General features: G+C 57.8%; 58 protein-coding genes (1 of these 58 running past the window's edge). 48 read left to right on the forward strand and 10 right to left on the reverse strand.

Annotated features, from left to right (window positions below; translation table 11 throughout):
• Nucleotides 1-595 precede the first annotated feature (595 nt).
• From cls to SH410x_RS02360, 4 genes are all read left to right on the forward strand, one after another.
• Complete coding sequence (cls, locus tag SH410x_RS02345) at nucleotides 596-2,077, forward strand: cardiolipin synthase (RefSeq protein ID WP_473674250.1); 1,482 nt, start codon at nucleotides 596-598, stop codon at nucleotides 2,075-2,077.
• A gap of 195 nt (nucleotides 2,078-2,272) precedes the next feature.
• Nucleotides 2,273-3,328 (forward strand): transaldolase family protein, encoded by a 1,056-nt coding sequence (locus SH410x_RS02350; RefSeq protein WP_473674252.1) that lies wholly within the window; start codon nucleotides 2,273-2,275, stop codon nucleotides 3,326-3,328.
• A gap of 92 nt (nucleotides 3,329-3,420) precedes the next feature.
• The gene (locus SH410x_RS02355) at nucleotides 3,421-4,152 is read left to right on the forward strand and encodes a class I SAM-dependent methyltransferase (protein WP_473674254.1); all 732 of its coding nucleotides are present in this window, start codon (nucleotides 3,421-3,423) and stop codon (nucleotides 4,150-4,152) included.
• A gap of 318 nt (nucleotides 4,153-4,470) precedes the next feature.
• Nucleotides 4,471-5,283 (forward strand): thymidylate synthase, encoded by an 813-nt coding sequence (locus SH410x_RS02360; protein ID WP_473674256.1) that lies wholly within the window; start codon nucleotides 4,471-4,473, stop codon nucleotides 5,281-5,283.
• 89 nt (nucleotides 5,284-5,372) lie between these two features.
• On the opposite strand, the gene hisA is transcribed toward SH410x_RS02360, so the two are convergent.
• Both hisA and SH410x_RS02370 read right to left on the reverse strand, forming a co-directional pair.
• Nucleotides 5,373-6,095, reverse strand: coding sequence for a 1-(5-phosphoribosyl)-5-[(5-phosphoribosylamino)methylideneamino]imidazole-4-carboxamide isomerase (hisA, locus tag SH410x_RS02365; RefSeq protein WP_473674257.1), 723 nt, complete (start codon nucleotides 6,093-6,095; stop codon nucleotides 5,373-5,375).
• Between the two features lie 225 nt (nucleotides 6,096-6,320).
• Nucleotides 6,321-7,325 carry an AAA family ATPase gene (locus SH410x_RS02370; RefSeq protein ID WP_473677229.1) on the reverse strand — a complete coding sequence of 335 codons (1,005 nt, stop codon included), beginning with the start codon at nucleotides 7,323-7,325 and terminating at the stop codon, nucleotides 6,321-6,323.
• Nucleotides 7,326-7,566: 241 nt separating this feature from the next.
• Here SH410x_RS02370 and SH410x_RS02375 point away from each other — a divergent pair, with 241 nt between their 5' ends.
• Entirely contained in the window at nucleotides 7,567-10,062 is a 2,496-nt protein-coding gene (locus SH410x_RS02375; RefSeq protein ID WP_473674258.1) for a DUF4159 domain-containing protein, read from the forward strand.
• Nucleotides 10,059-10,541: a YraN family protein gene (locus tag SH410x_RS02380; RefSeq protein WP_473674260.1), complete on the forward strand. Its 483-nt coding sequence runs from the start codon at nucleotides 10,059-10,061 to the stop codon at nucleotides 10,539-10,541. Before SH410x_RS02375 ends, SH410x_RS02380 begins: the two co-directional genes overlap by 4 nt.
• Before the next feature lie 80 nt (nucleotides 10,542-10,621).
• Here SH410x_RS02380 and SH410x_RS02385 read toward each other — a convergent pair whose 3' ends face one another.
• On the reverse strand, nucleotides 10,622-11,305 hold the full coding sequence (locus SH410x_RS02385) for a transposase (RefSeq protein ID WP_473674261.1): 684 nt from the start codon (nucleotides 11,303-11,305) through the stop codon (nucleotides 10,622-10,624).
• Nucleotides 11,306-11,900: 595 nt separating this feature from the next.
• Here SH410x_RS02385 and SH410x_RS02390 point away from each other — a divergent pair.
• From SH410x_RS02390 to SH410x_RS02415, 6 genes are all read left to right on the forward strand, one after another.
• Nucleotides 11,901-13,385 carry a sigma-54-dependent transcriptional regulator gene (locus tag SH410x_RS02390; protein ID WP_473674263.1) on the forward strand — a complete coding sequence of 495 codons (1,485 nt, stop codon included), beginning with the start codon at nucleotides 11,901-11,903 and terminating at the stop codon, nucleotides 13,383-13,385.
• Nucleotides 13,386-13,493: 108 nt separating this feature from the next.
• Nucleotides 13,494-14,309: an SDR family NAD(P)-dependent oxidoreductase gene (locus SH410x_RS02395; protein WP_473674265.1), complete on the forward strand. Its 816-nt coding sequence runs from the start codon at nucleotides 13,494-13,496 to the stop codon at nucleotides 14,307-14,309.
• 150 nt (nucleotides 14,310-14,459) lie between these two features.
• Nucleotides 14,460-15,587 carry a 3-phosphoserine/phosphohydroxythreonine transaminase gene (gene serC / locus SH410x_RS02400; protein WP_473674267.1) on the forward strand — a complete coding sequence of 376 codons (1,128 nt, stop codon included), beginning with the start codon at nucleotides 14,460-14,462 and terminating at the stop codon, nucleotides 15,585-15,587.
• A 150-nt stretch (nucleotides 15,588-15,737) separates the two neighbouring features.
• Nucleotides 15,738-17,360, forward strand: a complete 1,623-nt coding sequence (gene serA, locus SH410x_RS02405) for a phosphoglycerate dehydrogenase (protein ID WP_473674269.1) — start codon at nucleotides 15,738-15,740, stop codon at nucleotides 17,358-17,360.
• A gap of 403 nt (nucleotides 17,361-17,763) precedes the next feature.
• Nucleotides 17,764-18,750, forward strand: a complete 987-nt coding sequence (locus SH410x_RS02410; protein WP_473677230.1) for an acyl-CoA desaturase — start codon at nucleotides 17,764-17,766, stop codon at nucleotides 18,748-18,750.
• 81 nt (nucleotides 18,751-18,831) lie between these two features.
• Nucleotides 18,832-19,947 (forward strand): DinB family protein, encoded by a 1,116-nt coding sequence (locus tag SH410x_RS02415; RefSeq protein ID WP_473674270.1) that lies wholly within the window; start codon nucleotides 18,832-18,834, stop codon nucleotides 19,945-19,947.
• A 262-nt stretch (nucleotides 19,948-20,209) separates the two neighbouring features.
• On the opposite strand, the gene SH410x_RS02420 is transcribed toward SH410x_RS02415, so the two are convergent.
• The 3 genes from SH410x_RS02420 to SH410x_RS02430 form a co-directional block, all read right to left on the reverse strand.
• Entirely contained in the window at nucleotides 20,210-21,712 is a 1,503-nt protein-coding gene (locus tag SH410x_RS02420; protein WP_473674272.1) for an NAD(P)/FAD-dependent oxidoreductase, read from the reverse strand.
• A gap of 124 nt (nucleotides 21,713-21,836) precedes the next feature.
• The gene (locus tag SH410x_RS02425) at nucleotides 21,837-22,586 is read right to left on the reverse strand and encodes an ABC transporter ATP-binding protein (RefSeq protein WP_473674273.1); all 750 of its coding nucleotides are present in this window, start codon (nucleotides 22,584-22,586) and stop codon (nucleotides 21,837-21,839) included.
• 6 nt (nucleotides 22,587-22,592) lie between these two features.
• Entirely contained in the window at nucleotides 22,593-24,296 is a 1,704-nt protein-coding gene (locus SH410x_RS02430; RefSeq protein WP_473674275.1) for an ABC transporter permease, read from the reverse strand.
• Between the two features lie 225 nt (nucleotides 24,297-24,521).
• Between SH410x_RS02430 and SH410x_RS02435 the strand changes: the two genes are divergently transcribed.
• From SH410x_RS02435 to SH410x_RS02450, 4 genes are all read left to right on the forward strand, one after another.
• Nucleotides 24,522-24,878: a hypothetical protein gene (locus tag SH410x_RS02435; protein WP_473669212.1), complete on the forward strand. Its 357-nt coding sequence runs from the start codon at nucleotides 24,522-24,524 to the stop codon at nucleotides 24,876-24,878.
• A 1-nt stretch (nucleotide 24,879) separates the two neighbouring features.
• On the forward strand, nucleotides 24,880-26,085 hold the full coding sequence (locus tag SH410x_RS02440) for a hypothetical protein (RefSeq protein WP_473669210.1): 1,206 nt from the start codon (nucleotides 24,880-24,882) through the stop codon (nucleotides 26,083-26,085).
• Nucleotides 26,086-26,301: 216 nt separating this feature from the next.
• On the forward strand, nucleotides 26,302-26,862 hold the full coding sequence (locus SH410x_RS02445; RefSeq protein ID WP_473674277.1) for a PH domain-containing protein: 561 nt from the start codon (nucleotides 26,302-26,304) through the stop codon (nucleotides 26,860-26,862).
• Nucleotides 26,859-27,626 carry a PH domain-containing protein gene (locus SH410x_RS02450; protein ID WP_473674279.1) on the forward strand — a complete coding sequence of 256 codons (768 nt, stop codon included), beginning with the start codon at nucleotides 26,859-26,861 and terminating at the stop codon, nucleotides 27,624-27,626. Before SH410x_RS02445 ends, SH410x_RS02450 begins: the two co-directional genes overlap by 4 nt.
• 49 nt (nucleotides 27,627-27,675) lie before the next feature.
• Here SH410x_RS02450 and SH410x_RS02455 read toward each other — a convergent pair whose 3' ends face one another.
• A complete protein-coding gene (locus tag SH410x_RS02455; protein WP_473674281.1) occupies nucleotides 27,676-28,557 on the reverse strand; it encodes a hypothetical protein in 882 nt (293 codons plus the stop codon).
• A gap of 241 nt (nucleotides 28,558-28,798) precedes the next feature.
• Between SH410x_RS02455 and SH410x_RS02460 the strand changes: the two genes are divergently transcribed.
• From SH410x_RS02460 to csrA, 30 genes are all read left to right on the forward strand, one after another.
• A complete protein-coding gene (locus tag SH410x_RS02460) occupies nucleotides 28,799-29,692 on the forward strand; it encodes a fructose bisphosphate aldolase (RefSeq protein ID WP_473674283.1) in 894 nt (297 codons plus the stop codon).
• Nucleotides 29,693-30,007: 315 nt separating this feature from the next.
• Nucleotides 30,008-30,763, forward strand: a complete 756-nt coding sequence (locus tag SH410x_RS02465; RefSeq protein WP_473674285.1) for a (Fe-S)-binding protein — start codon at nucleotides 30,008-30,010, stop codon at nucleotides 30,761-30,763.
• Between the two features lie 123 nt (nucleotides 30,764-30,886).
• Nucleotides 30,887-32,296: a lactate utilization protein B gene (locus SH410x_RS02470; RefSeq protein ID WP_473674287.1), complete on the forward strand. Its 1,410-nt coding sequence runs from the start codon at nucleotides 30,887-30,889 to the stop codon at nucleotides 32,294-32,296.
• Entirely contained in the window at nucleotides 32,293-32,916 is a 624-nt protein-coding gene (locus tag SH410x_RS02475) for a LutC/YkgG family protein (protein ID WP_473674289.1), read from the forward strand. The genes SH410x_RS02470 and SH410x_RS02475 overlap by 4 nt, the downstream gene beginning before the upstream one ends.
• A 275-nt stretch (nucleotides 32,917-33,191) precedes the next feature.
• Nucleotides 33,192-33,518, forward strand: a complete 327-nt coding sequence (gene rpsJ / locus SH410x_RS02480; RefSeq protein WP_473674291.1) for a 30S ribosomal protein S10 — start codon at nucleotides 33,192-33,194, stop codon at nucleotides 33,516-33,518.
• A gap of 385 nt (nucleotides 33,519-33,903) precedes the next feature.
• Nucleotides 33,904-34,557 carry a 50S ribosomal protein L3 gene (gene rplC, locus SH410x_RS02485; protein ID WP_473677231.1) on the forward strand — a complete coding sequence of 218 codons (654 nt, stop codon included), beginning with the start codon at nucleotides 33,904-33,906 and terminating at the stop codon, nucleotides 34,555-34,557.
• 11 nt (nucleotides 34,558-34,568) lie between these two features.
• Entirely contained in the window at nucleotides 34,569-35,240 is a 672-nt protein-coding gene (gene rplD, locus SH410x_RS02490; protein ID WP_473674293.1) for a 50S ribosomal protein L4, read from the forward strand.
• A gap of 55 nt (nucleotides 35,241-35,295) precedes the next feature.
• Complete coding sequence (gene rplW / locus SH410x_RS02495) at nucleotides 35,296-35,619, forward strand: 50S ribosomal protein L23 (RefSeq protein WP_473674295.1); 324 nt, start codon at nucleotides 35,296-35,298, stop codon at nucleotides 35,617-35,619.
• 118 nt (nucleotides 35,620-35,737) lie between these two features.
• Entirely contained in the window at nucleotides 35,738-36,598 is an 861-nt protein-coding gene (rplB, locus tag SH410x_RS02500) for a 50S ribosomal protein L2 (protein WP_473674297.1), read from the forward strand.
• 29 nt (nucleotides 36,599-36,627) lie between these two features.
• Nucleotides 36,628-36,897, forward strand: coding sequence for a 30S ribosomal protein S19 (rpsS, locus tag SH410x_RS02505; protein ID WP_146389987.1), 270 nt, complete (start codon nucleotides 36,628-36,630; stop codon nucleotides 36,895-36,897).
• 18 nt (nucleotides 36,898-36,915) lie between these two features.
• Nucleotides 36,916-37,275 carry a 50S ribosomal protein L22 gene (gene rplV, locus SH410x_RS02510; RefSeq protein ID WP_473674300.1) on the forward strand — a complete coding sequence of 120 codons (360 nt, stop codon included), beginning with the start codon at nucleotides 36,916-36,918 and terminating at the stop codon, nucleotides 37,273-37,275.
• A 10-nt stretch (nucleotides 37,276-37,285) separates the two neighbouring features.
• Entirely contained in the window at nucleotides 37,286-37,996 is a 711-nt protein-coding gene (gene rpsC, locus SH410x_RS02515; protein ID WP_473674302.1) for a 30S ribosomal protein S3, read from the forward strand.
• Nucleotides 37,935-38,351, forward strand: a complete 417-nt coding sequence (gene rplP, locus SH410x_RS02520) for a 50S ribosomal protein L16 (protein WP_473674304.1) — start codon at nucleotides 37,935-37,937, stop codon at nucleotides 38,349-38,351. The genes rpsC and rplP overlap by 62 nt, the downstream gene beginning before the upstream one ends.
• A gap of 61 nt (nucleotides 38,352-38,412) precedes the next feature.
• Nucleotides 38,413-38,619, forward strand: a complete 207-nt coding sequence (rpmC, locus tag SH410x_RS02525) for a 50S ribosomal protein L29 (RefSeq protein WP_473674306.1) — start codon at nucleotides 38,413-38,415, stop codon at nucleotides 38,617-38,619.
• Nucleotides 38,620-38,706: 87 nt separating this feature from the next.
• Complete coding sequence (gene rpsQ, locus SH410x_RS02530) at nucleotides 38,707-39,063, forward strand: 30S ribosomal protein S17 (RefSeq protein ID WP_473674308.1); 357 nt, start codon at nucleotides 38,707-38,709, stop codon at nucleotides 39,061-39,063.
• A gap of 47 nt (nucleotides 39,064-39,110) precedes the next feature.
• Complete coding sequence (rplN, locus tag SH410x_RS02535; RefSeq protein ID WP_146408432.1) at nucleotides 39,111-39,479, forward strand: 50S ribosomal protein L14; 369 nt, start codon at nucleotides 39,111-39,113, stop codon at nucleotides 39,477-39,479.
• Between the two features lie 58 nt (nucleotides 39,480-39,537).
• Complete coding sequence (gene rplX / locus SH410x_RS02540; RefSeq protein WP_473674310.1) at nucleotides 39,538-39,885, forward strand: 50S ribosomal protein L24; 348 nt, start codon at nucleotides 39,538-39,540, stop codon at nucleotides 39,883-39,885.
• Between the two features lie 80 nt (nucleotides 39,886-39,965).
• Entirely contained in the window at nucleotides 39,966-40,541 is a 576-nt protein-coding gene (gene rplE, locus SH410x_RS02545) for a 50S ribosomal protein L5 (RefSeq protein WP_473674312.1), read from the forward strand.
• 95 nt (nucleotides 40,542-40,636) lie between these two features.
• Nucleotides 40,637-40,822: a type Z 30S ribosomal protein S14 gene (locus SH410x_RS02550; protein WP_146389996.1), complete on the forward strand. Its 186-nt coding sequence runs from the start codon at nucleotides 40,637-40,639 to the stop codon at nucleotides 40,820-40,822.
• A gap of 31 nt (nucleotides 40,823-40,853) precedes the next feature.
• Nucleotides 40,854-41,249 carry a 30S ribosomal protein S8 gene (gene rpsH / locus SH410x_RS02555; protein WP_146408429.1) on the forward strand — a complete coding sequence of 132 codons (396 nt, stop codon included), beginning with the start codon at nucleotides 40,854-40,856 and terminating at the stop codon, nucleotides 41,247-41,249.
• Between the two features lie 82 nt (nucleotides 41,250-41,331).
• Complete coding sequence (gene rplF / locus SH410x_RS02560) at nucleotides 41,332-41,877, forward strand: 50S ribosomal protein L6 (protein WP_473674315.1); 546 nt, start codon at nucleotides 41,332-41,334, stop codon at nucleotides 41,875-41,877.
• A 22-nt stretch (nucleotides 41,878-41,899) separates the two neighbouring features.
• Nucleotides 41,900-42,268 carry a 50S ribosomal protein L18 gene (gene rplR / locus SH410x_RS02565; protein ID WP_473674317.1) on the forward strand — a complete coding sequence of 123 codons (369 nt, stop codon included), beginning with the start codon at nucleotides 41,900-41,902 and terminating at the stop codon, nucleotides 42,266-42,268.
• Between the two features lie 83 nt (nucleotides 42,269-42,351).
• Nucleotides 42,352-42,888 (forward strand): 30S ribosomal protein S5, encoded by a 537-nt coding sequence (rpsE, locus tag SH410x_RS02570; protein WP_473674319.1) that lies wholly within the window; start codon nucleotides 42,352-42,354, stop codon nucleotides 42,886-42,888.
• 139 nt (nucleotides 42,889-43,027) lie between these two features.
• Nucleotides 43,028-43,525 carry a 50S ribosomal protein L15 gene (rplO, locus tag SH410x_RS02575; RefSeq protein ID WP_473674321.1) on the forward strand — a complete coding sequence of 166 codons (498 nt, stop codon included), beginning with the start codon at nucleotides 43,028-43,030 and terminating at the stop codon, nucleotides 43,523-43,525.
• 268 nt (nucleotides 43,526-43,793) lie between these two features.
• Entirely contained in the window at nucleotides 43,794-45,188 is a 1,395-nt protein-coding gene (secY, locus tag SH410x_RS02580; protein WP_473674323.1) for a preprotein translocase subunit SecY, read from the forward strand.
• Nucleotides 45,189-45,213: 25 nt separating this feature from the next.
• Entirely contained in the window at nucleotides 45,214-45,762 is a 549-nt protein-coding gene (locus tag SH410x_RS02585; protein ID WP_473674324.1) for an adenylate kinase, read from the forward strand.
• 650 nt (nucleotides 45,763-46,412) lie between these two features.
• Complete coding sequence (locus tag SH410x_RS02590; RefSeq protein WP_473674326.1) at nucleotides 46,413-46,775, forward strand: hypothetical protein; 363 nt, start codon at nucleotides 46,413-46,415, stop codon at nucleotides 46,773-46,775.
• A gap of 157 nt (nucleotides 46,776-46,932) precedes the next feature.
• Entirely contained in the window at nucleotides 46,933-47,478 is a 546-nt protein-coding gene (locus SH410x_RS02595) for a DUF421 domain-containing protein (RefSeq protein ID WP_473674327.1), read from the forward strand.
• A gap of 371 nt (nucleotides 47,479-47,849) precedes the next feature.
• The gene (gene fliW / locus SH410x_RS02600; protein ID WP_473674329.1) at nucleotides 47,850-48,314 is read left to right on the forward strand and encodes a flagellar assembly protein FliW; all 465 of its coding nucleotides are present in this window, start codon (nucleotides 47,850-47,852) and stop codon (nucleotides 48,312-48,314) included.
• Nucleotides 48,315-48,731: 417 nt separating this feature from the next.
• Nucleotides 48,732-48,956, forward strand: a complete 225-nt coding sequence (gene csrA / locus SH410x_RS02605; protein ID WP_146392584.1) for a carbon storage regulator CsrA — start codon at nucleotides 48,732-48,734, stop codon at nucleotides 48,954-48,956.
• A 64-nt stretch (nucleotides 48,957-49,020) separates the two neighbouring features.
• On the opposite strand, the gene SH410x_RS02610 is transcribed toward csrA, so the two are convergent.
• Nucleotides 49,021-52,212, reverse strand: a complete 3,192-nt coding sequence (locus tag SH410x_RS02610) for an FAD-binding and (Fe-S)-binding domain-containing protein (protein ID WP_473674331.1) — start codon at nucleotides 52,210-52,212, stop codon at nucleotides 49,021-49,023.
• A gap of 66 nt (nucleotides 52,213-52,278) precedes the next feature.
• Complete coding sequence (locus SH410x_RS02615) at nucleotides 52,279-52,947, reverse strand: hypothetical protein (RefSeq protein WP_473674332.1); 669 nt, start codon at nucleotides 52,945-52,947, stop codon at nucleotides 52,279-52,281.
• 258 nt (nucleotides 52,948-53,205) lie between these two features.
• On the opposite strand from SH410x_RS02615, the gene SH410x_RS02620 reads away from it, so the two are divergent.
• Both SH410x_RS02620 and SH410x_RS02625 read left to right on the forward strand, forming a co-directional pair.
• A complete protein-coding gene (locus tag SH410x_RS02620; RefSeq protein WP_473674334.1) occupies nucleotides 53,206-53,670 on the forward strand; it encodes an NUDIX hydrolase in 465 nt (154 codons plus the stop codon).
• Nucleotides 53,671-53,939: 269 nt separating this feature from the next.
• The gene (locus tag SH410x_RS02625) at nucleotides 53,940-55,457 is read left to right on the forward strand and encodes a hypothetical protein (RefSeq protein ID WP_473674336.1); all 1,518 of its coding nucleotides are present in this window, start codon (nucleotides 53,940-53,942) and stop codon (nucleotides 55,455-55,457) included.
• A gap of 256 nt (nucleotides 55,458-55,713) precedes the next feature.
• Here SH410x_RS02625 and SH410x_RS02630 read toward each other — a convergent pair whose 3' ends face one another.
• Nucleotides 55,714-56,077, reverse strand: partial view of an RrF2 family transcriptional regulator gene (locus SH410x_RS02630; RefSeq protein ID WP_473674338.1) — the 3' portion only. It continues 62 nt past the right edge of the window; 364 of the gene's 426 nt are visible here — the last part of the coding sequence; its start codon lies off the right edge, out of view; its stop codon occupies nucleotides 55,714-55,716.

Genomic DNA, 56,077 nt, shown 5'->3' on the forward strand with positions numbered 1-56,077 from the left:
CGAGGGGGGCAGGAATCTGGAAGGATAACGGAATCAGCGTCCGTTGAGTTCGAAATCGAATTGCGAATCCATATTGCTGTTTTCAAAATAGAGCAGTCCCGCGGTCAGCGGTCCGACGAAGTTGTTCAGCCACGAACCCTGCGGGGAAGGTATCGTATGTCTTCAGCAAAACAGGCACACAGAAAAGAAGGATCTACGCTCGAAAAACGGATTTCGAGCACTGGATCGAGCGTGGCTGGCTAGTTGACGGGAAAAATCGCCTATCGCTTGCTGCGTCGTCGATGATGATTCGCTTAGGAACGAGCGGAAAATAAGTGGCCGAACGCTCCGCGGTCGGTATGGTCGACCGCGGAGCGTTCGACCACAATTTCAGACAGTCATTTTCTGCGTGTTTCTTATTGCGAATTGGTCTCAGTAAGTATTGCGGGAGATGTGGAGTGATGCAAGTGGTTTGTCGTCGCTTTCCTGGGGAAGTCCCTGCGTTGACCGGAACGTGGATTGCACTAGCGGTTGTGGCCCATCGCCAGCCCTTCGCATCACCAACTAGGATGGGGCCGAAAAACGCTAGGTTCCCCTTCCGCCCTGTGAGTCCGTCGTGACGCTGCTCGACACTGAAACGCTCGCACATTGGTGGGGGCTGATTGTTCCATCCGGTTTCCTGTTGTTGCATGGACTGGCTCTGGTTTCGGCTTGGCATGCGGTTCGAAATACTCGCACCAGTCAAGCTGCAGTGGCGTGGACGGTGGCGTTGTTGACGATCCCGTTGCTCACTCTGCCCGCGTACTGGGTGTTCGCACGCCATCGATTTGCCGGCTATCGAGAAGCCGTGCGGGGGGTCGGGCGTCAACATCTGGCCTCGCTCAATGCCATTGAGCGGGAGACGATGACGCGCCCGGATGCTCGAACGACGTCACTGATCTCGCCGCTCGATCAAGTTGCCGATGTCTTGGACACCCCGATTTGTGCGGGAAATCAATTTCAGTTGTTGATCGACGGCGATGCCTTTTCACGAGCGCTGATCGAACAGATCGCTTCGGCGGAACACTACATCTACGCCGAGTTTTACCTCATCCGCGACGATGGGTTCGGGAATCGGTTTGCCGATGCCTTGATCGCTCAGGCTCAGGCCGGCCGGACCGTCCGTCTGCTCTACGACGAGGTGGGGTGCATTTCGTTGTCGTCGGCATACCTTAGCCGTTTGCGTGATGCAGGGGTCGACGTGCGGGCGTTCAACACTCGCCAGGGCTGGGTCAATCGGTTTCAGTTGAACTTTCGCAATCATCGCAAGTTGCTGGTCGTCGATGGCCACTGGGGCGTTGTCGGTGGGCTCAATATTGGCGACGAATATCTCGGCAACCATGACTGGGTAACGCGTTGGCGAGACACCGCAGCGACCGTGAGGGGCCCGATCGTCAAAAAAATTCAAGCGGTGTTTGCATCGGATTACTACTGGGCGAGCCGTCGAGGATTACCGGAAGCGGAGTGGGGGCATCACGACGACAGGGAGCCCGCGAACGCGGGTGAGGAGGCGGGGTTGGCGGCGATGTGTGCGACTGGCCCGGCCGACCAGCGTTCTCGCGCGACGATGATGTTTGCCGCCGCCGCCGGGGCGGCCCGGGAGCGGTTGTGGATCAGTACACCGTACTTGGTCCCTGACGAGACGACGCTCAATGCGTTATCGATGGCCTGTGCCCGCGGCGTGGATGTGCGTGTGTTGCTGCCCAATGAAGCGGACCAGTGGATCGTCTATTTGGCGGGATTCCATTTTGAATCGGAACTGAAATCGTTGGGCGTCGCGGCCTACCGCTACACCGAGGGGTTCATGCACCAGAAGTGTGTGTTGGTCGACGACAAATTGGCGTTAATCGGTTCGACGAATCTCGACAATCGTTCGCTGCATCTGAATTTCGAGATGATGCTGGCGATCGACCAGCGTGATTTTGTCGCTGAGGTCGCAGAGATGCTGCAGCAGGACTTTGCGGCGGCCACCGAATCCGAATCGACGTCTGGCCGGCTCCGTCCCTGGTACGGGCGGATCGGTACGATTGTGGCGAGATTGTTCAGCCCGATCTTGTGAGGGGAATTCCTCCTGGGCACGCCGACCTCTCCATTTGTCGCCAACTTGGGAACGGGGTATGCTGCACGCCGACTTCGGTGGCGTGCCCACTATCACGTAGGATGGGACCCTGGTCCCGTCCGTGACCGATCTGCTCGCTCGGGACAATGGTCCCCGGCGTACGGACCAATTTACTCTGACCTAAGTAACTGATTCATGGCCAATCCGCTCCAATCGCTCATCGACACTGGCACAAAACTTTACCTGGACTCGGTCGAGCCGACCGAGGTTGACAAGAACCTTCGTTACGGTGCCGTGGGAGCGACCAGTAACCCTGCGATCATCTCGGCGATTGTCGCCGGGGGTGGTCTCGATGGGCAGATTGAGTCGTTGCTTGGCGAGGGCAAGACGGACGAAGAGATCGCGTGGGCGCTGACGGATCAGTTGGTGAGCGAGGCCGAAGCCAAGTTCGCAGACATTCACAAAGCGACCAAGGGCGACGCAGGCTGGGTCAGCTTCGAGCTCGATCCATTGCTCGAAGACCCGTCGCTGAATTTGAGCGAGGACGATGTTGTCGAGCGGTACGTCGAACTGGGCAAAAAATGGGCTGCCGGGCACACCAACCGGATGATCAAGGTGCCGGCCTCGCCGGCGGGTCTGCGGGCACTCGAGCCACTCGCTGCGGCAGGCATCACTCTCAACGTGACGCTGATGTTTGTCGCGGACCAATATCTCGCCGCTCGCGAAGCGATTTGGCGAGGTGCCAATGGGAAAGTCGATCCAGCCACGTTCAAGTCGGTCTACAGCATCTTCATTTCGCGGATTGATGTGTACACCGAGAAAAACCTACAGCTTTCCGACGCCGCCCAAGGTCTCGTCGGACTCGTCAACGCGAAGCGAATCTGGAAAGAGAACCAGTCCTTTTGGGCGGACAAGGGTTTGGCACTGCAGCAAGAACTCATCTTTGCGAGCACGGGGACCAAAGACCCCAAAGATCCACCCTGGAAGTATGTGCAAGCGCTCGCCGGTAGTGACATTCAAACCAATCCGCCGGAAACCAACGCGGCCGTCGCTGAGAGCGGACTGACGTTCTCACGCACGGTTGACGACATGCCATCCCAAACGGTGCTCGATGAAATTGACGCGGCGGTTGATCTCGCGAAGATGCACGATTTTCTAATGGCCGAAGGCATCGACAAATTTGTCAAGCCACAACGTGCCTTGATCGCCTTGATCGCTGACAAACGCAAAGAGCTTTCACCGACAGCCTAGCGTCGAGATAGCGTCGAGATAGCGTAGTGGATCTTGTTAAAGATCCATATGCAGCAGGATCTTTAACAAGATCCACTACCGCCCTCCCCCTCTTGTCTACCCCCCCCGCCGCCATGCTCAGCCGCATCTGCGAACCGCCTATCGAAGATCCCCAAAGCGAGGCGCAAATCTACCGTGAGATGGATCACGGCGACGTCAACCGCCGGTTCGTGACCGATCTGCTCGGTAGCGGGCCCGTGGGTCCGCGTGTGATCGATTTGGGCTGCGGTCCGGCGCTCATTCCGATCCTGCTGTGTGAGCATGCTGATGATCTTGCGGGCACGGAGGACAGCGAGCTCGAAGTGATGGGCGTCGATAACTGTTTTGCGATGCTCGAGCTCGCACGTGTCGAGATTGAACTGGCCGGGCGACTGCGGCAGGTCCATCTCCAGCAAATCGATCTGAGCGACGACGAGGCATTGCAAACGGAGTTGGCGGACACCGTGATCAGCAACACCGTGCTGCATCACCTCGACGATCCCGCAACAGTCTTGCGACTGGCGATTCGCGTCTTGCGGCCCGGTGGCCGGTTGTTCATCCGTGACTTGGTGCGACCGGAAACCGACGCTGAGGTCGAGCGGCTGGTCGCTCTCCATGGGGGAGTGGCTGGCGAAGAGACAACCGGCGTCTCGCCGCCGCAGTTACTGCGGCAATCGTTGCACGCCTCGCTGACACTCGCTGAGATCGGCGACCTCCTGTCGGATCTGGGCATTGACTCGAGCTGCGTGAAGATGACCAGCGATCGACACTGGACGCTCGATTGTGAACGACCCAAAAGTTCGTAGGACGGGACCATGGTCGCGTCCGAGTCCCACCTGGTCCCACCCAGAGAAAAATGCTGGGGACTCGCCGCAACTCTCGGTACGGCATGTTGGTGGGCGCATGATTCATTGAAAAATGAAAAATGAGAATTTGAAAATGCAAAACACCGAGTTTTTGTCAGGTGATTTGCTGTTTGGGTTGTCCCTTTAACGTTTTGACGATTCCGTCCTATGGCATATCGTCTTAGCGGCACTTGCCCAGACCGAGAGTGAGACCGAGAGCGATCCATTCGCTCGGGACAATGGTCCCAAACTACCGAATCCCTCAACCATAAATATTTCATGCAAGGCTACTTAAACCTCGTCGAAGAAGTCCTCGCGCAGGGGACCGATCGCGGTGATCGCACCGGGGTCGGAACCCGCAGTTTATTCGGCCGGCAGATCCGGTTTGATTTGGCCGACGGCTTTCCGTTGCTGACGACAAAGAAACTGCATGTTCGCTCGATTCTCTATGAGTTGTTGTGGTTTCTGCGCGGCGATACCAACACGCGTTGGCTCAAAGAGAATGGCGTTTCGATTTGGGACGAGTGGGCTGACGCGGATGGTGAACTGGGGCCGGTCTATGGGCATCAGTGGCGGAGTTGGCCCACCGGTTCGACAGAGAGCGGCGAAAACGCCGCGTCGATCGACCAGATTGCTTGGGTCGAAAACGAGATCCGTACCAACCCGCTATCACGGCGATTGATCGTCTCGGCGTGGAACGTCGCCGACGTGCCGCGGATGGCGTTACCGCCCTGTCACCTGTTGTTTCAGTTCTACGTTGCGGGTGGTCGGCTGTCCTGTCAGCTCTACCAACGCAGCGCGGATTTGTTTCTCGGGGTCCCCTTCAACATTGCCAGTTACGCGTTGTTAACCACGATGATGGCGCACGTGACGGGGCTGCAACCCGGCGAGTTCGTGCACACGCTCGGCGACGTGCATCTGTATTCCAATCATTTCGAGCAAGCGAAACAGCAGCTCGCCCGCGAGCCACGTCCACGCCCGCAGCTGAAGATCCTTCGCCAGGTCGATTCGATGGGCGATTTTCGCTTTGAAGATTTCGAGCTTGTCGATTACGATCCACATCCCCACATCAAAGCCCCAGTGGCGGTGTGATGGGTAGGCGAATCCCTGGAGACTCGCCCCAGTATTTTGGTAGCGAGCTCCGGTTTCATGGGTCCGTTGAGCGTCACGGCGAGGCGCTGCTACTGAGCGATTTGCAGCACTCGCTGCAGGTCCATGACACCGTCGTAGAGTGAGCGGCCGATGATCGCTGCGGGCATCTTCATCGCCACGAGTTTCTCGACATCTTCGTAGGTCGTGACCCCGCCGCTGGCCACCAGTGGGATGTCGGTGGCGGCAGCCATCTCGGCCAGCCCTTCAAAATTGGGGCCCTGCATCATCCCGTCTTTGGCGATATCGGTATAGATGATTGCTGCGATGTTGGCGGTCTGTTCACGCAGCGATTTCGCTAGCTCGATCGCCGTGACTTCGCTCGTCTCCAGCCAACCTTGGGTGGCCACCAGTCCATTGCGGGCATCGATCCCGGCGGCGAGCTTGCCCGGAAACAGGTCGCACATCTGGGTGAACCACTGGGGATCTTTGAGTGCTCGCGAGCCCACGACGAGTCGAGCGACGCCTGCCTCGATCAGCGCCTCGATGGTTTCTTGATCGCGGACTCCGCCGCCCATTTGACAGGGCAGTCCCGTGGCCTCGACGATCCGTTGGACCGCCGTGCGATTGGCCGTGGGATCGTCTCCGCGGGCGGCATCGAGATCGACCAGGTGCAGTCGCCGCGCCCCCGCTGCCTGCCACTTTTGAGCGAACTCCACCGGATCGTCACCGAACGTGGTCTGTTGGTCATAGTCGCCCTGACGCAGCCGTACGGGTTTGCCATGACGTAAATCGATCGCGGGCCAAATTTCCATACAGCGGATCCGGGGGGAGTTCAGAGAAAGGGAGAGAGTCGAGAGTGAGAGTGGTTTGAGTCGCGAAGCGACGGCAGGAAGTAGCCCCGGACGTCAGTCCGGGGGTTTTGGGAAACCAGCCTGCATGAAGTCGCGAAGCGACGACAGCAAAACGGGAACGGCTTCGAGCTTCGCCCGTATTCTGTCGGAAATTTCGCTTGGCCGGAACCAGGAGATTGACGCTGCCTACTTGCGAGGGGTTTCTTTCGCCATTTTGGCGGGTTCGGGGATCTCGACGTCTTCGAGCAGTCTCTTGACGATCGCGTCGGTGTCCATGCCCTCGGCTTGGGCTTGGAAATTGGTCGCGATGCGGTGCCGCAGCACGGGCAGGGCCACGCGATGGATATCGCCGGGTTCGACGTTGAACCGGCCGTTCATGGCGGCGATCGCTTTAGCGCCCGCGATGAGATTTTGGCCCGCGCGGGGACCGGCACCCCAGTCAACGAGTTCACGGACATATTCTGGTGCCGAGGCGTCGCTCGGCCGCGTCGCCCGGACCAGTCGCGAGGCATAGCGGATCACGAGCGGACCCGCCGCGATGCTGGCGACGAGTTTCTGACACGTCAGGATCGCACGTCCCGACAAAACTTTGTTGACCGTCGGTGTTTCGCCGCGCGTGGTCGCCGTCAGGATGCGTTCTTCCTCGTCTGCCGAGGGATAATCAATCTTGATGTTGAACATGAACCGATCCAACTGAGCTTCGGGCAGTGGATAGGTGCCTTCTTGCTCGACGGGGTTCTGGGTCGCGATCGTGAAGAAGGGATCGGGCAGAGTGTGGGTTTCCCGGCCCACGGAGACCTGGCGTTCCTGCATGGCTTCGAGCAGCGCCGCCTGTGTTTTGGGCGGTGTGCGGTTGATTTCGTCAGCGAGCAGGATATTGGTGAAGATCGGGCCTTCGACGAATCGGAAGCTGCGCCGCCCCGAGTCGGACTCCTCCATCACCTGGGTTCCCGTGATGTCAGACGGCATCAGGTCGGGAGTGAACTGGACCCGTTTGAAGGACACGTCGAGGATGTCAGCGAGGGTACTGACCATCAGTGTTTTGGCCAGTCCCGGGACGCCTTCGAGCAGGCAGTGGCCGCGGGTGAAGATGGCCGCCAGTAATTGTTCGATGGTGTCGGTCTGGCCAATGATGACTTTGCCAAGTTCGTCACGCATCTTCTGCTGGTACTCGGCAAATTCACGGAGCACGTCAGCGAGGTTGCGGGCTTTCCCGGCCGCGGGTGGATTTGCAGCCTCGGGCGTTTTCGAGGAGACTGGCGGATTGCCAGAAGATTGGAGAGGGCCAGTTGGCTTGACCACGGGCGGTGGGGTGGGCGAAGACGAATCTGTCATCGAGAACTCGGCGCGTGGATAGGGCGGCAGGGACGAAGGGGATCAACTCAACGATATCAGTCTAGGCGTTGCCAAGGAAAATCAAAATCGGTATCCGATGAAATTCAACGTATTCAAACCATCCCGCGGTGGCTCAATCTGCCCGGCGTTGCCGCTACCGCGAGAACTCGAAAGATCCGCCCGCATTCTTCACCCTCCCAGGGGGAGAGTGAAGTTATGGGTTCTCGCACTCACCTGCGTCCTTTCGCTCGCCGCCCCGCTGCCCGCCCGTGCGGATATCGACGCGATCTCGGTACAACGATCGATTGATCGAGGGATCGACTATCTGAGGAAATCACAGAACCAGCGTGGGGGGTGGCGGGAATATGGTGACTACAACTGCGGCTTGACCGCGCTGTGCACGTTGGCGTGGATCAATGCGGGCGTTTCGCGTCAGGATCCTGATCTGATTCGTGCGATGGAGTATTTACGCACGTTTCCGCCGAAAGATACCTATTCTGCGTCCCTGCAGACGATCGTTTTTTGCACGGTCGGCGCTCTCGAGGACGTGCCTCGCATCCGACGCAATGTCCAGTGGCTGACCGAAATACAAAAACCTGCCGATGCTCGGAACGCTGGCGCGTGGGGTTATTCGAGGACTCGCGGGTATGGTGATCAATCGAATTCGCAGTTCGCGGTGTTGGCTCTGGGCGCTGCGGTCGAGCGAGGGATCGAGGTGCCTCGGAAAGTCTTTGAAGCCTCCGCCGCCTACTGGCGAAAAATGCAATTCCCAGGAGGTGGCTGGTCCTATGGCTCGGGGCTGCGTCCGAGTGGTTCGATGACCTGCGCCGGCATTGGGTCACTGATCATCTGTGGTAGCAGTCTCAGCGATCTCGATGAGGCCGCCGCGGCGCAGCTGAATTGCTGTGGTGGTGATACGAGCGACGAAGCCGTCGACCGCGGGATGGAGTATCTCAGTGAAATCTTCACGGTGGGCGCCAATCCCGGGGGCGAAATGTTGAGTTATTTCTATTACCTCTACGCGGTCGAACGGATCGGCCGCCTGTCCGGTCGCCGCTTGATCGGCAATCGCGATTGGTACCGGGAAGGGGCCGAGCGATTGGTTTCTCTGCAGGACAAATTCCAGGGTTTCTGGCAGGGGGGGGGAGTGGTCGAGTCCAATCGTGAGGTGTCGACTTCGTTTGCGCTGTTGTTTTTGGCGAAGGGAAAGCGTCAAGTCGTCATTGCGAGACTCGACCATCCCTCGCTCCGCACTGAAACGGTGGCGGCCCAGAGCGGCCCTGCGGGTCGGGGTGGGCAGGATTCTGAGTCCTCCTCACTGCCACTCGCCGGCGCCCTGCACTCGCTGGTGCGGCACGTCGAGCGAGATTGGTCGCGAGAGCTGACGTGGCAAACCATTGGTTCGGAACAGGCAACGGCCGCGGATTTGTTGAAATCGCCCGTGCTCATGATCACCGGCAATCGATCACTCGACTTTGATGCCGATTTGCGAAGCCACCTCAAAGCCTATCTCGATCAAGGCGGCACGATTCTTTTCGACGCGTTGGCCGGTGACGGTTGCGGCGACGGCAAGGCGTTCGAGCAGAGCGTGACGTCTCTGTGCAATGAATGGTACCCACAATCGAAGTTGGAGAGACTGCCACTGACGCATCCGGTGTGGTTCGCCGAAGCTCCCGCGGATCCGGTAGCGATTGCTAAGAACTACTGGGTTTACGGCGTCGGTGCCTGTTGCCGGACACCGGTCTTCTACTCACCGCGTTCGCTGGCCTGTCGGTGGTCGCACGGTGGGCCCCTGCTGCGCGGTGCCGATTTACCGCCCCGCATTCATGCGGGCGTGGTGGCCGGCATCACGCTCGGCGAGAATATTCTGGCGTATGCAACCGGCCGCGAACTCAAAGATAAACTCGACAACTCGATGTCGGTCCTCGCCGACGACGCACCTCTTCCGACCCGTGGCGCGATACCCATTGCCGCTGGAGCAATGGGTGCGGGCGAAGAACAAGTCAATCGAGCCCTGCCTCACGCCGCCACGATCATTCGCGAAAAGATTGCTGTCGAAGTCATTGCGGTTGATAAACCCATTGCGCTCACGGACCAGTCGCTCGCCCGGGTCGGAGTGCTTTACTTGACGGGCCAAACCGAGTTCGAGTTGGATGCGATATCGCGACAGGCACTGAAAAACTACATCGATCGCGAAGGCATTCTCTTGGCCGCTCCGATCTGTGGCAACGAAGCCTTCGCCGCTTCGCTCCGCCGTGAACTGGCCGCGCTCGTGCCGGCTCAAAAGCTCGAACCGATGCCGAGCGACCATCCCGCCTGGACCACCCGATTCGGCGGCTTTGATCTTACCAACGTTGAGATTCGCATTCCCAGCCAGACGTCCAGCGGGGGGAAATCGGTTAAGGTGTCGCGGCGATCGGGCTCGCCGGTGATGGAAGCGATGCAGGTCAACGGTGTCGATACCGTGTTCTTCTCACCGCTCGATTTAAGTTGTGCGTTGGAGAGCCAGAACTCGATCCAGTGCCCGGGGTACGCGACCGCCGATGCGGCCAAAATCATCGCGGGCGTGATCCTCTACGCGTTGCAGCAATGAACACGCCATGGTCCCGGCATCTGCGTTCGCTACTCTCGCCCGCAGCAATCGCACAGCGATACGCGGACTGGCGATACGGAACTTTTGATCCCAAGGCAAAACTGGGCAAGCGCGGCGAACAGGTCGCTGCGGTCGTGCTGCGCCGCAAGGGACTGAGGGTGATCGCGGAGAGCGAATCGGACCGGGCGGGCGAAATGGATTTAATTGCCATGGACGTCCGCCGCCGGATCATGGTGTTTGTGGAAGTCAAAACACTGGCAACACGCAAACCCGGCCACCCCGCCGATCGTGTCGACGAAAACAAACAAGCGAGGATCAGTCGGGCGGCGCTGCGGTATCTCAAACGAAAAAAGCTGGTCGGTACGGCCTGCCGATTCGACGTCGTCGCGGTCTGGTGGCCAACCGACCAACCGACACCCGTCCGCATCGAACACTACGAAGCCGCGTTCGAATCCACCATCGAGTACTCGCTGTACTGAGGACGTAGGATGGGACCATTGTCCCGTCCGAGCTCCTCTTTTCCAGGATTCTAGGTGACGCTCGGGACAATGGTCCCAAGCTACGACGAAAGCTCATCAAAGAAATCCCAGCCCACCTTTTGCCAGGAGGGACTGACCCAACGATGCCATTGCTTCTCTGGGATTTTTGCTTTGCGAGGATTTCGACCGATGTACTGCACCACGCGCCAAAGATGTTCGTCATCACGAATTATGCTGTCGTAGCATTCTTGCTGCCACAGTAGGCCAGTCCGGCGTTCTTCTGTGTTGACGTATCGAGCTGTCACTCGCTTGATTGCTCCAATTGCAACTTCTAAATCAATGTTCTCAAATGGTCGCAGGACGAGATGGCAGTGATTTGCCATGATCACGAAGCATCCCAAATCATAGTGCGTGTGATTCCGATGAAGCAGGCTTCGGTGGAGTTCGCCAGAGTACTCTTCCCGCTGAAACCAACACTGCCCAAATCCGCCATCGACGATCCTTTCGTATCGTTTGAAAGAAGCTTTCGCATAGGCCAACCAAGTTTCCTCGTTTCGGGGTGGCGGAAACCGGTGCTCCCACTCACGGCGCATCGATGCCAACTCACGTTGCTTGTTCGCGGGCACTGCGTCGGCGAGATTGAACGTTACAAAATAGGTTGCGCCATCCTGACGCCAATGGGGGAGATGCCGATGGTAGCACCGAATGGAACGAGTGGCATCCAACCCGCGAAAGTTGGCAGGTGGCTCAAGATTGAAAGTCATGGTGCCGCGTAGGATGGGACCATTGTCCCGTCCGAGCTCCTCTCGGGCTCATCCGACCGAAGCGTACTTTTTGCGTGAGGGGACACGTAGGCATCCAAGTGGTTCTAACTTTGATTCAAAAAGGACTGATGGCAGGTGCGGCTTGCTGTCCGACGAGAAACACACTGGGCGTACCCTCGCCCGCGATATCCCTCGGTAGGCCTGCGTCCCCTCAGAGCCCACTCCCGCCTCTCCCGTCGCATTCAGGATATCGGTTCACTCAGGACAAAGCAAATATATGGATGCCACCGCGTTGCTTCAGCATCCACCAGTCTGGTTCTGCACTGAAAAACATCGCATGCCAGCGATTGTCGTAGATAGTGAGATCGGAGTGCGGTTCGGTTGGAGGAGTCTTTTTTAAGGTGTTTTTGTCTCGCTCGGGACAATGGTGCTTTTATCTCGCTCGGGACAGGTGCTTTTGTCTCGCTCGGGACAATGGTCCCAAGCTACGGGTGTTGTTTTTCTGCAACATGCGGTGACTTTTTTGACTATGCCGGTTTTCTGACCTAAGTAATTAGGTAGCCATCCATGCATCACGATGCCCAGGAAACACCGCATGACCACTCGCACCCACATTCTGCTCGTCGACGACGACGTTCATCTGGCTCAGTCGCTTGGCGATTGGTTGGCCGAACAAGGTTTTTTAATCGAAGTTGCGAATGATCTTGGGAATGCTCGTCAGCGACTTGCCGAGCGAGCATTCGACGTACTCATCACCGATTTGCGAATCGCTGACGAAGACGGCTTCGATCTGATCCGCTTCGCGGCCAAGCATCACCCGTCGGTGGCGATCCTGGTGATGACCGGTTACGCGGGCCCGCATACGGCGGTCGAGGCCGTGCGTGCGGGAGCGTTTGATCTGTTGACCAAACCGATGTCGGATGACGAGTTGCTGCTGGCGATCGACCGGGCGATCAAGCATCACCATGTGGAGCAAGAAAACGAGTCGCTACGCAAACAACTCGATCGTCGCCGCGGGCTCGAGAGCATCCTCAGTCACGATTACCGGATGATGAAGATCTTTGACGTCATCGACAGTGTCGCCGACACCCAGGCGTCGATATTGATCACGGGCGAGAACGGCACGGGCAAGAGCATGATTGCGCGGGCGATTCATCAACGCAGTTCACGTCGCGGTGGCCCCTTTGTCGAGGTCGCCTGTGGCGCGTTGCCGGACACATTGCTCGAGAGTGAATTGTTTGGTCACGTGGCGGGCGCCTACACAGGGGCAGCGACCGATCGCATGGGCAAGTTTGAGATGGCCGACCATGGCACGTTGTTCTTGGATGAGATCGGCACGGCGACGCCCGCCATGCAGGTCAAATTGCTCCGTGTGCTGCAGGAGTTTCAGTTTGAGCCGCTCGGTGGGATGGAAACGCGTCAAAGTGACACGCGAGTGATCTTGGCAACCAATCAAGATCTCGAGAGTAGTGTCGCGAACGGTTCATTCCGGCAAGATTTGTATTATCGCATCAATGTGATCAATATTGCCCTGCCGCCACTACGCGAACGCCCCGGCGACATCCCGTTGTTGGTAGAGCATTTTATCCGTGAAGCCGCCCTGACTGCTTCGCGCGATGTCGAAGGTTTTGATCGCGAGGCGCTCGCCGCGATGCAAGCCTATCACTGGCCCGGCAACATCCGGCAACTCGAAAATGTCGTCGAGCGAGCCGTCTTGTTGAGCAGTGAACGGGTGCTGGGGATCCACGATTTGCCGCCCGAGCTATTGGGTCCGACCCATCGGCCGGACCACGAGATTGGCTTTCAGCGATCAGCGTCGCCTGGCACTCCGCATCCCAACAACTTGGTCGCCAGCCATTCGCTTACGTCTCGCTGGAACGGCGCGGCGCTGACCGCGAGCGGGCGAAGTCTGCGAGAGGCATTGGAGTTCCCCGAGCGTGAAATCATTCTCCAATCGCTCCGCCGGCATGGGTGGAACCGCGCCGCAACGGCCGATGAGCTAGAGATCAATCGCACGACGCTCTACAAAAAAATGAAACGCCTCGGTCTGGATGACCCCCGATTGCAGTATGCGTTATGATGCCCGCCGAAGTGGATTTTATTCGACGGTCTCATGTGGGTGATTTCCCCGCATCGAGTGAGTGGTCGGCTCACGAAAATGGGACAAGCACCCTAGCAAAGCGTTTTCATGGCAGGCATCGTCGTCACCGGGGCTAGTAGCGGGATCGGTCGCGAGATTGCGATTGGATTGGCGCAAGACGCGGCCCGACGAGAATCGCAGGCGGTGACGCGGATGCTCGTCCACTACCGTCGCAATCGAGACGGCGCCGAGGCGACCGCAGACCAAATCCAACGTCTGGGGATTGCGTGCGAAATCATTGCTGCTGATTTGAGTGAGATTGCCGCGGCCGAGCGATTCGCCTACGACGCGCTCGAGAGCGTCGGGCCAATTGACACGTGGGTGAACAACGCCGGCGCTGACGTTTTGACCGGGGAGCCGGCGTCGTGGTCCTTTGACCAAAAGCTGCGGTGGCTGCTCGACGTGGATGTGTGCGGTACGGCAGCGATATCACGCATTATTGGCCCCGCGATGGCGGACCGAGACACGCTCAGCAAGAGCGAGCATGGATTGGCCACGCCCTCGATGGTTTTCATTGGCTGGGACCAGGCCTCTGAGGGGATGGAGGGTGATGCGGGAATGATGTTTGGTCCCGTCAAAGCGGCCGTGATGGCGTTTGCCAAGAGTCTCGCCCAGACCCTTGCGCCGCGGGTCCGTGTCAATTGCGTCGCCCCCGGCTGGATCCAAACGGCTTGGGGGGAGTCGACGAGCGAGTATTGGAATGAGCGTGCGACCACCCAGGCGCTGATGAATCGGTGGGGCAGCGCCCGTGACGTGGCCGCGGCGGTCGCCTACCTCACCAGTCCCGAAGCCGGGTTCGTTACCGGCCAGGTAATCAACGTCAATGGAGGTTGGAATCGGAGATTTGCGAGAAAAGATGGGTAAGGGAGGTTAGCGTCAAGATCCGTTGGCTTTCACAGATTGGATGCGAAGCATAGAATCCAAACCGATCGGACACGGGCCCAGGCAATTTCCTGGTTTTCATGACCGGCTCCCTACTTTCCCACATCACTCTTTCCCTAAAGAGTTTTTCGCATGACCGCTTCGGCTCCCTCCGCCGCCACTGCCTCTGACCGCCTATTCAACTTCTCTGCCGGACCGGCTGCGTTGCCGGAGTCGGTGCTCCGTGAGGTGCAAGATGAGATGATGTGTTTGCCGGGCGCGGGGGCTTCGCTGTTGGAAATCAGCCATCGCGACAAGTTTTTCGTTGACATTCTGCACGACGCGCAAGACACCCTGCGCAGCCTGTTGGGCATCAGTGATGACTACAGCGTGATGTTCATGCAGGGTGGAGCGACGCTGCAGTTCTCCGCGATCGCAGCCAATTTGCTCCGCGGCAGCGGCAAACGGGCCGAATACTTGTTAACGGGATCGTGGGGCAAGAAGGCGATCGTTGAAGCCCGGAAAGAGGGCGACGCCGTGGCCATCTACGACGCCAAAGAAGCGAACTACGACCGCCTGCCGGCTGCGGGCGACTATACGGTGAGCGACGACGCGGCCTATCTGTATTACTGCAGCAACGAGACCATCCAAGGCGTCCAGTTCGCTAGTGAACCTGCCTGTCCCGAATCGGTCCCCTTGGTCAGCGACGCATCGAGCGATTTTCTGTGCCGCCCGCTACCGATCGACAAATACGGCCTGCTGTACGCTTGTGCGCAAAAGAACGCGGGACCGGCGGGCGTGACCGTGGTCGTGATGCGAAAAGATTTGATCGAGCGTGCGGACCCCAATATTCCTGGCTACCTGCACTACAAGAACCATGACGAGAACGATTCGGAATGGAACACGCCGCCCACGTTCGCGATCTACGTGCTCGGCAAGGTCGCCCGGTGGCTGCGTGATGACATCGGTGGTTTGGCTGCGATGGAAAAAATCAATCGCGAAAAATCGGATTCGCTGTACCAAATCATTGATAACAGCAATGGTTTTTATCGCGGCCACGCGCAGCCCCAGTGTCGCTCGCTGATGAACGTCACCTTCAATTTGCCTTCGGACGATTTGACGGCGAAGTTCATTGCCGGGGCATCGGAACATCGTCTGGCGGCACTCAAGGGCCACCGCAGCGTCGGTGGCATCCGGGCGAGCATCTACAACGCGATGCCGCGTGAAGGCGTCGACACGCTGGCCCATTACATGACCGATTTTGCCGCCGCCAACGGCTGAGCAATTCGTGTGACGAAAACGCGTCGAATCAAGGGATGCTACGCTCGCCAGAGCGTGGCATCCCCGTTTTGGCGAACGTTGCTACTCGGTGTCTTCATTCGCTGTCGCTAAGCCATCCACCCCACTCCCAACTCCCCACTTAGAAACCCCATGTACCGCATTCTAGTCCTCGACGACATCGCCCAAGAAGGAATTGACCTGCTCGAAGCCACTCCGGGTATCGAGTACGAAGTCCGCACGAAACTCAAGGGCGAAGAATTACGCACATCGCTGAACGAGTTCGATGGCGCGATCTTGCGCAGCGGTGTGAAGATCACGCCTGAATCGCTCGAAGGCAACACGCGTATGCGGGCGTTGGTGCGGGCGGGTGTTGGTACGGACAATATCGACAAGGCCGCCGCGACACGTCGCGGGATCGTGGTCATGAACACGCCTGCGGGCAACACGGTTTCAACCGCCGAGCACACCTTTGCGATGATGCTCGCGCTGAGCCGCAATATTGCCCCCGCCCATCAAAGTTTGGTGGAGGGCCGCTGGGATCGCAAAGCGTACATGGGCACCCAACTCGCCGGCAAAACACTCGGCATCGTCGGCATGGGACGGATCGGACGCGAAGTCGCTGCCCGAGCGCGGGCGTTTGACATGAAAGTGATCGCCTTCGATCCCTTTTTGACTGCCGATCAAGCCGAGGGGCTCAACGTCGAACGCGTTGAGACGGTTGACGAAATGCTACCGCAAATCGACTACCTGACCGTGCACACGCCGCTGACCCCGGAGACCAAGGGGCTGATCGGGATGGCGCAACTCGATAAAGTCAAACCGGGGCTGCGGGTTGTCAACGTCGCTCGCGGCGGTATCTATGACGAGGCGGCACTGGTCGCGGGACTCAAAAGCGGCCAGATCGGCGGCGTGGCCCTGGATGTCTACGAAACCGAACCCTGCACGGACAGCCCGCTGTTCAAGATGCCCGGCACCTGCTGCACACCGCACCTGGGGGCGAGCACGGAGGAAGCCCAGACGCAGGTCGCTGTCGAAGGTATCCATCTGCTGATCAATTACCTGCAAACCGGCGAGATCCGGCATAGTGTTAACGTTGCCTCGCTCGATCCGAAGACGCTCAGCGAGTTGCGCAGCTATCTCAATATCGCCCACCGTCTCGGCTTGCTCGTCCATCAGTGGCACGGCGGTGGTATCGATCAGATCCGTTTGATCTATCGTGGCGACGTCGCTGGCAAAGACACCCGCGTGCTCACCAACGCGTTCTGCGCCGGGATGCTTGAGCGAGTCGTCGAGGAGGTCAACGTGATCAATTCCGAGATGCTGCTGAAGGAACGTGGCATCGAACTCAGCATCGAGCATAACGGCGACCAAAGTGCGTTCACCAGCAGCATTGTCGCCGAAGTGTCCGGCGGTGGGAAAACCGTCAGTGCGGGAGCAGCCGTGCTCGGCCATGGCATGCCGCGGCTGATCCTGCTCGATGGATACCGGCTCGAATCGTTCTTGGACGGGCGATTGTTCGTCTTCGCACACAAAGATGTGCCCGGCATCATTGGTAACGTCGGCACCGTGTTCGGCAAAAACGGCATTAATATCGCCCAGATGGCGGTCGGTCGCGAGGGCAATGCGCCCGGCGGACAGGCTATCGGCGTACTGAGTGTCGACGGCGACATCCCCGAATCGGTCATGGCGGAGTTGATGGCAATCGACGCGATCGAGCAGGCCAAACTGATCGAACTGCCCGCCGCGGGCGAGTTGCCGACTTGGATGAGCTAGGACCAATCGGAAAATCGTGAAGCACTGTAGCTGCCGTCGCCAGACGGCGGGAGAAATGGTAGCTGCCGTCGCCAGACGGCGGAAAACCACGCTCCGGCGAGCGTAGCTACCGATTTTCAGATGGGAGTCGCAGACCCCTCTGATGGCCATTGGGTGGGCGTTCCGCCCATTTGGAGATTGAATTCGAGTCGACCTCGTCGCTGCCGATGACTAGATTGGGATGGCAAGAGCCGCGGAAACAACCGATGCTCGTTGAAACCTGCCATTTTTATCTCGTCTACCCGCGTTTGAGACGCCGCTGATGTCGACTACTGATTTAACGTCAACTGAGTCCCGTCCGAGTGCAAAATCGGTGCCGCCTGGCAGCTCGGTTGGCGACCAGGCCGCTGCTCAATACGATCCGATGGGCGACGAACTGCTCTACAAGGACGAAGGGACGCTCGCCGGACACGATCCGCAGCGGTTGCCTCGTCCGGAGGCCACCGAGCCGCTGCAGATCATGTGGAAATACGTGATCGTGCTGACGATTGTCCATGTGGTGGCTCTGCTCGCGTTTCTGCCGCCGTTTTTCAGTTATTTGTTCACCTGGTCGGGCTTGATCGCGGCCATCGCGGGGCACTTTATCTTCGGCATGATGGGCATCACGATCGGCTACCATCGCTTGCTGACCCACCGCGGGTTCACGTGCCCACAGTGGCTCGAGCACACCTTCGCAATGCTCGGGATGTGCAATATGCAGGACAGCCCCGCTCGCTGGGTAGCGATTCACCGCATGCACCACCAGCACTCGGATCACCAGCCCGATCCCCACTCGCCGCTGGCCAGCCTGTTGTGGGGGCACATGGGCTGGGTCGTTTGTCGCCACCGCGACCTCGATCGGACGAGTCGCTACGAACGTTATGTTCGCGATCTATTGCGTGACCCGTTCTATCTGAAGCTCGAACGCAAGGACGGCTGGTTCTTCGTCTTTATCGCCCATGCGATCATCGTATCTCTGATCGGCGGTCTGGTCGGTTTGATCGTCAGCGGCGGGAACTGGTCCGAAGCCGGGCGGTATTACCTGAGCTGGGCCGTATGGGCCGTGGCCGTTCGCACCGTCTTTGTGCTACACGGCACATGGTCGGTCAATTCGCTCGGCCATGTTTTTGGGTATCGCAACTACGAAACCCGCGATCACAGTACCAACAATTGGCTGGTCGCATTGATCAGCCACGGCGAAGGTTGGCACAACAACCACCACGCCGCCCCACGCGCCGCCCGTCACGGTCATCGCTGGTACGAGTTCGACATGTCTTGGGGGGTGATCCGATTCTTGGAAATGTGCGGATTGGCCAAAAATGTACAGCGTCCCAAAGCAGTGAGTGTCCCAGGCAAGTCGCTCACGCCGTAGGATGGGATCTTTGTCCCGTCCAAGACCAATTCACGCGCTCGGGACAATGGTCCCAATCTACTCGCAAACCAAGCATCTTCCATGAACAGACTCCTCTTCTGCCCGCTGATCGTTTTGCTTTCGAGCTCCCTGCTGTCGGCCACTGAAGGTGACCCGGTGGCTGTTCGCGCCTGGGACGCTGGCGTCGTCTCGATCGAAACCCAGTGGGGATTTAACTTGGTCGTCAGCTCCGGCGCAAAGCCGGGGGCTGAGCTAGCAGAGAAAGCCGATCGCGTGGTGGCTGTTTCCGCTTCGGTCGATCGTGTGCTCTCGCGATTGCCCAATGAGTCAAAACCCAAATGGCTACCTGCGGGCGAGTTTCAGGGCAACGACCCGAATGCGTTGGCGGTGAAATCGATCGCTGGCAACGCACTTCGAATCAACGTCGACGGTGTGTGCGTGGTTGTCGCGACCGGTCGTCTCGATGCGTCGGGTTTGCCGGGCGATGAGGAGGTCGATGTGCTGGTACTAACGGACGCCAGTGCCGAGCAATTGACGGCCGAGCCGTTCGCATCGCTGCAGCAATCGCTTCGCCCTCGTCTCGTCGTCCCCATGATGATTGCCAATCTCGCAGCGGACGGCGATGAGATCCTCAACCACAACACACTCGCGGTTTCGGCATCGGATCACGATGCCGACGAGACGCAAACGATCTTACTCGGTCATTCGCCCTGGGAAATGCCAGCGGATCTTGCCCGTCTGTTTGGCAACATGGAGCAGGCCTGCAGCGATTCGCAGGCGGTATTTGCGAAACTCTCGGTGGCCCAGTTGAACTTCAAACCGGCTAACGGTACCCACACACCACGCTGGAATGTGGAGCACATGATGGGGCGGCAGTTGCAGTTCTTCTCGCAGATCTATCATACGGTCGATGCAGAGGTCCCGGTCATGAATTTGAACCCCAAGCAAATGCCAGCGGACTACGAGTTCGCGCACTCTGACTGGGACGGAGCCGAGGAAGCCCGGCAGATGCAGCGGGTCAGCGAGTTCTGTCGCCGCTTCGCGTACTTGCTCGATGGCGTGAAAGTCGACGAGAAAGCTCCCGGCAGCCGCTGGCCGTCGCTGCGAGCGCTGCTGATCCAGATGGACAAGCATTACCAAGAGCACACCGCCAACACGAGCAAAAAGTTCGAACTACCGGGCTGGCCGGGCGCGTGATGTGGACGTGCCGCGAACGCAGTCTGACAGGGGCATCACTGCGGTTCGACACCTCCTCCGTACAAATACCAACGCGGGGGTGGGGTACGACCCGCAGAATCTTGGGTGAGCTGTAACCCACTGCGGGGTCGGGGCTTAGGTTGTTTTCATTGTCTGCCGGTGTTCGCTTCTCGCGACCGCTGGATAATGGCTGGTATCCCTCCGAGAGAGACAGCCATTGATCCTGAAAGGATCGCAGCGGATGCCACCGGTATGCGGTGAATCAGCCAAACGTGTACGCGTACAAATTGTCTGCTCGACACGCCAGCGGCACGTTACAGACTTTGGCGAGTTCGTTGCGGAAAGCGGTCTGGTCGATGGGGGCGTCGTTCTGGAAGGCGTTCATTAGGATTGTCTCGGCAGACCTCAGGGCGCGTTGAACGCGTGGATCGGTGGCACGCCATGTGGATCGTTTGGGATCGAAGCCTCGCGAAATACGCTCTTCTTCGTCGCCGATCGCGAGGGCAAAGTAAAGCATGCAGGCATCGAAAAACAGATCGCAGCGAGGCCACAGACGATAGGCCAGCGAGATGACACGATCGAGCAATTCGATTTCACAGTCGACTTGGTCTGCGTAGCGAGCAATATCACCGTTTGAGCCACGCACGATCAGGTCACTGATCCGCTGGGCACCGGTGATCGCATGTGCGAGTCCCGTGCTGTGCAGCGGGTCGATGGTCGCGAAGGTCGTCGGTAGGGCTAGGAAGGACGGCGACATCGCTCGGCCGCCTCGCCATCGATGTTGGATCCGTGGTGCTTGCCGCCAGCCACCGGGTGATTCGGCCAATCTCGCTGACTGCAGCCAGTCCCGGAGATTGGGATCGCTCATCACATCAAGGTTGCCCGCCAGATCGTCAGGCATCGTTCGCGTGGCCGCCACTGCGCTGTCCGTCGACGCCGGTCCATGCCAGACGCGTCCCACGCTCGCTCGACCGTCACTCATCGGCAGTTCCCACACCCAACCATCGTGCAGCAGATGGTGGACGGCCGCGTTGCGGGCGTGGTAGGGCAAGTCGTCTGTGTCCACAGCATTGCGAACGGTGGCGTTCACAATATGAGTGAATCTGGCCGCGGTGTTCGTCCGCAGGGAATCGGTGGCTTCGCGGTATCCCAGCCCACGTAGGATGGCTCCTGCTCGTCCCGATGCATCGACAAGTGTGTCACAGGTGAGCGTTTCGCGGACGCCATCGTCGTCAACCTGGCGAACGACGATGCGCCAGGGGGACTCGTGAGTGAGTTCTTCAACAGTGACTCCCAGTCGCACCTCGACACCTTGGCGGCGACAGATGTCAATCAAGTATTGATCGACTTCGGCGCGAACCCAGTGGGAGTCACCGTTTGCGTCATTGGCGCTGGCCGCGACCAGCAAGCGTGAGGCGGGATCGACGGGCCAGGGGCCCGCTGAATCCGAACCAAGCTTAGGCCGATGGTCGTAATAGGTGAAGCCACGCTTGAGGCCGCCGGTCATGGGGGCGAGCGATTCACACCACTTTCCCCAGCCTGTGAGCGGCGCGAGCTCATCGATTCCAAAATCAACTGAGATCTGCTCGAGCGTGCGGCTGGCGATTGGCGTGGACGATTCGCCCACGGCGAAACGCGGGAAATGCGTGCGGTCGAGGACTGCCACGTTTCGTCCGCGGCGCGCCAGTTGCATCGCGGTCAGGGAGCCACCGGGACCGGCCCCCACCACGATTACGTCAAAATGTCGAAGACCGGGCTGGGACATAGGGTCGTTGTTTGAGATTCGTAGGATGGGACCATTGTCCCGTCCGAGAGGTACTTGTCCCGTCCGAGAGATACTTGTCCCGTCCGAGAGATACTTGTCGCTCGGGACAATGGTCCCAAGCTACCTATGCCACAATGCGTGCTCGGGGGGCGAACGATTCTTTCACCGCCTCGACGGAAAATCGATCGACGAGTAGCCCGTCTTGCATGCGGTAGCAGCGATCGGCGCGTTCGGCGATCGATTCGTCGTGCGTGATCATGACGATCGTCAGCCCGTCTTCGCTGTTGAGTTGACGCAAAAGCTGGAGGATCGATTCACCGGTTTCGGTGTCCAGATTTCCCGTCGGTTCATCCGCTAAGAGCAACTCCGGTTCACTCATCAGCGAGCGAGCGATGGCGACTCGTTGCATTTCGCCGCCCGACATCTCCGAGGGTTTATGGGTCTTGCGATCGAGCAGTCCGACTCGGTCGAGCATCGCTTCGGCACGATGGGTTAGCGATTTGCGGTCGCGGAAATAGCCCAGCACGCTGCGAGAAATCATCGCGGGTGTGAGCACGTTTTCCAGAGCCGACAATTCGGGCAGGAGATGATAGAACTGGAAAATGATGCCGATTTGGCGATTGCGATAGGCATCGCGTTGCCGGCGTGAGAGGTTGTCGATACGTTCGCCGCCGAACCAGACTTCGCCCGCATCGGGTTGATCGAGCGTGGCGAGCAAGTGCATCAGCGTGCTCTTGCCGCTGCCGCTGCGACCCACGAGCGCGGAGACCTCACCGTGCTGGAATGCCACATCGACGCCACGCAGCACGGGCAATTCGATCTTGTTCTTGTAGTAGCTCTTAAAGATACCACGGGCTTCGAGAATTGGATTCATGATGTCTTACTCAAAACGAAGAGCGGTAACGGGGTGCATGCGGGCGGCTCGCATCGCTGGCAGTACGCTGGCTGTGGTGGCGATCGCCACCGCACCGGCCATGACCCAGGCGAGTGTGAACGGATTGAGAATGGTGGGGATTTCGGTGAAGTAATAAACCGTGGGGTCAAAGACTTCTTGGCCGGTGATTTTTTCGATCACACCCGCGATCTCGTTGATATGCTCAACGAACAGGATCCCGCCGAGTAGCCCCACACCGCTGCCGACAATCCCCAGCAGCAACCCGTAGCTGAGGAAGATGCTCATCACACCACCCCCACTGGCCCCGAGGGCTTTGAGCGTGCCGATGTCACGTGTCTTTTCGACGACGATCATGAAGAAGGTGGCGAGAATGCCGAACCCGGCAACGGCGATGATCAAGAACAACAGGATATTGAGAATGGTGGTTTCCAAACGTACCGCCGCGAGCAACGGACCTTGCATGTCCCGCCATGTTTGGATGCTGTAGGCGAACATGTCCGGTGGGAAACGATCTCGGAGGGTGTCGCGGACCGCGTTGAGGTTCGCGCCCTCGATGAGTTTGAGCTGGATCGTTGTGACGCTTTTCACGCCCGAAATCGGGTCGATCATGCCGCGGAGATCTTGCAGTTGATCCAGCCGCACGAAGGCGAACGTGCTGTCGTATTCGCTCATGCCGGATTCATACAAATCGACAACGGTGAATTTCTGGTTGAGGACTTTGGGGTTCTCCGAAGCACTCGGGAACATCATTCGGACGTCGTCACCGGGGCGGCAATAATAGTGATCGCGGACAGTGCCCGCATCATCGCGTAGTTTGTTGCTGCACGTAGAGATGCCCAGGATGATGCCGGGGTACTGCTCTGTGGCTGGGTCGAAAGTGGCCGCTTGGGCCGCACCCACTCCGCCGCCGAGTTCAGGGGGCAGGAGGCTGCCGAAGGTAGGCCCGGCCGAGGCGAATGTGTTTTCGTTCTCGTTGTTCTCGTCGTCTTCGATCAGTCCTGCGGCGGCTTCATTCGCCGGGGAGTGTTCGCCCATACCCAACCGCGTCGGGCCGTCTGTCTGCGCGACCGCACCGGTACCGCTGCCGCCCGATTGTGGGCGGGGTGGTTTGCCGCTGCTGAGTTTTTCGGCTTCGCGATTGATGGCTTCCACCCGGGTGCGTTCCTCTGTCAAGGCTCGCTCGTAGGCGACCCGAGCACGGCGATAATGCCAGCCCGATGCGGGGAAGTTCTCTCGCGTCTCCGAAAACCCAGTCTCTCGCAAATCGAAATCGACTTGCTTTTGATTTTCAGGGTGGATCAGGTAGCGACCAAATTGGCTGACTTTGTCGTAGGTGGCGGCGTCGATGCCCACGAGGTTGACGTGCCGCGTGATCAGTTGGCCGTTGAAATCGATCCCCAGCATACTGGGCACATGCACGCTCACCGAGGCGCCTTCGAGATCGTCGCCGACGATGCGTTTGATCTCAGCGAGGTGGGCCTCCGGGTCCGGCATCCCGCCGCTGGCGTGGCACTCGATCAAAATATCCGAGGCCAGGCCATGCAGCCGCTCGTGCATTTCAGCGGAGAAACCTGACATCACGCTATTGACCACAATCAGCGTCGCGACACCGAGCGTGACGCTGATGATCGAGGCGAGCGCTATGTAGCGAGTGCGAAGGTAGCGAAAACAGAGCAGCAGGCGGTACATCCGAGTCCCTGGGGTGGCCGGGCAGTGTCGATTCCTACCGTGAGAAAGGCTTCCTCACGGCATCGCGAGAGTCTACGGGCGCAGCCACGCCGGCAACAATGTCAATATCGCGACGGTATTGTCGACGAGTGCACCTGACGGTTTGCAATTGGCATGGCCTTTGATCTGTAGATCGGTCAGAATCCCGGTTTCACGGTTCACTTCGGATAAACCAGGAGGGCTAGGATGGCCATTTCACCCAAGAATCGCGCTCGAGCGCTCGAGCTCGCCAAGGAATTAAATGAAATCAATGGTGGTCGTTACCACGACGACGGGACGCCCAAGACCTTCGATGAGCTGGAAATCGAAACCAATGCCCTAACCGATCTGCTCAGTTCGATGGCACTGAACGATTCGGCCAAGGATCTGCCCGACGAAGAAAAGCCCATTCGCTGTCCAAAGTGCAAAGCCGTGCCCAAGCCGCACGACCCTGACGACGACGAGCCGATGATCATTCAATCCGCTCGCGGTGAAGTCGAGTGGATCAACGAAGGCTTCTATTGCCGGCGATGTCGCCGGTCTTTTTTTCCCTCGGCTCGCTGAATTGGCGCTTCGCGTTGAAGCCACCGTCAGCCCCAAGGTCGAACGCAAGATGGTTTACGCGGGAGCCAACAAGGCCAGCTATCAGATCGCCAGTGACGATTTGAAAGAACTGGCTGAACTGGACATCAAGACCGAACGGATCCGACTGGCTACGCTGCGAAACGGTAAGGCTCGGCGCGCACTTGAGAAGATCTTGCAGGACGCCTTCCTCGAGAAATCCATTCCCGATCAGAACTACTCGGGGCCCGCTGACAAAGAGGCTCCTGAACTGGCGGTGGTGATGAGCGATGGCGGTCGGTACCAGCGATTCGATCGCGCTGGCGAGAAACCTGAGTCGGGTAGTTTTTGGAAAGAAAGTCGAATGGCGATCTTACTGTCGATGAAAACTAAGTCACACCAGGAAGATCCTGACGCGGAGTTGCCTGACTTCCTGCAAGACGTTTGCATCGCCAAAAAGCTTGCTGATATGGGGTGCGTTGCTGGCGAAAACCCCAAGGGCCAGCGCGTCGAGGTGACGCAGGAGTCTCCTTGGCAACGGCCTGAACTGCTCAGTAAAGACGTGGTTGCTAGCGGTCAAACCTGGAAGGAGTTTGGGCCGATGGCAGCCAGTTCCGCTTGGTACGCCGGCTTTTTCAAGGCGACTGAAAGGGTCTTTGTCTCCGATGGATCCTCGGCGATCGAAGAGATGCAGCAGCAGTGGTTTGGCAACTTCACGAGCGTGCTGGACATCATGCACGCATTGTCTTACAGCTTGGCAGCTGCCCGCGCGATCTACGATAAGCAGCCGCAATCATGGGAGTGCTATCGTCGTTTCGCAACATGGGTTTGGCAGGGAAAGGTCGACGAAGTGATCCTGGAATTGGATCAGCACCAGAAGGAACTTGGGGATCCTCCTGCCGATGCGAGCGACACGGACCCTCGAGAGATTGTTCGTCGATCGCGAGTTTACTATCGCAACCATCGGGGGCGAATGAACTATCCGGAGTACCGTCGGCGTGGCTATCCGCTAACGAGTTCGATCATGGAATCGACGGTCAAGCAGGTCAATCGCCGCATCAAAGGAAGCGAGAAATTCTGGTCGACCGCTGGCGGAGAGGCCGTTTTGGGCCTGCGAGCGGCGTACATTAGCGACAGCAAGCCAATAGAACGCTATTGGAAGCACGCCCAACAAACGGCCAACGGTTGCCGCGCCTACGTCGCAGCTTAAACCTGCAAACTGTCAGGTGCACTCATTGTCGACATTGTCAGCATTGGTGACCGACGACGCCGCCCGTCGCGAGGAACTGACGCGTCTCAGTTCAGGCGGATGGAGCCGTCTGGCTACAATGAGGATCCGCAAAAACAGAAAGATTCTGTTTCGTTGCCAAGCTTTTTCCCCGGCGAGCGAATGGATTGTACGACCTCCCCGCTAGGAACATCGATCATGGTCTCCGAAGCCTTTGACATTACCCGTATCGAGCGGCCTGACTCGGCTCTGCTTCGCTACTACATCCTATGTTCGCTCGCATCGGGGCCGCTGTTTCCGATCATGCTGATCCCGCTACTCTGTCGCTACTACACGCTCAGGTACCGCTTTGACGATCGTGGGATTTCCCTGTCGTGGGGAGTGCTGTTCCGATCGGAAACCTATCTGACGTACAAACGGATCCAGGATATCCATCTGAATCGCAATATCATCCAGCGGTGGCTGGGGTTGGCGACGTTGACGGTGCAAACCGCCTCGGGAGCGGCCACTCCGGAGATGAAGATTGAAGGGGTGTTGGAGGCCGACCTGCTGCGTGATTATCTGTATTCGCAAATGCGAGGCACTCGTCACGAGGACGCATTGAAGGACACGCCGTCGCCGGTCGGCTTGGCGTCGAGCGTCGGCTTGGCGTCGAGCGTCCCCGCGGGTGGCGATGAAGTGCTGCAGCTACTGACAGGTATTCGCGACAATCTCGAGATTCTGACACGCCGCGTGACGCAAATCGAGGAGCGGCAATGAGCGATCTCGATACGTCATCGCCCGAGCAATATGGAGGGCGGGTCTATGAAGGCATCTGGCGGATTTTGGCCAGTTGGTTGCGGGTACCACGCCAGCCACCGGAATTGCCTCAGCAGGCGGGCGAAACGATCCAATCCCGACGTCCTGCGCCCGGGTTTTTGAAATACCTCCAATTCGAATTTGCAGTCGGGATGGCGATCCTCCTGTTCGTTGTCATCATCGGCTGGATCGCACTGACCGTCGCGATACCGCTGGTTGGATTTATTGTGTTATTGCCCTTGGTTCTGCTTGTGGTCGGGGCGCTCGCGATCAGCTGGATCGCCATCCGGCTGCGATTTGACACGACGTGGTATGTGTTCAGCGACCGCAGCATGCGACTGCGACGGGGGATTTGGCTGATTCGTGAGATCACGATCACCTTTGAAAATATCCAGAACGTGCAAACCCGTCAGGGGCCTCTCCAGCGTTTCTTTGGGATCGCCGATGTGATCGTGGAAACAGCGGGAGGTGGGGTGTCGCCCCAAGGCGGCGCGTCCAACGGTCATCAAGGACTGATCGAAGGAATTGCCGATGCCTCCCAACTGCGTGACGTGATCCGTGAAAAGATCGCCGCCAGCCGCACGACAGGTCTAGGCGATGAAACCTCGCCAGCACCCAGCACGGAGACGACGGGGGTGGGCCCTCAGCACATCGGGATTTTGCGAGAAATCGATCGGTTGCTGCGTTCCCAGGGCAACGAAACGCAAGGTCGTCCACTTCATTGAGAGCGAACGCCGAACGTGATCAGGCTGGCGACGCGTGCCCGCCAGTCACCTATTTCGAGCTACTGTCGGTCGGGGACGGCGGGAAAACGAAGTTCTTGAAGATCGCTTTGATCGGATGGGGGGCCTGCCGCCACGGCACGCTCCACGTCACCTGATCGTCCAGTTTGGCCGTGATCGCGTAACTGGTCATCGGCGCCAGGGCGATTTTCCAAACCGATTCGTCTCCGCTCCCCGCAGCCGATTTTCTCGCTTCGATCAAAACCAGTAATTCGGGATCGGTGCCGTGAGCGTACGTGAACAACGCCCCGTCAACGGCCGCGTCGTCCTGATAACGCACCAACGGCTTGGCCAGCAGACGAAGTTCGTCAGCATCGGCACCCTCAAAATCGTCCTGCACCGACAAACGCCGCGAAATTTGTCTCATTTGCAATAACCGCCGCACGACCGATGGCGACGGCGCTGTGGTGTTGACGACGTCTTGGAATTTCACGCCTGCGCTTGCAGGAGACCATACCACCGATCCATTGAACTTGAATTCGAGTGGTTGCTCAGCCAGTGATTGGAATTCGTGAATCCACAATTGATCCGTTCCGGGAGCAATGAAAAACTGCGCAATGGCAACCGGCCTGCCCTCGTTACTCTGCCAGATGAACAGCCCTCCATCGACCACGCCGCTGACGGGATTGGTGAACCGCAACACGGGATCGGGGCGGAACGTCGCGGTTTGATCGTCGCCTAAAGTGACCTCATACATGGCACCACTTTGTTTCATATACGCCAGTCGTTGGTCCGCTGAATCATCGACTGTTGCCATCGGCAGCGGCGATGATGCAGACGCTGGGGGGCTCTGGGCGGACGCGGGCCGAACGGCCACCGAACTCAGCATACAAAACCCAAGTGTCAGCAGCAAAAAGCGTGAGTGGATGTACATGTTGAAACCGAGATGAGAGTGGGCGTGAGGGTTCGAAGGCTGATGAACCCAACCGACGTTTCTGCGACTTGCGCGTTTTGAGCGGACTGTCGCCATTCTATCCGAAATGCCCCGGCGATGAGTCGTTACAATGAGAGCATGTTGTTAGGTAAACGACAGAGGAAACACGATGAGTAGCCCGCTCACGCGAACCAATTTGTCGAATGCCTGAGTCCGTCCCCTCAATAGAGCGAAATTACTGATGAGCGTTTACGACGAACAGTTCGAAGTCATTCGTAACCGGCCTGGCTTCATCGCCGCCCTGGATCAAAGTGGTGGCAGTACGCCCAAGGCATTGGCTGCGTACGGCATCGACGAAAACGCCTGGAGCAACGAAGACGAAATGTTTCAGGTGGTGCACGAGATGCGCACACGCATCATCACAGCCAACAGTTTTAACTCTAGCCGGATCGTCGGCGCCATTTTGTTCGAGGATACACTCGATCGCAAAATCGCCTCCCAACGCACGGGCGACTATCTTTGGACCGTCAAGAGTATCGTGCCTTTCTTGAAAATCGATCATGGACTCGCCGACGAAGCCGACGGGGTGCAGTTGATGAAGCCGATACCGACCTTGGCCAACAGTCTGGCCAAGGCGAAACAGCAGCCCGTCTTCGGCACTAAAATGCGGTCGGTGATTCGGCATGCGAACCCGTCTGGAATCGAGGCGGTCGTGGATCAGCAGTTCCACGTCGCGGCGCAGATCATGGATGCTGGGTTGATGCCGATTATCGAACCCGAGATCGATATCCATTGCCCCGAGAAACGCGAAGCGGAAGGATTGCTACGGGACGCCCTCCAGCAAAAACTCGATAGTTTACCGTCCGATCGCGTGGTGATGCTGAAATTGACACTGCCGGAGATCGATAATCACTACGAGTCACTCGTCGCGCACCGGAACATCCTGAAAGTGGTCGCTCTATCGGGCGGCTATTCTCGCGAAGAGGCCGACGTCAGGCTCAGCCGCCAACAGGGCGTCATCGCCAGTTTCTCGCGTGCGTTGGCGGAAAATCTACATGCCGACCAATCCGATCAACAGTTTGACGAAACACTCGACCGTTCGATCGAATCCATTTTTAAGGCCTCGATTACGTGATCGGCGATGCGGTAGTGGATCTTGTTCATTAAAGATCCGTGCCGTGAGGAGGAGCTTCAACAAGATCTACTACCGCAGTAATCAAGTCGTCGCCGCTTTGCAACTGATAGCCAGGCAAAGGCAGGTGCAATCGTTCGCCTCGATAATCGCTATCGGGATTGACCGCCCAATCGGATCCTGGACGAGCTCGTTGGGGGCGGACGCGTTCACCGACGTGCTCCTTCCGGCGCCGCATGACTTGCGGCGCGGCCCTGATCCGTTCATGCTGGCTGGCAAACAACTGCACCTTTGGTCACCGAGATTCCGGCTCGCTACATGAACGTTGCTCTGTTCGTTCCCTGCTATATCGATCAGTTTTTTCCCGACGTCGCGATCGCGACGCTCGAACTGCTCGAGGCCCAGGGCGTCACTGTCCACTTCCCACCCTCGCAAACCTGTTGCGGTCAGCCGATGGCCAACACGGGGTGTTCGGCGGATGCCGCGCCGGTGGCGCGGAAGTTCGTGGACATGTTTTCGGGTTACGATGCCGTGGTGTGTCCGTCGGGGAGCTGCGCATCGATGATTCGCAATCACTATGGTGACTTCTTTGCTCCCGACGACGAGAAGTACATCCAGGTCCGCGATTCGACCTTCGAGCTCTGCGAATTCCTGGTCAAGCGGCTGGGGGTGCGCAAGATCGAGGGGCGATTCCCGCACAAGGTCAGCATCCATGCGAGTTGTCATGGACTGCGTGAATTGCGACTGGGGCCGTGCAGCGAGGAACAGACACCGCGCGAAAATCTCCTGCGAACGTTGCTCGAATCGCTCGACGACGTCGAAATCATGCCGATCACGCGGGCCGATGAGTGCTGTGGTTTTGGCGGCACGTTTGCGGTTACTGAGCGAGAGACCAGCGTCGCGATGGGTGTCGATCGGGTCCAGGACCACATCGCCGCCCGCAGCGAGGTTATGATTGCAGGGGACATGAGCTGTCTGATGCATATGCAGGGTTTGATTAGCCGCCGCAAGATGCCGATGCGAGTCATGCACATCGCCCAAGTCCTTGCCGGCCGCGAATTAGCGACGAATTAGCGTGAGCGTCAATGCGCTAACGCAAGACGCGGCGAATGACTCGTTATCCCTCCCGGATGACGAGCGGCGTGCGTCTGCATTCGAGGTTCCCATTCTCCCACTCCTCCCACTCTTCCACTCCTCATGTCCGCTTCCCTTCCTATCGTCGATCACCCTCAGGCCGCCAGGGATTTCGTCAATAACGTCCCCCGTTCGCACTGGCACGATGACGCGTTGTGGTTTGTTCGCGTCAAGCGAGATCGGCAGGCCCAGTCGCTGCCCGAATGGGAGTATTTACGCGGGCAAGCATCGGCGATCAAACAGCACACCATCGCCAATTTGGGTGACTATTTAGAGGAGTTTGAGGCCAATGCGACGCGGATGGGAGCCGTCGTGCACTGGGCCGCCGACGCGGCCGAGCACAATCGAATCGTGCTCGAATTGCTGCGGAAAAGCAACGCGCATCGGATCATCAAGAGCAAGTCCATGCTGACCGAGGAATGCGGTCTCAATGAGTACTTGATCGAGAATGGAATTGACGTTGTTGACACGGATTTGGGTGAGCGAATCGTGCAGTTGCGAGGTGAGCACCCCAGTCACATCGTGTTGCCGGCGATTCACATCAAGAAGGAAGAGGTCGGCGAGACGTTTCACAAGTATCTGGGCACCCGTGCGGGTGAGTCTGACCCGCAGGTGCTCACCGAGGCGGCACGCGGTCATTTGCGGGGCAAGTTTCTCGATGGCGAGGTGGGCATCACGGGCGTCAACTTTGCGATTGCTGACACGGGCGGGATTGTCGTTTGTACGAATGAGGGCAATGCCGACTTGGGGGTCTCGCTGCCGCGGGTCCACATTGCGTGCATGGGTATCGAAAAGATGCTGCCGCGATTTGAGGATCTCGGCGTGTTCACGAGGTTATTGGCCCGGAGTGCTACCGGGCAGCCGATCACCAGCTACACATCGCATTTTCACGGTCCACGCGATGAAAACAGCGAGCTGCACATCGTGTTGGTCGACAATGGGCGTTCTCAAATACGCGACAGTGACACGTTTCGCGATTCACTCAACTGCATTCGCTGCGGTGCCTGCATGAACACGTGCCCGGTCTACCGGCGCAGTGGTGGGCATAGCTACAACGCGACTGTGCCCGGGCCGATCGGCAGCGTGCTGGGGCCCGCCCGCGAGCCAAAACTCCACAAGAGCTTGCCGTACGCATGCAGTCTGTGTGGATCTTGCACCGATGTGTGCCCCGTCAAAATTCCGCTGCATCACCAGTTGCTCGCCTGGCGAAAAGTGCTCGTTGGTAAGCGGCTGCTGGCGTGGAACAAACGAATGGGTATGAAGGTGGCCTCGATCCTGTTTCAGCACCCCAAGCTCTTTTCCTTCGCGGGCTACACAGGCCGCGCGGCACTTCGCATGCTCCCCAAGGCGTTGACGCACAATCGGCTCAATGAATGGGCGATTGACCGCGATCTGCCGCAACCGCCGCGGCAGAGCTTTCGGGCCTGGTATGCAGAAAATCGAACCGACACGAAGCTGGAGAAAACGAAATGAGTAACCCAACCGCCGCCACGGAAGAGTCGCACAGCCGCCAGGTGATTCTCGATCGATTGCGTGGCCGGACCGTCGACGCGCCGGCTTTGTCGTCGGTGGACCCTCGCCAACTGATTCATTTCGACGATCCCGTGGCTCACTTCGAGCAGACCCTAGGCCAGGTCGGTGGTCAGTCGCACCGGGTGGAATCGTGTCAGGAAATCGCGGAGATTCTCGGTGGTTTGGACGAGTTTCGATCCGCCGAGCGGATTGCATCGACCGTCCCTGAGGCTGTCGCGCCCACTGTTGACTTGACGGCTATCGACGATCCACACACGCTCGCTTCGCTAGACTGGACAATTGTGCGAGGCGAGTTCGGTGTCGCCGAAAACGGATCGATTTGGATCGATGGGGCGACATTACCGCACCGGGTGATGATCTTTATCGCCCAGTACCTCGCGATTGTCGTTTCCCGCGCGGAGTTGGTGGATCAGATGCATCAAGCGTATGCGCGGATTGGGACGCCTGCGCCCGGCTTTGGAGTTTTTGTGTCTGGGCCGAGTAAAACCGCCGATATCGAACAATCCCTCGTGTTAGGTGCTCATGGCTGCCGCAAATTGCAGGTCTTTTTGTTGCCATGAAATCCACGCATGTGGGTGGGTGTTGAAAACCCGGCATGCCAGCGAGGGGCGAAATGTCGCCGCTCACCGGTTCGTCGGGTTTTGTTTTTTGCGTTACTGTTGGGTGGGCAAATTGGTCGCCAGGCTGTCTGAGAATTGGGAATATAAATTTTCAATCAATTCCCCAGAACCCGTTGACGATTCTTGCTCCCGCCCGTACATTCTCGCCTCCTCGCAGCAAATTGGTTTGTTGCGGTGGATCTCGTGTTCGCCGTCAAAGAAGATAGGTCTCGATCGTGTCAACTGGTGCCAGTGAAATTATTCGCATTCGTATGGAAGCATACGACCATGCAGTTCTGGATCAGAGCGCGCGTGACATTGTCGATACGGTGAAAGCGACCGCGAGCATTGTTCATGGTCCGATTCCACTGCCGACCCGCATTGAGCGGTACACAGTGCTCTCGAGTCCGTTTGTGAATAAGAAGGCTCGTCAGCAATTTGAGATCCGTACGCACAAGCGTTTGGTAGACATTGTCCAGGCTTCGGCCAAGACCATTGAAGCGTTGAATAAACTCAGTCTACCGGCTGGGGTTGACATTAAGATCAAGGCGTCCGCCCGCTGATCTGGTCAGTCGCGAGAGTCGCGGGTCGCTTGAGCTGGATGAGCTATGCTCTCCTAGGCACGCCACTCATGGATCTCTCGCCAGCTCACTTTTTGTGGGCGAGTGTTTAGCCGGTTCTCTTGCGGTCTGTTTTCCGCCGGAGCGTGTTTGAGTCAGGTCCCTTCGTCAGCCGTTGGCGTTGGGTTAGTTCATTACTTTTGTAGTTACAGTTTTCCGTATGGTCGGAAGCTTCGGTGATAGCGTTTGAGGCTGCTCGTTAGTGCGAGGGTCTTCAGTCGAATCGCCGGGCGGTCCCGGAACTCCTAGCGAACTTTCAGGTAGCTCGCCGCTGAAACGGCGGGCAGGAATTGTTATGTTACCATCCATATTAGGCCGCAAAGTGGGGATGACTCAAGTCTTCCTCGAGGACGGCACCGCTGTCCCGGTCACTGTTGTGCAGGCTGGGCCCTGCCACGTGCTGCAGGTTCGCAGTAAAGAGCGGGACGGCTATGAAGCGGTTCAGCTAGGGTTTGAGGACAAGCCCCGTCGACTGGCTGCTCGTAGTGAGCGTGGCCAAGTCGCTTCGATCGAGAGCAAGCGGTCGAAGGCTCGTGTTGCAGCTGGCGTTGAAGTTTCCGCTAAAGCTGATTGTGAACCACAGCGTTTTGTCCGTGAGTTCCGCGGTCCTGTCGATTCCGCCACTGTTGGCGACGCGTTGACAGTTGAGCAGTTTGCGGACGTTAAGGCCGTCGATGTTACCGGCACCAGTAAGGGTCGCGGTTTCTCGGGTGTCATGAAGCGGCACAATTTCGCCGGTCAACGGGCGACTCACGGTGTTAAGAAATGTCACCGTCACGCTGGTGGTACGGGCATGAGTGCTTCGCCTAGTCGTGTCTTTAAGGGCAAGAAGATGCCTGGCCAGTATGGCAACGCACGGATCACGACTCGCAATCTGCAAGTGGTGAGTGTCGATACGGAAAATAATCTGCTGCTCGTTCGTGGTGCAGTACCTGGCCCTAACGGCGGATTCGTTTCGATCCGTCAAACCAATAAAGTCTGAGGGCGAAAAAAATGGCAACCATTCCAGTTCTAGACGCGTCGGGCAAAGAAGTCGGCACGTACGAAATCGACACCACTCTGATCGCTGATCGCGTTAGTAAGCAGTTGCTGCACGACGTTGTGGTGATGTATCAGGCGAACAGTCGTCAAGGGTCGCATAATACTCGCACCCGCGGCCAGGTCAGTGGTACTAATAAGAAGATGTACCGCCAGAAAGGGACGGGCAATGCTCGTGCTGGTTCGAAGCGGACGAATGTTCGTCGTGGTGGTGGTGTTGCACGCACCGTTAAGCCGCGTGATTACAGCTACCGGCATCCCAAGAAGGCTGTCAAGTTGGCGACGCGAATGGCGATTCGTTCGCGGATTGATGATGGCGAAATCGTGTTGATCGACAGTTTTGGCATCGAGTCGCCGAAAACCAGCCAAATGGCAACTGTGCTTCGCAGTCTCGGGCTCGAGGGTGTGACGACTTTGGTCGCGACATCGGGCGACGATGCAGTGATTTACAAGAGCGGCCGTAATATCGAAGGTGTTCGTGTTGAGCCGGTTCGCCAGCTTAATGCTCTTTCGGTGCTGACGCCCAAGAAGGTTTTGTTCACAACCGCGGCTCTCGATAAAGTCAAGGACGGCACTTTTGCTGGTGTTGGCTCGAGCGATAATCAAACCGAGGAGGCCGTCGGCTAAGTTGGCGTGAGCGGGTTTCGTTCCGCACACCCAGTCAACTGTCGAAAGGAAAATCATGGCACATATTCAGCCCCCCAAACCCGTTGAGCGAACTGTCAAGCTCGAGCCGCATCAAGTTCTGTTGCGTCCGCTTGTGACAGAGAAGGGCGTTCACCGCGCCTCGCGAAATAATCAGTACGCGTTTCAGATTCATCGTGACGCAACCAAGATCGACGTGCGAGCTGCCGTCGAGACTTTGTTCGGTGTGAAGGTTACCGGCGTGCGAACGCAGACCCGCAAGGGCAAGTTCCGTCGCTTTCGTAATCGCATGGGTCGGACGAATGATTGGAAGAAGGCGATTGTGCAGTTGCACAGCGACGATCGTATCGACTTCTTTTAACGGTTGGCGGTGAGTGTTCGCTCTTTCGAGTGATCGCCCTGCTGCTGACAATAACCACATAAACTTACCGTACCCAATAAGCCAAACGCTAATCGCTAACTGCTAGAAGCTAAATTTCATGGGCATTCGAATATACAAACCGACGAGCGCAGGTCGACGTAATGCGTCGGTCAGTGACTTTAAGGATTTGACCAAGGGCTACTCGCCCGAGCGGTCGCTGTTGCGTCCTAAACGCAAGACGGGCGGTCGGAACAACCAGGGCAAGATCACGGCACGGCATCGTGGCGGTGGTCACAAGCAGATGTACCGGGTAATCGACTTCCGTCGCGTCAAAGATGGCGTGGTGGGTATGGTTGAATCCGTGCAGTATGACCCTAATCGCTCCGCTCGCATCGCATTGTTGAAGTACGCTGATGGCGAAAAGCTTTATGTCGTTGCTCCGCAAGGCATTAAGGCTGGTGATCGGCTCGAGAACGGTCCCGATGCGGCACCGACGCTCGGCAATTGTTTGCCGCTAAAGAACATTCCATTGGGCACCTCGGTGTGCTGTATTGAGATGCGAGCAGGTCGTGGTGCAGTGATGTGCCGTTCGGCTGGCACGCAAGCTACCCTGCAGGCACGGGAAGCAGATTGGGCTCAGTTATTGTTGCCCAGCGGCGAAGTGCGGCGGGTGCCAAGTGTCTGCCGTGCAACGGTTGGCCAGGTCGGCAATAACGACCACATGAAGGTTGTCATCGGTAAAGCAGGTCGTGCTCGTTGGATGGGGCGTCGGCCTCATGTTCGCGGTACTGCCATGAACCCGGTTGATCACCCGCACGGTGGTGGTGAAGGTCGTACCAAGGGTGGTCGTCATCCGGTCAGCCCGCAGGGCAAGAGCGCCAAGGGCGGAGCAACGCGTCAGAAGCGTAAGCCGAGCAACTCGTCGATCGTTCGTCGTCGTAAGAGTCGTCGATACGGTCAATTGAAACTTCACAAGTAGGCCGGCCAGCAAACGTCTGAGAATCAATCATGAGTCGAAGCAGTAAGAAGGGTCCCTTTGTTGACCCCAAGTTATTTTTCAAGGTCCAAAAGGCGGCTGAGACCGGTTCGAGTGAACCGATCAAAACGTGGTCACGTGCCTGCACTATTGTCCCCGAGTTTGTCAATGTGACATTCATGGTTCATAACGGGCGTCAGCACCTGAAGGTGTTGGTGACCGAGGATATGGTCGGTCACAAACTCGGTGAGTTCTCACCGACCCGGACTTTCCGGGGCCACGGCGGTAAAGGCAAGCGATAAGCTTAGGAGTTCGTAAACATGTCTCAGTTCAACGCACATCACAAGAATGCCCACATCAGCGCACAAAAAGTGCGTCTGGTGGCCAACATGGTTCGGGGGATGTTCGCCGACGAAGCGCTTGATACGCTTAAGTATCAGCCGCAACGCGGTGCACGGATGCTCGAAAAAGTGATCAAGAGTGCCGTCGGTAACGCTCAGGACCCCGACCAAAATAGTGGTAGTGGTTTCCGGATCGAAGAGTTGGTGGTCACAGACGTTCGCGTCGATGGCGGTCCAATGTTCAAGCGAATTCGTCCGCGAGCTCGCGGGATGGCATTCATGATTAAGAAGCGTTCTAGTCACATTCATGTCGGTTTGACACACATCGACGAAATTTAGAGAGTTCACCATGGGTCAAAAAGTCAATCCGATCGCTTTTCGTCTCGGCGTTACCCGCGGCTGGGCGAGTCGTTGGTACGCTTCCAAGCAGGACTATGCAGCCCTGTTGGTCGAGGACAAGAAGATTCGTGATTTCATCACGAAGCATCCCAAGAAGACACAATACAAAGCGGCGGGCATCGATCGCATCGAGATCGAGCGGACACGCGATGAAGTTCGCGTCATGCTGTTCGTCGCTCGTCCCGGTCTGATCATCGGCAAGAAGGGTCAGGAGATTGAAATTCTCCAGGCTGAATTGCAGAACCTGGTCGGTCGCCGGATCAATTTGAAAGTCGAAGAAGTCGGTCGGCCAGAGCTGCAGGCTCAATTGGTTGCCGAGGATATCGCTCAACAACTGGCGAAACGATCGAGTTTCCGCCGGACGATGAAACGCTCGTTAGAGCAGACGATGGATGCGGGTGCGAAAGGCATCAAGATCCAAATGGCGGGCCGGCTCGGCGGAGCAGAAATGGCTCGACGTGAGAAACAAAGCGCCGGATCGATTCCGCTGAGCACACTGCAAGCAAAGATCGATTACGGAGTCACTGAAGCGATGACGCCACAGGGGCACATCGGGATTCAGGTGTGGATTAATCAAGGTACTTACGGAGACGACAACGATGGCGTTGATGCCCAAACGGGTCAAGCATCGAAAAAGCCAAAGAGGTCGTATAAAAGGTAATGCGACTCGCGGCAATACGGTCGTTTTTGGCGATTACGGAATCCAGTCACTGGATGCCGGATGGATCAAAGCAACGACGATCGAAGCCGGCCGGATCGCAGCCCAGCAATACGTTCGCGGCGAAGGCAAGCTCTACATTCGCATCTTCCCAGATAAATCGGTAACCAGCACACCACTGGAAACTCGGATGGGTAAGGGCAAGGGGGAGCCTGACTTTTGGGCCGCTGTCGTCAAGCCAGGGACCATTTTATACGAACTCAGCGGTGTCACCGAGCAGCAAGCTAAGGTTTGTTTTGCACGGTTGGCTAGCAAGATGCCAGTGAAGGTTCGCTTTGTCGCTCGACGTACTGTCTGAGTGATCATTTCGATCCGAAACCGAATTGACTATATATCATTCCCCTTTCGTTTGTTGAACGATGACATCATTGACTGAACTTCACGAAATGAGCGATGAGCAGCTCGAAGCGACTGCGAAAGAAGCGGCGGAAATTCTGTTTCGGCTGCGATTTCAATCGCAGTCCGAGCGGCTCAATACGCCCAGTGAAATCCGCAAGAATCGTCGGCTGATCGCTCGGATCAAAACGATTCAAACCCAGCGAACGACAGCGTCGCAGTCCGCATAAGTGTGGGCGTGCGTCGCCACCGAATAACCACCGAGGCCCTCGCGGCCTCGCCAGTACACCCCTTCCAATTGAATTGTCCGAAACGTCATGCCTAAACGCGTGTTAGCCGGAGTCGTCACCAGCGACAAGATGAATAAGACGCGTCGCGTCGAAATCAATCGTGTGGTCCAACATCCGAAGTACAAGAAATACCTACGCAGTCGAACTGTTTGTCACGTCCATGACGAAGACAACGAGTCGGGTGTTGGGGATCGCGTGGAGATCATCGAGTCCGAGCCATTGAGCAAGCTGAAACGCTGGCGGCTTGTGCGAGTGCTCGAAAAGAGCACGGCAGTCGACGTCGTGGCTCTTCGTGCGGCGCGTAAAGAAGCGATCAATGCTGCGGAAAGTGAAACGATCGAAGCCGCACATGCGGGCGAAGCTCCCTCAGGCGATGCTTCGTAATTCAGAGAAGCGTCGGTAACCATCTATTTGTCGTTGAAGTAAATTAAATGATCCAACAAGAAACTCGGCTTGACGTCGCGGACAACACCGGTGCTCGTCAGGTGATGTGCATCAAGGTGCTCGGCGGAAGTCGTCGGCGGTTCGCAACGGTCGGTGACGTGATCGTTTGCAGCGTCAAGAGCGTGATTCCCGGTAGTGAAGTGAAAAAGAAGGCGGTTGTGCGTGCGGTCATCGTGCGTACCAAGACGCCAACTCGCCGGGCCGACGGAAGCTACATCCGGTTCGATTCCAACGCCGTCGTGTTGGTTGACAAGGATCGCAATCCTCGTGGTACGCGAATTTTCGGTGCTGTCGCAAGAGAGCTTCGTGAGCACAAGTTCACAAAAATTGTGAGCTTGGCCAACGAAGTCGTCTGAGCGAGATTTCAACCGAGACCAAAACACAGCTAGTCGCAAATTGCTAGAAGCAAACAAAATGAATTTCCGAATTAATGACGAAGTGATCGTGATTTCCGGTGCCAATAAAGGGCACAAGGGGAAAATCATCAAGATCGATCGTGATGCCAAAAAGGTGATCGTCGAAGGTGCCGCCAAGGTTTGGAAGCACGTTCGTCAAAGCCAAAAGAACCCTCAGGGCGGTCGTCTCAGCAAAGAGATGCCGATCTGTGCCAGCAACGTGATGATCGTGGACCCGACCTCTGGTAGCCCCAGTCGAATCGGTTTGCGATATCTCGAAGACGGCAGTAAAGAACGTTTCGCCAAAAAGAGTGGTGCGAGTTTGGGCCAGGTTTCACCCGCCAAATCAAGCCGAGCAGCGAAGTAAAGTTCCAGGTTGCCGTATCTTCCGGCAGCGACATTCAATTTTAATTCCCAACGTTTCATCACATCGGCGCGAACGCCTCCATGTCCACTACCAAACCACGATTGCAAGCTCGCTACGAGGAATCCATTCGGGAGTCCTTGAAAGAGCAGTTCGGTTTCGCCAACGTTCACCAGATCCCCCGGCTTGAGAAAATCACGCTGAACATGGGTGTGGGTGCCGCTGTTGCGGACAAGAAGGTTCTTGACATGGCATACGAGTCGATGACTCAGATCGCCGGTCAAAAGCCCGTTCTGACGCTCGCTCGCAAGTCGATCGCCACGTTCCGACTGCGGGAAGGCATGCCGATCGGCTGCATGGTGACGATCCGTCGCCAACGTATGTATGAGTTCCTCGATCGTCTGATCTCCGTGGTTTTGCCACGGGTCCGTGACTTTCGCGGAATCAATCGCAACGCATTTGACGGGCGCGGTAACTACACGCTGGGCCTGAATGAGCAACTCGTGTTTCCCGAGCTGAATCCAGACAAATTTGTGCGGCAGCAGGGCATGAACATCAGTATCATTACCTCGGGTCGAACCAATGACGAAGGCCGAGCGTTGCTCGAGCACTTTGGAATGCCGTTCAAACAGCCCAAAGAAAAAACCGGCGCTGCTTAAAACGCAGAGTCAGTGATTCGTTCACTTTAACCAACATCACCGTTACGTTTCCCAAATGGGCTTTGCCGCCCGCTCCGTTCACCGCAGGTCCTTTCGTGGCAAGCAAATCCAAAATCGCCAAGGCGGCTCGCACGCCAAAGTTTTCCTCACGGAAAGAAAACCGCTGCAACTATTGTGGTCGTCCGCGGTCGGTCTATCGCAAATTCGGTTTGTGCCGGATTTGTTTTCGCCTGAATGCGAACATCGGGTTGATCCCCGGCGTGCGTAAGGCCAGTTGGTGAGTTTGGAAACAATACAAGGGAACCCACAGCTATGATGACCGACCCAATTGCCGATATGCTCACACGAATCCGTAACGCGGTGCGTGTTGAACGGCCCTATGTTGACATTCCTGCCAGTCGCGTGAAACGCGGTTTGGCCGACGTCCTGAAGCGAGAAGGCTTCATCTGGGACTGGAAAGAGGAAGACACCGAGCCATGTAAGACGCTGCGTTTGGAGCTTAAATACGGCCCCAACGGCGAACGCGTGATTCAAACGATCAAGCGACTCAGTAAGCCTGGACGTCGGATGTACTCACGCAGTAAAGAACTGCGTCCGGTACTCGGCGGTCTCGGAATTCGCATTATCAGCACCAGCAAGGGTGTTGTCAGTGACCGGGAAGCTCGCCGCGAGAAAATCGGTGGCGAAGTTCTCTGTGAAGTGTCCTGAGACCCTTGCGTTTTAGTTTTTCACACCTCGGTCGATTCGAGGTGATCCTCCCACATTCCCAGTTTGTTCAAGCGAATCAGCCATGAGCCGCATCGGTAAAAAGCCCATCGCGATCCCTGCCGGCGTGACGGTTGCGGTCAATGACCGCACGCTCAACGTCGAAGGCCCCAAAGGTAAGTTGACGTTCACGCACCGCCCCGAAGTTTCCGTGAGCGTCGATGGCGATGGCAACGAGGTGACGGTCACACGTGCGGATGACACTCGTCCCTCTCGAGAATTCCATGGCTTGACACGCGCACTTTTGGCCAACATGGTCACCGGTGTGATGGAGGGTTATGAGAAGAAGCTGGAGATTGTCGGCGTCGGTTACCTGGCCGCGATTAACGGCGACGTGTTGCAGCTCCGGGTCGGCTTCGCGAACGAACTTCATCGCAAAATTCCGGCTGATTTAACGGTCACCTGCCCCGATCAAACACACGTGGTCGTTCAAGGCTGTGACAAGCAACGGGTGGGGCAGTTCGCTGCTGAAATTCGCTCGCTGCGTAAGCCCGAACCGTACAAGGGCAAGGGCGTTCGCTACCAAGGCGAATACGTCAAGATCAAGCCCGGCAAGTCCGCTACCAAATAATCACAATCATCGGTGCATCGTCATGGATAAAAACAAGAAGATTCAGTCGAGGCGACTTCGCCGTCGCCATCACGTTCGTAACAAATTGCGTGGTGATGCTAGTCAACCAAGACTGTGCATTCACCGTTCGCTCAAGCACTTCGCTTGCCAGGTCGTCGACGACGAGCAGGGCACAACGATTGTGAGTGCGAGCACGCGTGATAAGAGCATCCGCGACCAAGTGAAGGCGGGTGGCAACTGTGACGCGGCGGCAATGGTTGGTAAACTCGTGGCAGAGCGAGCCGCCGAAGCGGGTGTTAAAACCGCTCAGCTCGATCGCGGCCACAATAAATATCATGGTCGTGTGAAGGCATTCGCCGAAGCCGCTCGTGAAGCCGGTCTTCAGTTCTAAGTTTACCAACGCCATTCCCACTCAAAAATAGCAGTCGGCCAAATGCCGCCTTCTGCAACCCTTTCAGCAGATTATTTGCCACAATGAGTAACTCACGCAGCAATAGCCGACGCAGCAAAAAAGAAGAACCTGCTTTGGAAAGCGGTCTGGTCGACCGGATTGTGAAGATTAAACGCTGTGCCGCGGTCGTCAAAGGCGGTCGCCGGTTTAGTTTTGCCGCCATGGTCGTCGTCGGCGATACCAACGGTCGTGTGGGTTGGGGATACGGCAAAGCCAATGAAGTGCCACCGAGCGTTCAGAAGGCGACCAAGCAAGCTTCGCGAAGCATGATCGAAGTACCGCTCGTCAACGGCAGCATCCCGCACCAGGTGTGGGGCCATTTCGGTGCCGCTAAGGTGCTTCTGATCCCCGCGGGTGCTGGTACGGGTATTATCGCCGGCCAAGCCGTGCGGGCCGTTTGCGAAGCGAGCGGTATTCACGATATTCTCACCAAGTCTTACGGTACCAATAACCCGGTGACGCTGGTCAAGGCAACACTCGACGCGATGAGTAAGTTGCGGACACGCGAACAAATCGCTGCTCTTCGTGGATTGACTCCCGAAGAACTCATCGAGGCCTAGGCCGCTGTACGCCGTGAGCCGACGGCGCTTGTCGCGGGTTCGCTCGCGGGTTGGATCGGTTCGAAGCTCATTTTTATCAGAAGGATGTTGAGCGAGAGATTGTCTCATCCCTCAGTCCTCCCAACTCACTATCGTTACTATGCAACTCAACGACATCCATCGCGGAATCACGAAGCACCGCAATCGAAAACGTATCGGCCGTGGCCCTGGTAGCGGCACCGGCAAGACTTCTGGTCGGGGGCACAAGGGACACAAGAGCCGCAGCGGTTACAGCCGCAAGCCTAACTTCCAGGGCGGTGCGATGCCGATGTTCCGCCGCATCCCGAAACGTGGTTTCAATAACAAGTGGTCCGTTACCGTGTTCGCGGTCAACGTCGCTCGGTTGAATGAAATCTTCAACGATGGCGATACGGTCACCCTCGAAGCGATGTCTGAAAAGAATGTTGCCAAGGGTACCTTTGACGAGGTCAAGATCCTCGGCGATGGCGAAATCACCAAGAAGCTCACCGTTCGTGCACACCGGTTCAGCAAGACCGCTGAGGACAAGATCACCGCGGCGGGTGGGACGATCGATAAGATCCCAGCCAAGCGCACCCCGGATGAACGTGTTGCAGACTTGAAGAAGGCAAACGCCTAATTCGTAGCGACTGGAGCGAATGTTTCCATCCAAGTGAGCCGCCTGCCCGTAGGTATCGGGCAGCGGTGCCAGTCTCCGGGCTTGCACGCTCAGGCTCACGAGATGATCAGACAGGCCTGGATGTTGACGCGTCGGGGCCTAGTTGATTTTCTGGCAACGAAGATCGTTGGTTCTGGAAACCGCTCTCGTGTTGATCGCTGTCGATCGCTAGACTCCTCGGCGTACTACGCCTCACTTCCCCCTCCAACGCTCGACGACGGACGGATCGATGTTCGAAAAGCTCCGAATCATTTTCTCGATACCCGAACTCCGCAAGAAGATCTTGCTGACGATCGGGCTACTTGCTGTTTATCGCATTGGGTTTCACATCCCGTTGCCGATGATCGCAACGAACCTCGAGGATGCCGCCGGTGGCGGTGCTGCCGATTTCCTGCAAAAGGTCAGCGTTTTTGCTGCCAGTGACCTGCGACAGGCGACCATCTTTGGTCTCGGCATCATGCCCTATATCTCCGCGTCGATCATCTTCCAGTTGTTGGGTAGCGTCTATAAGCCGCTCGAAGACCTGAAGAAGGAAGGCGAGGCAGGACGCAAGAAACTCAACGAGTATACGCGTTACCTGACCGTCCTGATCTGCCTTGTGCAGAGCTATATGTATCTGAAGTTCATGCTGATGGCGGGTGCCGATGGGACCAGCAATATCAATCCGAGCTTCATGAACGCTGACCAGCAACTCTATTTTGGCTGGCAGATTGTCGCTGTCCTCACGATGACGACGGGAACCGTGTTCCTGATGTGGTTGGGTGAGCAGATCGACGAGTACGGTATCGGCAATGGGATCAGCCTTCTGATCATGGCAGGCATCTTGGCTCAGATGCCCAAGGCGCTCTTTGAGTTGGTCTCGGGGATGAAACCCCAGTTGACTGGCCTGTCGAAGGGTGATGTCGGGATCGAGACGCTCATTATTCTGGTCGTGCTATTCGTTGTCGTGGTCTTTGGTGTTGTTTTCATCACGTTGGGTCAGCGGAAGATACCCACGCAGTCTGCGAAGTTCACACGAGGCCGGCGGGTTTACGGTGGTACACGTCAATTCCTGCCACTGCGGATCAACCAAGCCGGCGTGATGCCGATCATTTTCGCCAGCAGTTTGCTGATGATCCCCGGCGTGTTCTTTAGTTTCCTGGCGGGCCGCTTCGATTCCTCAGGAACCTTGTTCCGAGCTTTGAATACCGTCAGTCTGACTCTGAGTGACCAAACGTCTTACTTCTTTAACCTGCTCTACGTCGCGCTTATTTTCTTCTTCTGCTACTTCTGGACGGCGATTACGTTCAACCCGAAGGAAATGAGTGATAACCTGAAAGAGAGTGGCACGTTCATTCCAGGCTATCGTCCGGGCCGCCGCACAACGGATTACTTGGAAAAGGTTATGGTGCGTATCACCTACGTAGGTGCCGCGTTCCTCGGTCTGATCGCGATCGTTCCGACGATTGTTTACGGATCGCTCGGTGTGCCTTACTCGATCGCAGGCTTCTACGGCGGGACGGGGCTGTTGATCGCGGTCAGTGTCGCGTTCGATTTGGTCCAGAAAATTGACAGTCACTTGGTGATGCGTAACTATCGCGGTCTGCTCGAAGGGGCTGGCGGCGGTACGGCACCGGTTGTCTAGAGCTCCCAGTGGGGACGACTCAGTTGTGAGAATTATTTTCATCGGTGCGCCCGGATCTGGTAAGGGCACTCAGTGTGAGCGATTGAGTGTTCACCTCGGAGTTCCGCACATCAGTACCGGTGAGATGCTTCGCTCGCTTGACCGCGAGGCGGGGCGAGACATTCACTCACGCATCGATCGCGGGCACTTCGCTCCCGATGAGTTCATCATGACGATGATCGCCGAGCGACTCGGCGCGGAGGATTGTCGCCGCGGTTACTTGCTCGATGGATTTCCCCGGACGCTGGTGCAGGCGCAGGCGTTTGATGCGGTGTTGCGTGAGCGTTCGCAGCAGCTTGATCACGTGTTTCATCTAGTGGTCGAGGTCTCTGAATTGATGCAACGACTCTCTCAGCGGTCCCAAAGTGGCCAGCGTAGCGATGATTCTCCGGAATTCATCCGCGAACGGTTTGAGATTTACGAGGAGCGAACTGCCCCGCTTCTGGTCCACTACGAACGCCAGAACCTCGTCCGTGCGGTCGATGGGATGCAGAGTGCGGACGGCGTCTTCGACGCGATCTGCCAGCTGAGTTGAATTCCACGAGCTCGGTTAATCTGGATTCGTAGCTTGGGACCATTGTCCCGAGCGAGAAGTCCATCTAACTCAGAGACCTCCAGCGACACGCCGGCTTCGCAACGCGATCCGGCGGAAGCCTACTTCGCTGCGAGTCGCTACGGCAAATGTCGCTACGGTCGCAAAACGGGTGGAATCCACGTTCTGGCGAACATTGCGATCTGGGTTACTCATTTGTGATCGCTACCGATGTCCCCTCACACAAAACGTACGCTTCGGTCGGATGAGCGAGGAAGAGCTCGTTTTTGCTGGTTGATATCAAATCAGCCGTGCTGACTTCCCATCGCTCACAATTGCTTGTGGTCCTGCTATTTGAAAGTAGAGTCGCGATGGGGCTGTGGATTGAATGCGCCGAGTCGCGTAATCGGCCGGGTGGCGCGAGTTTCCCGTTGCCTGTTGGCATTGGGCTCACGATTGCCGGTCGAACTTCGACAGACTCAGCAGCCCGCCAATGCAGATTGGGTTGCATCGGCCGGCGTGTGGAGTTGGCGTGGACATGAACTCTATCGCTGAGAAACGGTTTGGCTCAGGAGTTGCGTAGTCACCTCTTCGCATACGCAAAGCTCGTATGCGTAAGATCGACTTTACCTCTTCAGAAAAGGGAATCAACAATGGCCAACACAACCCACCGACCCGCCTGGCAAACCGACGACGAATTGAGTACCTGGGAACGCGTCAAGAAGGCGTTTGCTAATGACTGGGAGCAAACGAAAGCCGATTTTGGCTCGGATGAGGCCCGGGACATGGATCAAGATGTTGACGATACCGTCAAGCAGATGGTTGGTAGCGACGACGCGTTCGAGAATCGCGAACAAGCGTTCCGGTTTGGGTATGCCGCTCAGCGACAGTACCGGTCGGACTACCCCGCCTGGGACAAAGACCTGGACGAGAAGTTGCAAGCGGATTATTCAGGGGATTACGCCCGTGACCGTCGCTACATCCGACATGCCTATGAATACCAGCACACGAGTTGAAATTCGCTCGGTTGAAAGTGTGATAGCACTCCCAGGTTGGAGCCTGGGATGTGGATTGTCGGGGAGGTGCCCGTCGGAAGTCGCCATCGATGGCTTCGAGATGTTCACCGCTCCGGTGCTGTTAGCGATTCGATAATCCCTGAGTCAGGTAGCCACGATGCAGAGCGAATGGATATTTGCTGATTCCCGCGACATGGCCATGGTACTGCTATCAGCAGTGGTGACCTATGTGGCAATTTTGGTGTTCACGCGGCTTGCGGGGCTACGAAGTTTTTCGAAGATGTCAGCAGCTGACTTCGCGATGACGGTCGCTGTGGGTTCATTGTTTGCATCCACGATTTCTTCCCCGAGCCCAGCGTTGACCCTTGGGTTATTTTCGCTCGCGTGTCTCTACCTCGGGCAATGGCTGCTGGCCTTTTTGCGGCGACGCGTGTCTTGGTTCAGTCGAGTTGTGGACAACGAACCCATGCTGTTGATGGCTGGCGGTGAATTCATCGACGAGAACCTACGTCAAGCGAACGTTACTCGCTCAGATGTATTTGCGAAATTACGAGAGGCGAACGCTCTCAACTATGATCAGGTGCTCGCGGTGATTTTCGAAACAACCGGGGACATTTCGGTTTTGCATTCGGCAGACGCGAGCGTGAAGATTGAGTCTGACTTCATGCAGGATGTGGTGGGTGCAGAGCTACTTTCGAGCTGAAAGGGTGACTCAATCGGCGCGCGCGTGTACGGGGGCGGACCCGTTCACGATGCACTCCTTGGTGATCTCTCGTCGCGCCGCCGGTGATGTCCCGTTCCAGGTCCCCGGAGCCCCTGTGATCGGCAGCGGCGTTCCTGCCTGAGAGCGAGTTCGAAGGGGCCGTTTTGTAAATGCAACCCTCCGGCCTTGAAGGCGTTCTCCTGGGGGGCGTTCGCGAGCGTTAAGATAGGGGGATTTTGATGACGGCATGGGGGATGCCGGTTTTTTCGGTTTCTTCATTAGAATCGGTTATCGCGGCTGGCGACCTGCGCCGATAAATGGAGTAACGCTACTTTCATCACGCGCAAGACCCTGATACCCGGAACCCAGCCATGCGGATTGACACACATCGCTTCGGCACGCTCGAACTGAACGCCGATCAACTGTTCGTCTTCCCGCAGGGCCTGGTCGGAATGGAATCGCTGCACCAGTGGGCGATGATCCCCGATCCTGACAACGAATCAGTGGCCTGGTTGCAGTCCGCAGCGCGAGGGGACCGGGCATTAGCCGTGGTCAGCCCGCGGGCGTTTTTTCCCGACTACCGCGTCCACGTTGGTCGTCGCGATTTAGCGGGTCTGCATCTCGGTAGCGGTGCAGAGGTCTACGTGATGACGACCGTTGCCGGTCACGTCGGGAAATTGACGACGAACTTACGTGCTCCGCTGCTAATTAATTTGGACCGGCGGCTGGGATGTCAGGTTATCACCAATGACGACCGGCCTCTGCGTCAACCGCTACCCACGTTGCTCAAGACGAGTGTGGCGCCTTTACCGGTTTCGCAGGTCCGCGCCGCGTAAGCGAACGGTTTGTTATTGGCGGTTAGCGGTTCGCTCGGCGATTGTCAGAGCGACGACATCACCGGGAATGAGGAGCGCTCACGCACCTCATCATGCTCGTCATTTGTGCGGAGAATGAACCCTTTCATGCCAACGGGTGTCGTATTCTTGCGTAGCGGCATCGCGAGCCGCTAACACCTAGTATCGGCATGACCGGTAAGTGCGGACCTTCTGGGCAGATCGTGGACAAAAGGGAGTGTGGGAGACGATCAATCTTTTAACGAGGCGGAGGCAATCAGTTTTGCCGCCACTTTAGACCTCGTTGGATTGTTGCAATGGAATGCAGATCACGGCAAGGATTGCCGAACCGAACGCATCAAGATTCCAAACAATTTGGTCCCATAGATTCTCCCCCTAGAATAGCAAACCGAGGACATCATGCTCGTCCTTTCCAGACACCGCGACGAAAGCATCATGATTGGTGATGACGTGGTTGTGACCATCGTTGACATTCGAGGCGACAAAGTTCGTCTCGGCATTGAGGCGCCGCAGGCGATCCCGGTGCACCGTCAGGAGGTCTACGATGCCATCCAACGTGAAAATCGCCGCGCTTCGCAGACCGGAGCGGGTGCTACGAAGGACGTCCGTCCCCCGAAATCTTGAGTCACGGCTCGGCCAGTTTCGCGCCGCCGCGGGCGCTGCGAAACCGATCGGCCGGCGATGGCAGTTACGTGTCATCGCGTAAATTCGGTCGCGGCATCCGCCCATAGGCGTGAGCGAGCAATTTCAATGGATGCACGGCGGAGTAATCGCCCCCGTGCTCCATCTGTAATTTGCATGCGCTACATTCGGTCGCCGGTGCCGCATCCACGGCCTTGCGAACGGCAGAAATCATGGGCCATCCAATTCGCAAACTGTTGCGAAGATTCTTTCGATGCAGCCCCCACGTGCCGGCCATCCCGCTGCAACCCTTGCCGACCACATCGACTTCGATGCCGGGGATCAAACGCATCAAGCTCGCCGCGGTCGGTTCCCGATCGAGTACCCGGCTGTGACAGGGTTGGTGGTAGACGATCCGGTGATCAATCGGCGCGAATTCGAGCTCCAGACGATCCTCTTGGTGCAGCGACCACAGGTACTGACAGGCTTCGTAGGAATGGCGGGCAACCAGGTGTGCGTCTTCGCTATCGAGCAGATTGGGGTACTCGTGCTGCAGGCATAATGCGGCCGCCGGTTCACTCGCCAGTACGGTGTAGCCTTGCCGAACAGCGTCCGCGAGCACGCGAACGTTCCGCCTGGCGACCCGGCGAGCACCTTTGAGATCGCCCGCCGTGATTCGTCCCATGCCGCTAAGTCCTTGACCGACAGGCACATAAAACCCGATGCGGTTGTGCTGCAGTATCTCGGCCAGCGCCCGTCCGATTTCCGGATCATGATAGTTGGCGTAGTGATCGACAAAGTAGACGACCTTCAAACCACCGTGCGGTGACGCCTTGTGCCAGCGGCGACGGATCGCGTAGCGGAGGAATGTCTCATTCACCAAAGGCGGGATGTGGCGGGCCGCCGACAAACCAAACAGGCTTTCGCCGAGCCATCGCATCGAGCGTCGACGCAGCAGGAAATTGGACAACCAAGCCACTCGCGACGCGGCGGCCGCCACCAAATCGATGCGGCTGATTAACCAATCCGACAACGCCAATCCGTTCGTGGCCACATACTGCGCTTTGATCTCGCCGACAATCTTGGGAATGTTTACCGACGCCGGGCAATCGATGCGGCAGGAGTGGCAATTGAAGCATAGGTCCGCGACCGCTTTGGCACGTTCGCCGGTCAACTCGTCCACGCCCAGTTCGCCACTGAGCACCCCTCGTAATAGATTCGCTTTGGCGCGAGGCGATGCCTCCTCGATCGAGGTGACACGAAACATGGGGCATTGGCGCTCGTCGGCGCTGTTCGAGCGACACCGCCCGCATCCGTTGCAGGCTCGAGTGGTCGTCGCAATCGGGGCGCTGCCCGACCATTGTTGCAATACTTCGAGCTGCGGCGGCGGCTCGTGGGGCATCAGCGACGTGACTAGCTTCGACGCCGCCGACTCCACCAACTTCGCTTCCGCAGGTGACGCGGGTTTGGATGATTCGTCATCCGCAGCGATGCCTCGCTCAGCGGCCGAGTTGTCGTTGGCTTGAGAGCTGCGGGAATGCTCGAGCATCGCCAGAGCGATCTTTTCGTCCGGTGCGATCGCCGGCAGTCCGTCATCGGATCGGCGTTGTGGCAGGACGCTACGCCCCGATGCCACAATCTCGATCGTGTGATTGAATGGGCGGAGGTTCTCGTCAGGTTTCTGCAAAACGGCACCGAATAATTTGCCGCCGTTGAGACGATGTTGGGGGTCGAAGAGTCGCTTCACCTGGCCCATCGCTGGCCATAAATCGCCAAGCTGGGTCGGCATCAGGTACGAGCGGCTGAGCCCAGCGGCATGTTCGGCGCCGATCTGGCCACCTTGTCGCCAAACGACTTCCGCGATCGCTTCGCTGAGCGGGTGCACTCGCTCCCGATCCTTCGGATTGGCCAGGTCCAGCATCGGCCGGATATGCAGTTGACCATGCCCCGCGTGGGCAAAGACCGTCGCGGTCGCTTGGTGCCGCTTGAGCACGTCTTGCACGGCAAACAACATTTGGGGAAGTTGCTCCGGAGGCGCATAGATGTCTTCGACAAACGGCAGCGGCATGGCGCGCCCGCGGACGCGGTATTGGCGTTGAATCACGCGCCGAAACAGCACCCAAAACAGATCGCGTTGGTCATTCTGTACGGTGTCTTGGGATGTGAAGGCGGCATCGGGACCGCTGGCCAGCGTTTTCCGCAGGATACCCAAGCGGTGATAGAGATCGCCGAGCGATTCCCCTTGAATTTCCACCAGCATGCCCGCTTCGGCTTCCCGCGGTACCAGGTCAGCAAAGCGTTTTTCACCCTCCCGAGCGATCTGCAGCAACCGGCGGTCCATCACGTCACAGGCGATCGGGCCGTGGTCGAGCGCCATCACCGCGGCCCGCATCGCCGAATCGAGGCGGCGAAAGAACAACAGCACGACGCCGCGATGAGCAGGGATCAACTCAGTGCGGAGCGTGGCGTCGACCATCACTGCCAGCGTGCCCTGGGTGCCCGCGTAGAATTTCGCCAAATCGACGACACCAGACGGGTCAACGACATCGTCGATTCGATACCCATTGCTCGCCGGTGAACGAAACGGGTGGGATTGCAGCTGCGTGCGAAACTGATTCTGGATCTCACACAGGCCCCGCGCAACGCGATTGGGGAACCCCACCCCACCCTCATCGCCCGCGACGCTCGGTGACGGCAGGTAATCGTCGGGCGCGTGCTGGGCCAGTTCCACCAATTCGCCTTGGGCGTTGATCACACGCACGGATTCGATCGTGTCGCGTGCCGAGCCACTACGCAGGAAATGGCTGCCCGATGCGTTCGTCGCGATCACGCCGCCCATGGTGTTGATTGCGCGGGTCGCGGGGTCGGGGCCGTACCAACGTCCCGCGTGGGCGAGCAGCCGATTGACGCTGGCCAGCGTCGCACCGCTTTGGACCGTGATCCGGGTAGCGTCTTCTTGTAATGAAACACGCCGCAGGTGGCATGACATGTCCAGGACAATGCCTGGGCCGAGCGATTCACCCGCCACACCGCTGCCGCTGCCGCGGGGGTGAATGGTCAAACCGTGGTCACGGGCGTAAATCACCGTTGCCGAAATATCTGCCGCTGATCGCGGTCGGACGACACCCATCGGCCGGATCTGATAAATGCTCGCGTCCGAAGCGTATAGCTGGAGCGACACGTCATCGCACAAAACCTCCCCATCGACTAAGCCGCGGAGGTCGTCGTGCAATCGTTGGCGGTCGAGATCAGTGCGCATCAACGCCATTACGACTCAGACCGGTAGGGTTCGTCAAGACCCAGCACACTACCGTGGGTCCGCTGACTAGCGATCGAGTACCAGATCGAGCAAACTGTTGAGCCCTGTCTTGTTGTCTTTTCCGATCACCAAACGGTCCCCAGGCCGCAGTGCGTAGTCCGATTCTGGACGCACTTGCTCGGCATCATGAGGTGAGAACAAGACGTCCATGCGGACACCGTCCAAACTGGTTGGCGAAGGGCGATACAAGGCCGCTTGGGCTTTGCCGAGCTTCCGTAACACGCCGGTTTGTTGCAGCAACGTGCTGACGTAGACGCTCGGCGGCGCAGAGCCACCCGTGCTGGCATCGCAACCGGGCCCCGCGGCCCCGGCCGGCGGCAAGGGCAGCACGCGAATGGGAACGTCATCGCCGAGAATTTGCAGCACGATGGAATTGTTCGCCTTGGCATTCCGCACGCTCTCGTAGGCCTCCTGCGTGAACGTCGTCGATGGCAGGATGGTGTCCGCGCCCACGGGAACGTAGTTTTTCTGCTCTTGGGACGAATTCGGCAACGCGCCAGGCATCATGCCAGGCAGGCTCGAAAATCGTAACGGCGAACCCGAAAATACCGAACATCCTGACGCCATGATCGGTGCCAGACCCAACGTGATCCACAGTACTCGCCAGGTCCAGTTGATTGCGAGACTCGGGCGAGACGAAATTCCGCATGCATCGGGAGTATTGTCAGGTTGCATGGATCTATACTTTGCGAACGTGGGGGAATGGGGGGAGATGCCGGTTGCCACGGTCGGGAGGATTAGGCAGACTTTGACACCAGTTATTGCATCGACGCGGCGACTGCATTTTCTTGAAGAATTTTGTCGATTTCCCTCATCTTGCTACTGCTGCGATCACTCGGGTTGTCCCCCACGACGTCGGCGCACCTCAAAAACCCCCTCAGCCCACGCCATTGCGGGTTGCCTTGCATCGTCCGGATTGGTAGAAGCGTGTTCATGTCCATTCCAAATAGCGTTCGTACCCCAGTCGCCAAACACGAGAACCGCAAACGCGGTGTGATTGGTGTCATCTTTCGCGATGATCGTTTGCTCATCATCCGCCGCTCACTGACCGTTAACGCCCCCGGGAAACTCTGTTTGCCCGGTGGCGGCATTGAGCTGGGCGAGAGCGAAGAGGAAGCACTTGTCCGCGAAATGCAGGAAGAAATTGCGGTCGATGTTGAACCGGTGCGACTCTGTCACCGCAGTGTCACGCCCTGGGGGACCCGTTTAGCGTGGTGGATTTCGGACATCCGTGGCGATGTCGAACCCGTCGCCAACCCCGAGGAAGTCGCTGAAATCCACTGGATGACGCCGCGTGACATCGCTGCGGCAAGAAATGTTCTGCCGAGTTTGCCCGAATTTATCGCCCAATGGCGAGCTGGGCAGATTGACCTGCCGTGGAATGCACCGAGCGAATAACCCACCTTGCCTCAGAAACCGTTTCTGCTACGCTAGGAGACCCCGGATGGCGCGGAAATCGTTGTTTCTACGCCATCCAGATTTTACAGCTTTCGAAATTTCCAGCAGAATCGACGAGGAGAATGAACTAGGTGGGTACTAAGAGAACAGGCAAAGGCCGACGCAAGGTAGGAAGAAAAAAACGACGAATGCGAGCAAAGATTCGTCACCGCAAGAAATAAATTCGGGACGGCCATTCTTCGGATCGGTTGTTCATTGTCCATGAGTCAATGCTTTCGAGTGCCCACGCGATGCCCGGTCCTTCGATTCAACAACTGCTAGGATTACCATCCGACGTCTCCCAGCCCAATGCGTATCAAGTATTTGGGTTGGCGTTGGGTGAAGTGGATCAAGAGGTTGTCAACGCAGCCATCGAGCGGCGGATCAAGACGATCAAGCAAGCCAAATCGGCGACCGAGCCGGACGTTTGGATGCAAGCGGTGCGGGCCGTCCAGGCCGCCCAAAAAGTGCTGGTCGATCCTGAGCAAAAAGCCGCTCTGGACGCCAAATACGGTATTCTCAACGAGCCAGCCCCTGCTCCCACCACGCCCACAGCTGCCGTGGACCCACTTGCGGCACTCTTGCCGGGCGCTCACTCCGCTCCCGGAGCCACCCTGCCCACTCCATCGGAGCCAGCGCAATCGCCGCAGCTCACAGGGCATCCACAAGTGACGGGGCATCCACAGGTCACGGGGCATCCACAGACGCCGGCCCCACAACCTGCGGCCGCCCCCCAAGGCTTGCGGGTCACCGATCAACGGCGGGCACGCCGGCAGCGTGGTTCGGGCGGGGTGATCTTTGGGGCGATGGTGATGACGACCCTGGGGCTCATGGTGGCAGGACTCGCCTATCTGTATTTCAATGGCAGTAGCGTCCAGGTCGTCAAGGGCGGCAGTGGGTTTCAGGTCAATCCCGGATCGACGGCTGCTCAGCCCGGTGGATCCCGAATTGCGGCTTCTCAAGCAGCACCTTCGAACCCCAGCGGTGATGGTATTTTGAATCCACCGCCTCCGACGCGCCTCCGCCCCACCCAGCCAGCACGTGTGCCTGACAACACCACGCAAACCGACCGCGACAATCCACCGGCGATGAACCCCCCGATGCCGATGCAGGACACGCCCGCAATGAATGCGGAAATGGCGAGTATCGAAGAGGCACCCGTACCTCCCACCCCTCCCACGCCCCCGGTATCGACTCAGCCGGGGCCCGAGCAAGTCGCTGCCGGAGATGCGGCGATCACCGCGGCGCGCGATGCGATCACGGGCGCGGACTGGGGAAAGATGAAATCGCTCGCCGAAACCGCTGGAAAGCAAGCGGTTTCAGCCGAACAGAAGCAGACCGCCCAAACACTCTACGAATTCGCTGATCTAGCGACCCACTATCGCTCAGCGGTCCAAAAGGCGATGGCCGAGCTCGTCGCGGGGAACGAGTTTAAACTCACCGACTCGATGACATTTTTGGTTCAAGACTCCAGCGCTCAAGAGATCACGTTATACCGTAACAAGCGAGCGTATTCCTACACGCTCGACGACCTGCCCTTGAGTGTCGCCGATGCCTTGGCCCCCTTTGGCATGAACGTCACCACGCCAGAAGGCCAGGCAGCCCAAGCGGTGTACCAAGTGATCTCGCCGAAAACGACGCTCGGACATCGCACCCAATCGATCGAGATCTTGCGTGGCCTCTCATCCGTGCCGGGGGCTGACCCTCAAAAACTCGCCGACTTCATCGCCTCGCTGGGGGCTCCGTGAGCACGGCAGGGATGGCCCTCACGGAATTGCTTCGCGTGCGCTTGTTGCTTTCGCGGTCCAGGCTTGAGCCTGGTGGTGTTCGCTTTGTTCAAGCCACCGGCTACTCTCTGCGATCCTTCCAGGGTCCACGAATTCGGGTGATCTCTCGGCTAAGGAACGAGCGGGAAATTACTGTCTGAAGTTGTGGTCGAACGCTCCGCGGTCGACTATTTCGACCGCGGAGCGTTCGGCCACTTATTTTCCGCTCGTTCCTAACTCAGATATAGAACATGGGTTGGTCGCTTTCCTGCACGCTGCGGATCACGTCGCCGAGACGGACGTGGCTGAGCTGGATGCGGGACTGTTCATCGGCGGCACGCCAGTGTTTCTTCAGGGCCGCTTGGGCTGACGGTTCATCGTCTTGGGCGGGCGAGATCGAATCGTGGCATCCGATCGTTTCGGCAATGTCCAGCAGCGTGATCGCATCGGGTTGGACCGTTAGGAGGTAGCCGCCCTGGCTGCCACGCATTGCCTTGACCCATCCCGCCGATTTCAACGTTCGCAAAATCTGTGCAAGGTACGGGCCTGGGATCTCATTGCGTCGAATGATCTCACCCGAACGCACCGGTGCCCCATCAACA

The sequence above is a fragment of the Rhodopirellula sp. SH410 genome (assembly GCF_055811895.1).

What these genes read in the sequence shown, in the direction of transcription:
- csrA (WP_146392584.1), top strand. Translation starts at nt 48,732, where the DNA reads ATGCTCGTCCTTTCCAGACACCGCGACGAAAGCATCATGATTGGTGAT.
- rpsS (WP_146389987.1), top strand. Translation starts at nt 36,628, where the DNA reads ATGAGTCGAAGCAGTAAGAAGGGTCCCTTTGTTGACCCCAAGTTATTT.
- serC (WP_473674267.1), top strand. Translation starts at nt 14,460, where the DNA reads ATGACCGCTTCGGCTCCCTCCGCCGCCACTGCCTCTGACCGCCTATTC.
- SH410x_RS02595 (WP_473674327.1), top strand. Translation starts at nt 46,933, where the DNA reads ATGCAGAGCGAATGGATATTTGCTGATTCCCGCGACATGGCCATGGTA.
- rpsE (WP_473674319.1), top strand. Translation starts at nt 42,352, where the DNA reads ATGAGTAACTCACGCAGCAATAGCCGACGCAGCAAAAAAGAAGAACCT.
- SH410x_RS02415 (WP_473674270.1), top strand. Translation starts at nt 18,832, where the DNA reads ATGAACAGACTCCTCTTCTGCCCGCTGATCGTTTTGCTTTCGAGCTCC.
- rplP (WP_473674304.1), top strand. Translation starts at nt 37,935, where the DNA reads ATGGCGTTGATGCCCAAACGGGTCAAGCATCGAAAAAGCCAAAGAGGT.
- rplN (WP_146408432.1), top strand. Translation starts at nt 39,111, where the DNA reads ATGATCCAACAAGAAACTCGGCTTGACGTCGCGGACAACACCGGTGCT.
- SH410x_RS02375 (WP_473674258.1), top strand. Translation starts at nt 7,567, where the DNA reads ATGAAATTCAACGTATTCAAACCATCCCGCGGTGGCTCAATCTGCCCG.
- SH410x_RS02465 (WP_473674285.1), top strand. Translation starts at nt 30,008, where the DNA reads ATGAACGTTGCTCTGTTCGTTCCCTGCTATATCGATCAGTTTTTTCCC.
- fliW (WP_473674329.1), top strand. Translation starts at nt 47,850, where the DNA reads ATGCGGATTGACACACATCGCTTCGGCACGCTCGAACTGAACGCCGAT.
- serA (WP_473674269.1), top strand. Translation starts at nt 15,738, where the DNA reads ATGTACCGCATTCTAGTCCTCGACGACATCGCCCAAGAAGGAATTGAC.
- rplC (WP_473677231.1), top strand. Translation starts at nt 33,904, where the DNA reads ATGACTCAAGTCTTCCTCGAGGACGGCACCGCTGTCCCGGTCACTGTT.
- SH410x_RS02410 (WP_473677230.1), top strand. Translation starts at nt 17,764, where the DNA reads ATGGGCGACGAACTGCTCTACAAGGACGAAGGGACGCTCGCCGGACAC.
- SH410x_RS02445 (WP_473674277.1), top strand. Translation starts at nt 26,302, where the DNA reads ATGGTCTCCGAAGCCTTTGACATTACCCGTATCGAGCGGCCTGACTCG.
- rplR (WP_473674317.1), top strand. Translation starts at nt 41,900, where the DNA reads ATGGATAAAAACAAGAAGATTCAGTCGAGGCGACTTCGCCGTCGCCAT.
- SH410x_RS02455 (WP_473674281.1), bottom strand. Translation starts at nt 28,557, where the DNA reads ATGTACATCCACTCACGCTTTTTGCTGCTGACACTTGGGTTTTGTATG.
- SH410x_RS02430 (WP_473674275.1), bottom strand. Translation starts at nt 24,296, where the DNA reads ATGTACCGCCTGCTGCTCTGTTTTCGCTACCTTCGCACTCGCTACATA.
- rplV (WP_473674300.1), top strand. Translation starts at nt 36,916, where the DNA reads ATGTCTCAGTTCAACGCACATCACAAGAATGCCCACATCAGCGCACAA.
- SH410x_RS02590 (WP_473674326.1), top strand. Translation starts at nt 46,413, where the DNA reads ATGGCCAACACAACCCACCGACCCGCCTGGCAAACCGACGACGAATTG.
- SH410x_RS02390 (WP_473674263.1), top strand. Translation starts at nt 11,901, where the DNA reads ATGACCACTCGCACCCACATTCTGCTCGTCGACGACGACGTTCATCTG.
- rplX (WP_473674310.1), top strand. Translation starts at nt 39,538, where the DNA reads ATGAATTTCCGAATTAATGACGAAGTGATCGTGATTTCCGGTGCCAAT.
- SH410x_RS02475 (WP_473674289.1), top strand. Translation starts at nt 32,293, where the DNA reads ATGAGTAACCCAACCGCCGCCACGGAAGAGTCGCACAGCCGCCAGGTG.
- SH410x_RS02395 (WP_473674265.1), top strand. Translation starts at nt 13,494, where the DNA reads ATGGCAGGCATCGTCGTCACCGGGGCTAGTAGCGGGATCGGTCGCGAG.
- rplD (WP_473674293.1), top strand. Translation starts at nt 34,569, where the DNA reads ATGGCAACCATTCCAGTTCTAGACGCGTCGGGCAAAGAAGTCGGCACG.
- SH410x_RS02610 (WP_473674331.1), bottom strand. Translation starts at nt 52,212, where the DNA reads ATGCGCACTGATCTCGACCGCCAACGATTGCACGACGACCTCCGCGGC.
- rpsH (WP_146408429.1), top strand. Translation starts at nt 40,854, where the DNA reads ATGATGACCGACCCAATTGCCGATATGCTCACACGAATCCGTAACGCG.
- rplO (WP_473674321.1), top strand. Translation starts at nt 43,028, where the DNA reads ATGCAACTCAACGACATCCATCGCGGAATCACGAAGCACCGCAATCGA.
- SH410x_RS02450 (WP_473674279.1), top strand. Translation starts at nt 26,859, where the DNA reads ATGAGCGATCTCGATACGTCATCGCCCGAGCAATATGGAGGGCGGGTC.
- SH410x_RS02435 (WP_473669212.1), top strand. Translation starts at nt 24,522, where the DNA reads ATGGCCATTTCACCCAAGAATCGCGCTCGAGCGCTCGAGCTCGCCAAG.
- SH410x_RS02625 (WP_473674336.1), top strand. Translation starts at nt 53,940, where the DNA reads ATGCTTTCGAGTGCCCACGCGATGCCCGGTCCTTCGATTCAACAACTG.
- SH410x_RS02360 (WP_473674256.1), top strand. Translation starts at nt 4,471, where the DNA reads ATGCAAGGCTACTTAAACCTCGTCGAAGAAGTCCTCGCGCAGGGGACC.
- rplB (WP_473674297.1), top strand. Translation starts at nt 35,738, where the DNA reads ATGGGCATTCGAATATACAAACCGACGAGCGCAGGTCGACGTAATGCG.
- SH410x_RS02425 (WP_473674273.1), bottom strand. Translation starts at nt 22,586, where the DNA reads ATGAATCCAATTCTCGAAGCCCGTGGTATCTTTAAGAGCTACTACAAG.
- rplE (WP_473674312.1), top strand. Translation starts at nt 39,966, where the DNA reads ATGTCCACTACCAAACCACGATTGCAAGCTCGCTACGAGGAATCCATT.
- SH410x_RS02350 (WP_473674252.1), top strand. Translation starts at nt 2,273, where the DNA reads ATGGCCAATCCGCTCCAATCGCTCATCGACACTGGCACAAAACTTTAC.
- SH410x_RS02615 (WP_473674332.1), bottom strand. Translation starts at nt 52,947, where the DNA reads ATGCAACCTGACAATACTCCCGATGCATGCGGAATTTCGTCTCGCCCG.
- rpsQ (WP_473674308.1), top strand. Translation starts at nt 38,707, where the DNA reads ATGCCTAAACGCGTGTTAGCCGGAGTCGTCACCAGCGACAAGATGAAT.
- rplW (WP_473674295.1), top strand. Translation starts at nt 35,296, where the DNA reads ATGGCACATATTCAGCCCCCCAAACCCGTTGAGCGAACTGTCAAGCTC.
- SH410x_RS02420 (WP_473674272.1), bottom strand. Translation starts at nt 21,712, where the DNA reads ATGTCCCAGCCCGGTCTTCGACATTTTGACGTAATCGTGGTGGGGGCC.
- SH410x_RS02380 (WP_473674260.1), top strand. Translation starts at nt 10,059, where the DNA reads ATGAACACGCCATGGTCCCGGCATCTGCGTTCGCTACTCTCGCCCGCA.
- SH410x_RS02460 (WP_473674283.1), top strand. Translation starts at nt 28,799, where the DNA reads ATGAGCGTTTACGACGAACAGTTCGAAGTCATTCGTAACCGGCCTGGC.
- secY (WP_473674323.1), top strand. Translation starts at nt 43,794, where the DNA reads ATGTTCGAAAAGCTCCGAATCATTTTCTCGATACCCGAACTCCGCAAG.
- rpsC (WP_473674302.1), top strand. Translation starts at nt 37,286, where the DNA reads ATGGGTCAAAAAGTCAATCCGATCGCTTTTCGTCTCGGCGTTACCCGC.
- hisA (WP_473674257.1), bottom strand. Translation starts at nt 6,095, where the DNA reads ATGGAAATTTGGCCCGCGATCGATTTACGTCATGGCAAACCCGTACGG.
- SH410x_RS02385 (WP_473674261.1), bottom strand. Translation starts at nt 11,305, where the DNA reads ATGACTTTCAATCTTGAGCCACCTGCCAACTTTCGCGGGTTGGATGCC.
- SH410x_RS02470 (WP_473674287.1), top strand. Translation starts at nt 30,887, where the DNA reads ATGTCCGCTTCCCTTCCTATCGTCGATCACCCTCAGGCCGCCAGGGAT.
- rplF (WP_473674315.1), top strand. Translation starts at nt 41,332, where the DNA reads ATGAGCCGCATCGGTAAAAAGCCCATCGCGATCCCTGCCGGCGTGACG.
- SH410x_RS02620 (WP_473674334.1), top strand. Translation starts at nt 53,206, where the DNA reads ATGTCCATTCCAAATAGCGTTCGTACCCCAGTCGCCAAACACGAGAAC.
- rpmC (WP_473674306.1), top strand. Translation starts at nt 38,413, where the DNA reads ATGACATCATTGACTGAACTTCACGAAATGAGCGATGAGCAGCTCGAA.